This is a genomic window from Pseudomonas sp. KH_024_B2, assembly GCF_057839965.1.
This window is the reverse complement of record NZ_CM174502.1, coordinates 3,782,553-3,839,159: the sequence shown is the minus strand read 5'-3', so window position 1 is coordinate 3,839,159 and position 56,607 is coordinate 3,782,553. Positions and strand designations below refer to the sequence as shown.

Annotated in this window: 51 protein-coding genes and 1 pseudogene (2 of these 52 running past the window's edge); 26 read left to right on the top strand and 26 right to left on the bottom strand. The window is 60.0% G+C overall.

Annotated features, from left to right (window positions below):
- Positions 1-235: the 5' end (the start) of a TonB-dependent receptor gene (locus AC3I0A_RS17780; protein ID WP_489373498.1), read on the bottom strand. Its footprint begins 1,889 nt before the window's first position; only the first 235 of its 2,124 coding nucleotides appear in the window; its start codon is at positions 233-235; the stop codon falls past the left edge of the window.
- Between the two features lie 245 nt (positions 236-480).
- Here AC3I0A_RS17780 and AC3I0A_RS17775 point away from each other — a divergent pair.
- Positions 481-693 (top strand): annotated as a pseudogene (locus tag AC3I0A_RS17775) (copper homeostasis membrane protein CopD); the annotation flags it as partial.
- Here the strand turns inward: AC3I0A_RS17775 and AC3I0A_RS17770 are convergent.
- Positions 692-844 carry a hypothetical protein gene (locus AC3I0A_RS17770; protein WP_489373496.1) on the bottom strand — a complete coding sequence of 51 codons (153 nt, stop codon included), beginning with the start codon at positions 842-844 and terminating at the stop codon, positions 692-694. The pseudogene AC3I0A_RS17775 and the gene AC3I0A_RS17770 overlap by 2 nt on opposite strands.
- Positions 845-1,129: 285 nt before the next feature.
- On the opposite strand from AC3I0A_RS17770, the gene AC3I0A_RS17765 reads away from it, so the two are divergent.
- From AC3I0A_RS17765 to AC3I0A_RS17750, 4 genes are all read left to right on the top strand, one after another.
- Positions 1,130-1,951, top strand: a complete 822-nt coding sequence (locus AC3I0A_RS17765) for an aldo/keto reductase (protein WP_489373494.1) — start codon at positions 1,130-1,132, stop codon at positions 1,949-1,951.
- A 19-nt stretch (positions 1,952-1,970) separates the two neighbouring features.
- The gene (locus AC3I0A_RS17760; RefSeq protein WP_489373492.1) at positions 1,971-2,408 is read left to right on the top strand and encodes a DUF1810 domain-containing protein; all 438 of its coding nucleotides are present in this window, start codon (positions 1,971-1,973) and stop codon (positions 2,406-2,408) included.
- Positions 2,409-2,510: 102 nt separating this feature from the next.
- Entirely contained in the window at positions 2,511-2,669 is a 159-nt protein-coding gene (locus AC3I0A_RS17755; RefSeq protein WP_489373491.1) for a hypothetical protein, read from the top strand.
- A 94-nt stretch (positions 2,670-2,763) separates the two neighbouring features.
- Positions 2,764-3,228 carry a hypothetical protein gene (locus AC3I0A_RS17750; protein WP_489373489.1) on the top strand — a complete coding sequence of 155 codons (465 nt, stop codon included), beginning with the start codon at positions 2,764-2,766 and terminating at the stop codon, positions 3,226-3,228.
- A gap of 22 nt (positions 3,229-3,250) precedes the next feature.
- Here AC3I0A_RS17750 and AC3I0A_RS17745 read toward each other — a convergent pair whose 3' ends face one another.
- The 16 genes from AC3I0A_RS17745 to AC3I0A_RS17670 all read right to left on the bottom strand — a co-directional run bounded on the left by AC3I0A_RS17745 (position 3,251) and on the right by AC3I0A_RS17670 (position 21,258).
- Positions 3,251-4,093, bottom strand: coding sequence for a carbohydrate deacetylase (locus AC3I0A_RS17745; protein WP_489373487.1), 843 nt, complete (start codon positions 4,091-4,093; stop codon positions 3,251-3,253).
- A complete protein-coding gene (locus tag AC3I0A_RS17740) occupies positions 4,065-5,249 on the bottom strand; it encodes a GNAT family N-acetyltransferase (RefSeq protein WP_489373485.1) in 1,185 nt (394 codons plus the stop codon). Before AC3I0A_RS17740 ends, AC3I0A_RS17745 begins: the two co-directional genes overlap by 29 nt.
- A 5-nt stretch (positions 5,250-5,254) precedes the next feature.
- Positions 5,255-5,941 carry an N-acetyltransferase gene (locus AC3I0A_RS17735; protein ID WP_489373483.1) on the bottom strand — a complete coding sequence of 229 codons (687 nt, stop codon included), beginning with the start codon at positions 5,939-5,941 and terminating at the stop codon, positions 5,255-5,257.
- Between the two features lie 62 nt (positions 5,942-6,003).
- Positions 6,004-7,935 (bottom strand): hypothetical protein, encoded by a 1,932-nt coding sequence (locus AC3I0A_RS17730; protein WP_489373481.1) that lies wholly within the window; start codon positions 7,933-7,935, stop codon positions 6,004-6,006.
- A complete protein-coding gene (locus AC3I0A_RS17725) occupies positions 7,932-9,236 on the bottom strand; it encodes a lipopolysaccharide biosynthesis protein (protein ID WP_489373479.1) in 1,305 nt (434 codons plus the stop codon). Before AC3I0A_RS17725 ends, AC3I0A_RS17730 begins: the two co-directional genes overlap by 4 nt.
- Positions 9,233-10,243 (bottom strand): polysaccharide deacetylase family protein, encoded by a 1,011-nt coding sequence (locus AC3I0A_RS17720; protein ID WP_489373477.1) that lies wholly within the window; start codon positions 10,241-10,243, stop codon positions 9,233-9,235. The genes AC3I0A_RS17725 and AC3I0A_RS17720 overlap by 4 nt, the downstream gene beginning before the upstream one ends.
- Before the next feature lie 12 nt (positions 10,244-10,255).
- The gene (locus tag AC3I0A_RS17715; protein WP_489373476.1) at positions 10,256-11,392 is read right to left on the bottom strand and encodes a glycosyltransferase family 2 protein; all 1,137 of its coding nucleotides are present in this window, start codon (positions 11,390-11,392) and stop codon (positions 10,256-10,258) included.
- On the bottom strand, positions 11,385-12,353 hold the full coding sequence (locus AC3I0A_RS17710) for a glycosyltransferase family 2 protein (protein WP_489373475.1): 969 nt from the start codon (positions 12,351-12,353) through the stop codon (positions 11,385-11,387). Before AC3I0A_RS17710 ends, AC3I0A_RS17715 begins: the two co-directional genes overlap by 8 nt.
- The gene (locus AC3I0A_RS17705; protein ID WP_489373473.1) at positions 12,350-13,717 is read right to left on the bottom strand and encodes an O-antigen ligase family protein; all 1,368 of its coding nucleotides are present in this window, start codon (positions 13,715-13,717) and stop codon (positions 12,350-12,352) included. The genes AC3I0A_RS17710 and AC3I0A_RS17705 overlap by 4 nt, the downstream gene beginning before the upstream one ends.
- Entirely contained in the window at positions 13,714-14,802 is a 1,089-nt protein-coding gene (locus tag AC3I0A_RS17700; RefSeq protein WP_489373472.1) for a glycosyltransferase family 4 protein, read from the bottom strand. The genes AC3I0A_RS17705 and AC3I0A_RS17700 overlap by 4 nt, the downstream gene beginning before the upstream one ends.
- Positions 14,799-16,373 carry a GumC family protein gene (locus tag AC3I0A_RS17695; protein ID WP_489373470.1) on the bottom strand — a complete coding sequence of 525 codons (1,575 nt, stop codon included), beginning with the start codon at positions 16,371-16,373 and terminating at the stop codon, positions 14,799-14,801. The genes AC3I0A_RS17700 and AC3I0A_RS17695 overlap by 4 nt, the downstream gene beginning before the upstream one ends.
- Before the next feature lie 19 nt (positions 16,374-16,392).
- The gene (locus AC3I0A_RS17690) at positions 16,393-17,415 is read right to left on the bottom strand and encodes a polysaccharide biosynthesis/export family protein (RefSeq protein ID WP_489373468.1); all 1,023 of its coding nucleotides are present in this window, start codon (positions 17,413-17,415) and stop codon (positions 16,393-16,395) included.
- Between the two features lie 22 nt (positions 17,416-17,437).
- Positions 17,438-18,082 (bottom strand): CpsD/CapB family tyrosine-protein kinase, encoded by a 645-nt coding sequence (locus tag AC3I0A_RS17685; protein WP_489373466.1) that lies wholly within the window; start codon positions 18,080-18,082, stop codon positions 17,438-17,440.
- A complete protein-coding gene (locus AC3I0A_RS17680) occupies positions 18,083-18,829 on the bottom strand; it encodes a sugar transferase (protein WP_489373465.1) in 747 nt (248 codons plus the stop codon).
- The gene (locus AC3I0A_RS17675) at positions 18,826-19,908 is read right to left on the bottom strand and encodes an NAD-dependent epimerase (RefSeq protein ID WP_489373464.1); all 1,083 of its coding nucleotides are present in this window, start codon (positions 19,906-19,908) and stop codon (positions 18,826-18,828) included. The genes AC3I0A_RS17680 and AC3I0A_RS17675 overlap by 4 nt, the downstream gene beginning before the upstream one ends.
- Positions 19,909-21,258 (bottom strand): UDP-glucose dehydrogenase family protein, encoded by a 1,350-nt coding sequence (locus AC3I0A_RS17670; RefSeq protein WP_489373462.1) that lies wholly within the window; start codon positions 21,256-21,258, stop codon positions 19,909-19,911. It abuts the gene before it with no gap.
- A gap of 520 nt (positions 21,259-21,778) precedes the next feature.
- Between AC3I0A_RS17670 and AC3I0A_RS17665 the strand changes: the two genes are divergently transcribed.
- From AC3I0A_RS17665 to AC3I0A_RS17655, 3 genes are all read left to right on the top strand, one after another.
- A complete protein-coding gene (locus AC3I0A_RS17665; protein WP_489373460.1) occupies positions 21,779-23,476 on the top strand; it encodes a sulfatase-like hydrolase/transferase in 1,698 nt (565 codons plus the stop codon).
- 62 nt (positions 23,477-23,538) lie between these two features.
- Entirely contained in the window at positions 23,539-23,793 is a 255-nt protein-coding gene (locus tag AC3I0A_RS17660) for a type II toxin-antitoxin system HicA family toxin (protein ID WP_489373458.1), read from the top strand.
- Entirely contained in the window at positions 23,790-24,122 is a 333-nt protein-coding gene (locus tag AC3I0A_RS17655) for a type II toxin-antitoxin system HicB family antitoxin (protein ID WP_489373456.1), read from the top strand. The genes AC3I0A_RS17660 and AC3I0A_RS17655 overlap by 4 nt, the downstream gene beginning before the upstream one ends.
- A 24-nt stretch (positions 24,123-24,146) precedes the next feature.
- On the opposite strand, the gene AC3I0A_RS17650 is transcribed toward AC3I0A_RS17655, so the two are convergent.
- Positions 24,147-24,839 (bottom strand): RES family NAD+ phosphorylase, encoded by a 693-nt coding sequence (locus tag AC3I0A_RS17650; protein ID WP_489373454.1) that lies wholly within the window; start codon positions 24,837-24,839, stop codon positions 24,147-24,149.
- Complete coding sequence (locus tag AC3I0A_RS17645) at positions 24,833-25,237, bottom strand: antitoxin Xre-like helix-turn-helix domain-containing protein (protein ID WP_489373453.1); 405 nt, start codon at positions 25,235-25,237, stop codon at positions 24,833-24,835. The genes AC3I0A_RS17650 and AC3I0A_RS17645 overlap by 7 nt, the downstream gene beginning before the upstream one ends.
- Before the next feature lie 292 nt (positions 25,238-25,529).
- Here AC3I0A_RS17645 and AC3I0A_RS17640 point away from each other — a divergent pair, with 292 nt between their 5' ends.
- The 6 genes from AC3I0A_RS17640 to cobF all read left to right on the top strand — a co-directional run bounded on the left by AC3I0A_RS17640 (position 25,530) and on the right by cobF (position 33,682).
- A complete protein-coding gene (locus AC3I0A_RS17640; RefSeq protein WP_489373451.1) occupies positions 25,530-26,198 on the top strand; it encodes an ABC transporter ATP-binding protein in 669 nt (222 codons plus the stop codon).
- A complete protein-coding gene (locus AC3I0A_RS17635) occupies positions 26,198-28,678 on the top strand; it encodes an FtsX-like permease family protein (protein ID WP_489373449.1) in 2,481 nt (826 codons plus the stop codon). The genes AC3I0A_RS17640 and AC3I0A_RS17635 overlap by 1 nt, the downstream gene beginning before the upstream one ends.
- Entirely contained in the window at positions 28,668-29,753 is a 1,086-nt protein-coding gene (locus AC3I0A_RS17630; protein ID WP_489373447.1) for a lipocalin-like domain-containing protein, read from the top strand. The genes AC3I0A_RS17635 and AC3I0A_RS17630 overlap by 11 nt, the downstream gene beginning before the upstream one ends.
- Positions 29,754-30,108: 355 nt before the next feature.
- Positions 30,109-31,173 carry a diguanylate cyclase gene (locus tag AC3I0A_RS17625; protein WP_489373446.1) on the top strand — a complete coding sequence of 355 codons (1,065 nt, stop codon included), beginning with the start codon at positions 30,109-30,111 and terminating at the stop codon, positions 31,171-31,173.
- A gap of 1,157 nt (positions 31,174-32,330) precedes the next feature.
- On the top strand, positions 32,331-32,918 hold the full coding sequence (locus AC3I0A_RS17620; protein WP_489373444.1) for a histidine phosphatase family protein: 588 nt from the start codon (positions 32,331-32,333) through the stop codon (positions 32,916-32,918).
- Positions 32,915-33,682 carry a precorrin-6A synthase (deacetylating) gene (cobF, locus tag AC3I0A_RS17615; RefSeq protein ID WP_489373443.1) on the top strand — a complete coding sequence of 256 codons (768 nt, stop codon included), beginning with the start codon at positions 32,915-32,917 and terminating at the stop codon, positions 33,680-33,682. The genes AC3I0A_RS17620 and cobF overlap by 4 nt, the downstream gene beginning before the upstream one ends.
- A gap of 168 nt (positions 33,683-33,850) precedes the next feature.
- Here the strand turns inward: cobF and AC3I0A_RS17610 are convergent, their stop codons facing one another.
- Positions 33,851-34,786 (bottom strand): LysR family transcriptional regulator, encoded by a 936-nt coding sequence (locus tag AC3I0A_RS17610; protein ID WP_489373441.1) that lies wholly within the window; start codon positions 34,784-34,786, stop codon positions 33,851-33,853.
- A gap of 166 nt (positions 34,787-34,952) precedes the next feature.
- Between AC3I0A_RS17610 and AC3I0A_RS17605 the strand changes: the two genes are divergently transcribed.
- A complete protein-coding gene (locus tag AC3I0A_RS17605) occupies positions 34,953-36,182 on the top strand; it encodes an acyl-CoA dehydrogenase (RefSeq protein WP_489373439.1) in 1,230 nt (409 codons plus the stop codon).
- Between the two features lie 163 nt (positions 36,183-36,345).
- Here the strand turns inward: AC3I0A_RS17605 and AC3I0A_RS17600 are convergent, their stop codons facing one another.
- Positions 36,346-37,683: a substrate-binding domain-containing protein gene (locus AC3I0A_RS17600; RefSeq protein ID WP_489378533.1), complete on the bottom strand. Its 1,338-nt coding sequence runs from the start codon at positions 37,681-37,683 to the stop codon at positions 36,346-36,348.
- Positions 37,684-37,919: 236 nt separating this feature from the next.
- Entirely contained in the window at positions 37,920-38,732 is an 813-nt protein-coding gene (xthA, locus tag AC3I0A_RS17595; RefSeq protein ID WP_489373437.1) for an exodeoxyribonuclease III, read from the bottom strand.
- Between the two features lie 346 nt (positions 38,733-39,078).
- Here xthA and AC3I0A_RS17590 point away from each other — a divergent pair, with 346 nt between their 5' ends.
- From AC3I0A_RS17590 to AC3I0A_RS17580, 3 genes are all read left to right on the top strand, one after another.
- The gene (locus AC3I0A_RS17590) at positions 39,079-39,729 is read left to right on the top strand and encodes a GNAT family N-acetyltransferase (protein ID WP_489373436.1); all 651 of its coding nucleotides are present in this window, start codon (positions 39,079-39,081) and stop codon (positions 39,727-39,729) included.
- Positions 39,730-39,793: 64 nt separating this feature from the next.
- Positions 39,794-41,521: an autotransporter assembly complex protein TamA gene (locus AC3I0A_RS17585; protein ID WP_489373434.1), complete on the top strand. Its 1,728-nt coding sequence runs from the start codon at positions 39,794-39,796 to the stop codon at positions 41,519-41,521.
- Positions 41,518-45,189, top strand: a complete 3,672-nt coding sequence (locus tag AC3I0A_RS17580) for a translocation/assembly module TamB domain-containing protein (protein WP_489373433.1) — start codon at positions 41,518-41,520, stop codon at positions 45,187-45,189. Before AC3I0A_RS17585 ends, AC3I0A_RS17580 begins: the two co-directional genes overlap by 4 nt.
- A gap of 285 nt (positions 45,190-45,474) precedes the next feature.
- Here AC3I0A_RS17580 and lpxH read toward each other — a convergent pair whose 3' ends face one another.
- Together lpxH and AC3I0A_RS17570 are read right to left on the bottom strand one after the other, a co-directional pair.
- Entirely contained in the window at positions 45,475-46,200 is a 726-nt protein-coding gene (lpxH, locus tag AC3I0A_RS17575) for a UDP-2,3-diacylglucosamine diphosphatase (RefSeq protein WP_489373431.1), read from the bottom strand.
- The gene (locus tag AC3I0A_RS17570; RefSeq protein ID WP_489373430.1) at positions 46,197-46,700 is read right to left on the bottom strand and encodes a peptidylprolyl isomerase; all 504 of its coding nucleotides are present in this window, start codon (positions 46,698-46,700) and stop codon (positions 46,197-46,199) included. Before AC3I0A_RS17570 ends, lpxH begins: the two co-directional genes overlap by 4 nt.
- 250 nt (positions 46,701-46,950) lie before the next feature.
- Between AC3I0A_RS17570 and AC3I0A_RS17565 the strand changes: the two genes are divergently transcribed.
- Together AC3I0A_RS17565 and cysS are read left to right on the top strand one after the other, a co-directional pair.
- A complete protein-coding gene (locus AC3I0A_RS17565) occupies positions 46,951-48,648 on the top strand; it encodes a glutamine--tRNA ligase/YqeY domain fusion protein (protein ID WP_489373428.1) in 1,698 nt (565 codons plus the stop codon).
- Between the two features lie 43 nt (positions 48,649-48,691).
- Positions 48,692-50,074: a cysteine--tRNA ligase gene (gene cysS / locus AC3I0A_RS17560; RefSeq protein ID WP_489373427.1), complete on the top strand. Its 1,383-nt coding sequence runs from the start codon at positions 48,692-48,694 to the stop codon at positions 50,072-50,074.
- Positions 50,075-50,287: 213 nt separating this feature from the next.
- Here the strand turns inward: cysS and AC3I0A_RS17555 are convergent, their stop codons facing one another.
- On the bottom strand, positions 50,288-52,126 hold the full coding sequence (locus AC3I0A_RS17555; protein ID WP_489373426.1) for a sigma-54-dependent Fis family transcriptional regulator: 1,839 nt from the start codon (positions 52,124-52,126) through the stop codon (positions 50,288-50,290).
- Positions 52,127-52,389: 263 nt separating this feature from the next.
- Between AC3I0A_RS17555 and AC3I0A_RS17550 the strand changes: the two genes are divergently transcribed.
- The 6 genes in view from AC3I0A_RS17550 to AC3I0A_RS17525 are tightly spaced (at most 45 nt apart) and all read left to right on the top strand, a layout consistent with a single transcriptional unit that may run on beyond the window.
- Positions 52,390-53,484 (top strand): ABC transporter ATP-binding protein, encoded by a 1,095-nt coding sequence (locus tag AC3I0A_RS17550; RefSeq protein WP_489373425.1) that lies wholly within the window; start codon positions 52,390-52,392, stop codon positions 53,482-53,484.
- On the top strand, positions 53,484-54,581 hold the full coding sequence (locus AC3I0A_RS17545; RefSeq protein ID WP_489373424.1) for an ABC transporter ATP-binding protein: 1,098 nt from the start codon (positions 53,484-53,486) through the stop codon (positions 54,579-54,581). Before AC3I0A_RS17550 ends, AC3I0A_RS17545 begins: the two co-directional genes overlap by 1 nt.
- Complete coding sequence (locus tag AC3I0A_RS17540; protein ID WP_489373422.1) at positions 54,578-55,444, top strand: carbohydrate ABC transporter permease; 867 nt, start codon at positions 54,578-54,580, stop codon at positions 55,442-55,444. The genes AC3I0A_RS17545 and AC3I0A_RS17540 overlap by 4 nt, the downstream gene beginning before the upstream one ends.
- An 8-nt stretch (positions 55,445-55,452) precedes the next feature.
- Positions 55,453-56,253, top strand: a complete 801-nt coding sequence (locus AC3I0A_RS17535; protein WP_489373421.1) for a carbohydrate ABC transporter permease — start codon at positions 55,453-55,455, stop codon at positions 56,251-56,253.
- Between the two features lie 10 nt (positions 56,254-56,263).
- Positions 56,264-56,536: a DUF2160 domain-containing protein gene (locus tag AC3I0A_RS17530; protein ID WP_489373419.1), complete on the top strand. Its 273-nt coding sequence runs from the start codon at positions 56,264-56,266 to the stop codon at positions 56,534-56,536.
- A gap of 45 nt (positions 56,537-56,581) precedes the next feature.
- Positions 56,582-56,607: the beginning of an ABC transporter substrate-binding protein gene (locus tag AC3I0A_RS17525; RefSeq protein WP_489373417.1), read on the top strand. The gene runs 1,717 nt beyond the window's last position; only the first 26 of its 1,743 coding nucleotides appear in the window; it begins with the start codon at positions 56,582-56,584; the stop codon falls past the right edge of the window.

Genomic DNA, 56,607 nt, shown 5'->3' with positions numbered 1-56,607 from the left:
CCTTGATCACGCTCTGGGGAATCACATTCACTGTCTGAGGGATATCCCGCAGCGGAGCATCGATCTTCAGCGCGCTCCTGCTGTCGGTCGGCATATAGCTCTGCTCGCTGTATTCACTGGTCACAGCGGTTGCGGGTAGGGTCAAATCAGCGTTGGTTTGCGCTTGTAAATCGGGGACTACAAAAACCCCCAGCAGCGAGAGAGAGGCTGGGTAAATACGAGATGAAAACACCATTGGCTCCTTTTGTATCAATTTATCGCGCCAATGATAACGATTATCTTTTGTAAGTAAATGCAAATCATTTGGATTCTGATACGCGATTTCAGGTTTTGTACAGGGCCCAGGGAGCCGGTCCCAAGCTGACTGATTTGTAATCGAACGGTATGCGCTCATGTGGCATCGTGTATCAGCACCGAGACACTGGAATCCTGGCCAATCTCCGTGTTCAGTACCACGCGGCAAACGCTTGGTATTCGCCTGAGGGCAGCCGCCGTTATGTGCATTCCATCAGCGACATCTTTCATCTGTTGGCAGCAGGAGGCTGGTTGGGCGCTCTCGCGGCATTTGCTTTACTGCTGCGAGTGAAGTCACTGCAAGGCGAACAAGAAGTGCGGATTCTTGCCCGGGTACTCACTGGATTTGAGTCGGCTGGCGCGCTGATCGTAGTGATCCTGAGTCTCACTGGCCTGGTCAAGCGCTAGTCTTGGCGGTTGTCGTCTCCCCTGCGGTCATAGTCGCGACGGTCATACGAATCCCGGTCCCGATGATGGCGATGGTGACGGCGGTGATCATCGCGGTCGTCTCGATCGTATTTCCGGCCGTAATCCCGATCGTGATAGTCATGGTAGTAACATCCCGAGGACGCCAGGATCGCAGCTACCAAGGCAAGCCTTGAAAAACAAGTAAACACTGTTGTCTCCTTATGCGCGGCGGGATTCGCCCGAGTAGGGTTAAGACAGTGTTTTTTGCTTGTTTGTTAGATCCTATAACAATAAAGCTGAGCACCAGCGATAGACAAAAGCGCAGAAGCCAAGGGAACTTTCATGTTCACCGTTGTAGTCTGATGTTTAGCGCTAAATGAACCCTTTGCTTGACGGTGCCGTCAGCGGATTTCATCAGGAGGTTGCAATGCGAACGCTCGATCTGGTCGGCGTATCCGTCCCTGTCATCGGCCAAGGGACCTGGCGCATGGGTGAGGATCCGCACCAGCGCGCCAATGAAGTCGCGGCGTTGCAATCAGGCATCGAGCTGGGTTTGACGTTGATCGACACCGCAGAAATGTACGCCGAAGGCGGCGCTGAGGAAGTCGTCGGCGAAGCGATCGCAGGGCAGCGTGATCGGGTGTTTCTGGTCAGTAAAGTCTACCCGCATAATGCCAGTCGCAAAGGCATCCCCTTGGCGTGCGAGAGGAGTCTGAGGCGTCTGGGCACTGACCATGTCGATTTGTACCTGCTGCATTGGCGCGGACAATATCCCCTTGAAGAGACGGTCGAGGCCTTCGAGCGCTTGCGCGAAGCGGGCAAGATCGGACGTTGGGGCGTCTCCAATTTCGACGTGGCGGATCTGCAGGAGCTGGCTTCCCCGGCCTGCGCGACCAATCAGGTGCTCTACAACATCGAACAGCGCAGCATCGAATTTGATCTGTTGCCCTGGTGGCAGCAACACCACCTGCCGCTGATGGCGTACTGCCCGATCGCCCAGGGGGGAGAACTCCTGACCAGCCCGACGCTCAAGCACATCGCCATCCGCCATGAGGTGACTCCCGCCCAAGTGGCGCTGGCCTGGGTTTTGCGTCAGGAGGGGATTATCGCCATCCCCAAAGCCGTCAAGCTCGAGCATGTCCGACAGAATGCCCAAGCCGCTGCATTGACGCTGGACGCAGAGGATCTGCAGGCGATTGACCGGGTGTTCTGCGCGCCGAAGCGCAAGCATCCACTGGCAATGGTGTGAATGCCTGAGGTGCGCTGAAATGAGAAACACCGATGATCCCTTTAGCCTGCAGCGCTTCGTTCAAGCGCAGGACCCGGTTTTCGATCGAGTACAAGACGAGCTGCGCAACGGGAAAAAGCGCAGCCACTGGATGTGGTTTATCTTCCCGCAGTACGCCGGCCTGGGGCACAGCGACATATCGCAGCATTTCGCCATTTCCTCCCTTGAGGAGGCTGCGGCGTATCTGCAGCATCCGGTGCTCGGCCCTCGTCTGGAAGACTGTACCCGGCTGGTGACGCAACTTCAGGGGAAATCGATCCGATTGATATTCGGCAGTCCCGATCATCTGAAATTCCACTCTTGCATGACCCTCTTCGAGCGGGTCGCTGCCGATGGCAATATTTTTCGTGAGGCGCTGGAGCAGTACTTCGAGGGTCAACCCGATCGGCTCACGCTGTCGCTGATACAAACAAATTGATTTAACTGCTTTCCGGGTTTTTGCTATCCGTTGTGAGCCAAAGCGAACCCAATGGGTTTGTCCTATCCTCAATACTGACGACTTGAGAAAAAGGAGGCAGGTATGGCAACCGAACAGAAACCCCGAGAGCCAGATGATCCGTCCTGGGAAGAGGATGACGAAGCTACCGAGCAAGAGAATCCGCCGCCGCAAACCTGGAAGCATCCAGACGACGGTAAAAGTCTGTCGGAGCTGGATGAAGAGTGGCCACTGAAGCCCTGATGCCTGTGGGATTTCAGGCTCACCACATTCTGCTACGGTTTGCGTGCGGGGCTTTTTCGTCTGTACGAAAGTCCATGTAGAACAGGAGGTTGCCATGAGATATCAATCGATAACGGAAGAGCAGTGGGCCACCGTCACAGTCGCTGCCGAAAACGCGCAACAGCTCAAAGAATATGCTGTCGGGTTGACCAGAAGGCTGAACGCATTTTTCGATGACAATCACCACAAAAGAAGTTTGGGGGTGACATTCGAGGTTCTTGATGACGGTACTTCCTGGAATATTAAATCGCCGTTCGGCGTCGCCCGAGCCCATCTCGGAATTTTTACCAGTGAAGCCGGGATGTACGGGAAATATGTCATTCAAAGGCAGCAGAGAAACCCTGGGGATGAGCCGGTCTGGCTGCCGGTATGGGCCCTTCATCTAACGCTGCAAGGCATGGTTCACCCTGGGGAAGAGGGTGGCGAGCCGATCAACCTCAGGACTTCTTCTTTAAGCCATTCGGACGATGCAATAGTGCACTTGGGGCTTTCCTTGCTCTATGCGTCAGGGCAGGAGTAGGGCTCGTTTTGCCTGCCACGCGCTAAGGAACCCGCGGACCTTTCGGCAGATAGCGCTCCAGCACCTGCATCAACGATTCCTCCGGTCCGGCCGATCCAGTCTGCACATTGTCTGCCAGGTTGTAAGGGACCCGCGGGACACCCGGCAGGCGACTCTCCAGCACTTGTGTCAAGGATTCCCCCGGGTTCAGGCAGGCGTCTCCAAAATCGGCGCCAAGAAAGCAGGGATGGATGATGACCTCAAGCAGGCCGTCGGCCGGCGGCGATGAATGACGCAGATCGGCCGGGGTACAGACATGGTCGGCGGTGGCTCCGGCGAGGCTGCGCAGGCGCAGGTTGAGCAAGGTTTTGAACAGGCGCTTGCCGGGCCCGATATTGTGTCCGAGGTTGCGCGCCAGGCGCACTGCCACGCCTTGCCTGGCAGCGAAGCGCGCGACGATTTCACCAATGGGCCAGATGTTGTGGACGTGCTGGTGCGAGTCCAGATGACAGGGGCGCAGGCCAAGTTCCAGGCAGCGTTGCCATTGCGCCTCGAGTTCTTCCTCCACGGCCTGTCGGGCACGGCGGTTGAGCCACAGGCGGTAGCGAGCCAGGCCCAGAGCGAATTCGCCGCTGGGGTTACAGAATGCCGGTTGTTCGAGAATGGCTTGGCTGAGCGGACGGCCATAAGTGAGGTTGAAGTGCAGCCCGATTCGCCCCTGCAGCAGGGGGTGTTGCGCGATTGCGCAGGCGACGGCAAAAGCCGGCATGTTCGCCATCGCGGTGGCGGAGCTGATCAACCCGGTCTGGAAGCCCCGCAGGATCACGGCGTTATCGTTCTCGCTGAGACCGAAATCGTCAGCGTTGACTATGACGTGGTGAGGCATTGAGGCTCTCCAGGGTGGCTTTGCTGGTTGCGTCACTCTTGACGGCGGCCGCCGCACGTTTGGCCCGCAGCCATGGCAGGTACGGTTTGAGTCGTTGCCAAAGGCGGTGGGCGAGGCCCAGACAGATACCGCCGGGACGCCAGGAGTAGAAACTCCAGCGCCAATGTTCGAGTTGTCCGCTCATGCGTTCATGCAGTTGGTGGCTGGAGTTGTCCAGGCTGATCCGGGACGCGTCGATCCATTGCCAGCCTTCGTCCAGGCCCCAGCGAATCCACTCGTCGAGGAGCACCCGGCCACTGCCCAGATCGGCGTATTGCGGCACAAACGCCAGGTTGTAGTCATAGAGCCGGCCCTGATCCAGCAGCCCGATACGGTAACTGATGCAGCGCCCGTCCAGTTCGAGCACCACCACGCGCACCAGGCCCAAGGCGGCGAGGGCGATGAAGGCCTCGTCCATCCATTGCCGACTCCGGGCAGCGGAAAAAATCCCGACACCTTCGTCACCTTTCCAGCTGACGGCCTCGACCTCGCCAATGACCCGCAACAATGGCCTCATACTGGCGGCGTCGGGGGTCAGCCGCCGTACCTGTGCACCGCAGGCCGCGATTCGCTTGCGCGCCCGACGCAATTTGTAGCGCGGATCGCCGCAGACTTCCTGGTGGTCGCTGTCGCTGATCAGGTGCACCGGCACCCGACAACTGAGGCGCCGTTCGCCGGTGGAGCTGAGCCGCATCCATTGCGTCAGAGTGCTTTCCTCGCCTGCGGGTTCGAAGAGTTCGTTGAGTTGCAGCAGCGCGTGGGGCAGGTGCCGACGGATTTCCCGCAGCGCTTGCCGGATACTCTCGGCATCCAGACTGGAGAGCAGGGCAATACGGTCGCCGAGGGGATAACCGAGGTGATGCAACACCTGAAACGGCAATCCACCGAACCGCTCGCACGACGCCAGCAGCGGCAGGCACAGGCACAATTGCTCGTCCTGCCAGGCCAGCAGCACTTGCAGGCGTTCATCGCGACCCAACCCATGTTCGGCCGCGCACAACCACGCCAGCGTGTTGAATGGCGTGCTGTCCGCAACCCGCCTGCGCAAGGCCTCGTAGGCCGCGGCCGGGAAGTCTGTGGCGCACAGCGACGTGCGCCATTCGAAATGCACCGACATGGAGATCAGGTCGCAGGCGCAGCGACGTCAGGCCGTCCGGATTTGCGCAATGCATCCAGTCGCGAGCCGCTGTAACGGGTTTCGCGATAGAAGCGCCAGCGCCCGAACACACCATACACATGGGTGATCCGCCCTTGCTCGAGATAGTCCATGCGCATATGCATTTTGATCGCCTGGATATTCTGGATGTCGCAGACGTCCACCACCTTTGTGCAGCCCTGCACATGCATGGCGTTCCAGATAGCGAACTGGGCATCCGCCGTAAGACTGGTGCCCCAGTAGGCCGGAATCACTTCGCCGCCAAACTGAAAGAACTCGCCGTCTTTCACCGGGAACCAGCAACCGTAAAAGTGCCGATCATGGTAGTCGCGTGCGCTGCCCCAAATGAAGCCTACGGCATCGCCCTTGTCGTCCAGGTACATGTGCCCGGTATACCCCTCGGCAGCCAGTTCACGCATGACTTCGACGCGGGGGCCATAGTATCTGGCGAAGGCATCGGCGTTCTGCACGGTGATGAGTTCCAGGCGAACCGGTGGGTAGGGCTTGAGGGTGTGCGATACCGGGCTGACCAGATCGCGCCCCAGCCAGAGCAATTCACTGTGGAAGAACACATAGCGTTTCCACAGTGTGTTGAAGGTGGCGCGCAGGCCTTTTTCCTTGATCCGTGTATTGAGCTTCTGCAGAGCACTCATATCGCCTCCTGACGGGGCTGGCCCGTATTAAAGAGCAGTAACGCTGGAACGGGTTGGGCGTCTCATGGGGCGCTCCAACTCAAGGCGAACAACGTTTCGCCGGGCAGCTCGAAGCTGACCCGACCTGCCTGACAGTGAAACCCGGCCTTGCGGCTCTGGCTGTCGGCACCGAAATACACCAGCGCGGCTGAGCGCGCCGAGCACAGGGCGTCGGCACCGCCCAGGCTGACGTGTTGCAAGCGCGGACCTTTGTTGACGCCCAGCAGGCTGCGCTGTTGTTGGCTGGCCATCGCCAGTACATCGACCTCGAAGGCGTCGTTGTCCAGACGCAGGACGTTGTCCAGCCAATGCCGGCGGATGAACTGCTGGGCCAGGCCCACCGGTTTCAATTCGAAATGCTCCTCGCCCAGCACCCGCAACATGCCCTTGGGGTAATTCGGCTCATCGGCGACCTGGAACCAGTTGAGCATGTCGAGCAGGCCGTCCTGTGCCGAATTGATCACTACCGAGGCCCACCACAGCGAAGCGTAGTGGGTTTCCTGATCGTAAGGGCTGAGGCTCGAGCCGCTGGACATGTTGGTCTGGTCCAGCAGCAGCGCCTTGCGCGGTCGGCCCTGGGCATCCAGCCCCACCAGCTCCGCCGCTCGGCGCACGCTGTCACGGTAGACGCGGGTGGCGAGCAGGTCGCGGATCATCCATTCGTGCCAGGCCAAGGCGTCAATCTGATCAGCCGATTCACTGAGCAGACGCCGCGCCCAGTCGATGCCGCGCCGTTCGGCCGCGTCTTCGAGGAACGGCCCATTGATCAGCCGGGAACTGGCAGGCATGGCGATGCGCACGCCGGCCTTGAAGTTTGCGGGGTCGCTGCGCACCTGCCGCGCCATGCTGCGAAAGATCTGCTGATAGCTGGCGAAGTCAGGGTAGTTGAGGTTCGGCTCGTCGGCAAAAGCAATGTAATGCGTGCCCTGGCCGCCAAGGGCGCGGGTCGCGGCGAGCCAAGCGTCGAGGCCGGCATTGCTGACCGCGTCCGCGCGCAAGTCGGCCACGCGCCCAGTGCCGGCAAGCAAGGTGATGTCCTGGGTAATCGCAAAACGGTCCCGGTACAGCTGGCGAAAGCGATCTTCGTAGTGCGCATCCTTGCTCAGCACGTCGACGAAACTGTAGAAACTGGCCGCTTGTGGCTTGAGCGCATCGAGCACCGGGTAGCTGGATGGCGGCGGCATCATGTAGGGCAGGGCGACTCCCAGGCTGGGTGTCTTGCCGACCACTTCCTGGTGCAGATCGAGTCGGGTCTGACCGTCATCCTGACGCAGCGGTTTGAGTTGTTGCGCCTGTTGGGCGAACAGGTTGGCCGTGCCGTCCAGCCAGAAGGCGACTTTGCCGCTGCCTTGCAGGCGCAGGTGCCAGACCTGCTCGACACTGGCGGTCGGCAGCGCGACCTGATCGAACTGCCAGTACCCACGGTACGGTTTGAGCCTCAGCAGGACCCGTTTGCCATCGGGCACACGCTGCGCTAGCAGGGCGCCGACGCCACCATGGAACTTGCCGGCGAGCACTGCCTGTTCGCCGGCCGCGACTTTGAAATACAGTTCGTCGCCATCACGGGCTTCGGCGCTGAAGTGCACCTTGGTCGGGGCGAATTGAGCACTGGTGCGTTCATCATGTTCGAGCCGATAGCGGCGGAAACTGTAGCCGGGAATCTCCAGTCGGTAACTGGCGGCACTGGGTGCCAGTGGCCAGCTCTGGCTGCCGCTGGTTTCATTGGCGCGGATCAGCCGCTCACCACTCAAATGCCCCTGGCCATCGAGCAGGTACAGGCGTTCTTCGTTGGCGTCCGCTTGCCAGGCCGGCACCCAACTCACGGTCAAGGTGTCGGGGCGATCCGGTTGCAGGTACAGGCTGGCGTCGCGAATATCGGCCCAGCGCATCGGCGCGGCGTGAGCGCTCAGGGCCAGGCCAAGCCCCAGGCTCACCAGCAGCGCCAGGCGTTTCATGCCGGTTTTCGCAGCAGCATCTTGCGCATCGGCACAAGATCACTGGGCAGGATGATCAGGGTTTGCCAGGCCGGTACGCCGCTCAGTCGGCAATACAGAACCAGCAATGCGACGGTGACCGCCAGGTAGGCAATGGAGGACGCCGAGGCGGCGCCGACGATGCCGTAGGTGGGGATCAGCAACAGGTTCAGCGTCAGGTTGAGCAATGCCCCCAGGCCCACCAGCAACGAGATGCTGCCGGGGCGATCCTTGCCCAGCAGGTCCAGGCGCAGGATGCTCGCGTAGCACAGGCCGAACAGCCCCGGCAGCAGCGCCAGCAGTGCCGGATAGGCCGGTTGATAGGCCACGCCGAACAGCGTGACGATCAGCCATTCGCCGATCAGTGCCATGCTCAGGCAGGCGCCGAGCATCACCGTAGCCGTTAGGCGCAAGGCCAGCGGAGTCAGGCGCTCGATGCCCTCGCCCTGTTGCAGCAGGCGTTTCATCAGCGGTGTGGTCACCGCTTCAGGAACGATCAGCAGCAACTCGGCGGCGGCGCTGGCCATGGCGTAATGACCCAGTGCGGTACTGCCGAGCAGGGCGCCGATGAACAGGTAGTCAGAACGCAGGATCACCTGTTGAAACAGCAAATCCGGATGGCTTCTGGCGCTATAGCGCAGCAGTTCTTTCTGGCTGGCGCGGTCCCATTGCAAGTGCATTGGATGATCGCGTTTGAGCCAGACCCAGCCGGCCAGCACCACCAGACTGATGCCCGTCAGCCAGCTGATCAGCGCCGCTTCCAGCGCGGCGCTTTGCCACATCCAGAACAACGCGAGAAACAGCAGCAGCGGCGCCAGCGATTCGACCAGCCGCAGGACGTTGAAGGCCACCACCGCGCCAGAGGCATTGTGCAAGGTCAGCAGACCGCTCTTGAGTACCGTCAGCGGCACCGCCAGCAGCAGCAACCAGGCGAGCAATCCGAGCTGAGTGGTGATGTCCAGTTCGCCGCCGAACTCACGCACCAGGGCGACACACAGCAGGGTCAGCAACCCGGCGAGCAGGCAGCCGAACACCAGCACCTGGCTGAGCAGCAGACCCATGGAGCGTTGTTGCGCCGCCTGATAGCCGACCGCCGAATTCAGCCCGCCGCTGGTGGCCGCGCTGATCAGATCCGGCAAGGTGCTGAGCAGCGCGAACAGCCCGCGTTCGCTGGGCCCGAGGATCCGTGCCAGCAGCACGTTGCGCAGCAGTCTCAAGCCGATCATCGCCAGCCGGGTGCCCATGCTCAACGCCAGGTGCTTGAGATAATGGCTACGACTCATGCTCGATCGCTCCGACCGATGCGCCAGGCCAACAGCTCGGGACGGCAGGCATTGCGTTGACTGACACCAATGCGCGGCAAGATCAGCGGATCGCCGGCACCCCGATAAATTCCCGCATCGGTGCCTAGCGCATAAAGGTAACTGTACGCGACCAGGTACTCGCGGACCCGTTGGTCGTGATCGCCATTGGGGTAGCAATACACCGGCAGCGGCCGCATACAGCCCTGCATCAAGGCCCGGTGACTGCGGCTCAGTTCCTCCGCCAGGTGCTGATCGTCGAGTCCGGTGAGGATAGCGTGACTGGCGCCATGGGGGCCGAAGCTGATGAGCCCGGAGCCTTCCAGGCCGCGCACCTGTTGCCAGTCCAGCGCCTGGGGCAGCGACTCTTCGGGGCACTCATTGGTGAGTTGGTTGAGGTCGTCCAGCGTCAGGGTTTTCAGGCTTTGCAGGTAATGGACCAGGGTCAGACTGCGGTCGAACTCGTCGCCATCCTGCAGAAGGGCCCTGGGCAGCGGCCGGCCGATGAGTTGCAGGTGCTTGATCAGTCGCTGACGTGAGGCTTGGCCATGGCTGCCCCAGAGGGTTTCACCAAGGCTTTCCCACCAGAAGCGCTGGCAGCTGCCGATGAAGTCCGTGGAGAGAAAGATGCTCGCCGGCACCTGATGCTTTTTCAGCAGCGGAAAAGCGTTCAAGGCATTGTCGCGCCAGCCGTCGTCGAAGGTCAGGGCAATGCGCGGCCGCCGGGATTTGGCTGAGGTGGACTTGGGTTGCAGCAGCACCATCAGTGGCACACAGTCGAAATGCCGCTTCAACCAACCCAGTAAATGATCGAAAGCCCGGGGGCCGACACACAACTCATTGCGATGGGGCAACTCGGCGTCTCGGTCATTGGCCAGGACCCGATGCAGCATCAGGATCACCCCGGCACCGCGCAACTGGCTGCGTCCCAACGGTGAATTGAGGTACAGCCAGCCACTGGTGCGCTTGAGCATTTGCTTGATCGACATGGTGCAGCACTCTCATCGATTCTGTTCGGGATTCCATTGGCTATACCGCTGACCGCGGATGAACTGCCACAGACCGACCCCCATTCCGGCAAGGGTCACCAGTAAAAAAGCGGCGATGCGAAAGGGTTTGGGCAAGCGGTGGTGCACATCGAGCACACCGACGAGGGCTACCCCATAGCCCAGCAGTTGGGCGATCAAGGCCAGGTTGTAAAACTGTTGATCGCCCCACAGCCAGACACTGCTCAACAGCAGAGGCACCAGCAGCACCGGCGCCAGGCGGCGGATCAGTTTGTGGCTGATCAGCGCGACTGAGTACAGGCCATGACGCAGCGGATTGAGCAGCTCGCGACGCTGCGCCAGGCTTTGCAGGCCGCCGACGGTGACCCGCTGGCGGCGGCGAAATTGTTTGTCGGCCTCATCGACGCCCTGATCGATCACCTGCGCCGATTCGACGTAGACAATCCGTTTGCCCGCCACCGGCGCGCAGGTGCTGAGGAAGAAATCATCGTTCACGTGCCCCGGTATGGTCTGGAACAATTCGCGGCGCAGGGCGAGCAGGGCACCGTCGGCGGAGACCATGCAGCCCGTACGGTTTTCCACCCGGCGCAGCCAGCCCTCGTAACGGCGATAGAGGCTGTCGCCATGACTCAGGCCTTTACCCGGCACGGGGATCAACATGTGTCCGGCGCAGGCACCGACCTGTGGATCGTTCAGCGGCGCCAACAGTTGGCCCAGGGTATTGGTGGACCATTGGTTATCGGCGTCGGTGAACACCAGTATCTCGCCAGTGCTGAGCTCGACCGCGGCATTGAGGGTGGCGGCTTTGCCTTGACGCGGCAGGTCGAGAACCCGGATGCGCGGATCGACCACCCGTTGTGCGCAGGCCACGGTGTCATCGCTGGAGCCATCACTGGCGAGGATGATCTGCAGCGTGCGCGCCGAGTAATCCTGAGCGAGCAAGGTCCGCAGTTTCTCTTCGACATGCCTGGCTTCGTTGTGGGCCGCGATAATGATGCTCAGGGTCAACGGCTCGGTCACCGGGTATCGACGTTCAGCAAAGCATGGCGCCAGGATCGCCAGCATCAACGGGTAGCCCAGATAGGCGTACAGAGGCAGCAGCAGGCACAACCAGAAAATAAATTCAGCCACGGGCAGGCCTCCTGGCTTTCCAGTGACAAAGGCTGAGCACGAAGGCCACTCCACCAAGGTGCAGGCGAAGCCAGTGCAGTCCCCAGAGCTGCAGGGTCAAACCAGGGTCACGGTGTTTCAGGCTGTGGCGCAGGCTCAGCGCCAGCGCCGGCAGGCTGGTCGCCAGCAACAGCAAAAGCGCCAGTTGCGGCAGGCCGTTGAGCAGTGCCGAAATCGCCATGGCGTCGAATACCCAGGCACCCATCGACAGTAACGGGAAGCGCAGCAAGCGCAGACTGGCGCCATTGCTGCGCAGCAATTGCAGATGGCTGCCCTGACGCCACAGCTCCTTGCCCGACCATTCGCGCCAACTGCCCTCGTAACCCCAATGCAGGGCGACGCTCTCATTGACCGCAAGCAACCGCGCACCGGCTCGGCCCAGGCGCATTGTCAGGTCCTTGTCCTCGCCAGTGCGCAAGCTTTCGTCGAAGCCACCGACCCGGACGAACCACTCGCGGCGCATCAGCAGATTAGCCGTCGCCAGCCACTGCACCGAGTGCAGGGTATGAGTGTTGGGGCGCAACGTGCGGCGCTGCCAGGCGTGGGCGAACCACGGCGCTTCGATGGGGGTGTCGCAGTCCAGGGCGAGGACATCGGCCGAACCGCCGGACTCGAGTTCGAGTAACAGTGAGAGCCAGTTCAGCGGCACCTCAATATCGGCGTCGATGAACGCCAGCCATTCACCTCGTGCATTGGCAGCGCCGTGATTGCGCAACGCGCCGATGGGCAATCCGGGCAGAATCAGCACCTGAGCGCCCAGTTCACGAGCGATCTGCGGGCCCTGGTCCTGGGAGCCGTTGTCGACCACCACCAGATCACACTCAAGGCCCGCGACCTGGGCAGCCAGGCCTGCTGCCTGCAAGGTGCGGCCAATGTGCCGGGCCTCGTTGAACATCGGTATGACGATGGTGATGCGGCTCATGAGCGTGCCTCCGGCATCGGGCTTTCTTCAGCCTTCAGGCGTAGCACACTGGACAGCGCGAGCATGATCCACAGGTATTTGTGATTGGGCGCGCTGAGGAACATCAGGAACAGCGCCAGCGCCAACAGGCTCACGCCCAAGTGCGTGAGCAGGTCTGCCTGGTCCCAATTGCGCCTGCGCAACCAGGCGCGGCGAGCGCACTGAATGTTGTACAGAGACATGCCGAGCATGCCGACAAATAACAGTCCCGCCGGAATTCCCAGCTCACTGAAAATTTCCAGGTAGGTGTTGTGCGCGCGCCGGTACAGGTCGCCGACCTTCTTGTTGGCCGAGAAGACCTTGGCGTAACCGGTGGTCGCGTAGTGCAGCGAGAAAGTTCCCGGGCCGGAACCGAGCAGCGGGTGTTCGCGGATTATTTGCGAGCCGACCAGGATGTACGACGCGCGGCGCCCGAGGGACTCGTCGGTGCTGCTGGCGCCGGACTTGAGCACGCTGAGGGACTGGATGCGCTTGACGTAGCCCGCTGGCATCGAGTAGATCCCCAGGGGAATGATGATCGCCAGACCGAGCATGGCGAAGCCCAGGTGGCGCGGGCGAATTCGCGGCAATTGCCCGCGGTAATGGTAGGCGCCGACGGCCAGGCTGAGAAGCAGCACCACCAGCCCGGAGCGCGAATCGGTCTTGGTCATGCCGCCCAGCAGCAGCAGGCAGCAGCCCAGCCAGAACAGACGCTGCAACAGGTTCGGACTCTTGATCACCAGCCACAGCGCCAACGGGATGGCAAAGGCGATCAGCAAGGCAAAGGTGTTCGGGTCCGCGAGCAGACCGGAGGCCCGTCCCTGGTCCTGGTACCTGCTGGAAAATATCGCGAGGATGCAGGTCGCTGTGACGCTGAGGGTCACCAGCCGACAGAACATCTCCATGTTCAACTCACGGCCGATCAGCAGGGTGATCACGAACAGCACCAGGCCCACGCTCATCTCGCGCAGATGGGTGAAGGACATGCCCTGGTTATCGCTGACCAGCAGGCTTAGCAGGTACAACACCATGAACCCGCCCAGAAAGCGCCAGACATTGCTGCGTAGCCGCTCGGACGGGATCTGGTGCAGAGCCAGTTGCAGGGCGAGGATCAGCGCCAGCGAGACGCCGAGGAGTTTTGTCCCGGACAGGGCGTTGTCCTTGAACAGGCCTTCGAGCGGCACCAACGCGGCGATGCCCAGCAGGCCCCAGGCCGGGCGCCGGTACAGCACCATGACCCCGACCAGGCCGAGTACAGCGCCGGGCGCCAGATACGGATAAGGGCTGACCAGCAAGCCAAGGCAAACCAGACCGAACAAGCTGACGATCGAGAGCGGAAAAATCATGTACGCGCCTCCCGTGCAGTGCGGATGTAAAGCTGCGACCAGCGCTCGGCCAGGGCCGGTAGGTCGTAGCGCTCGAGCTGGGTCCGGCGAGCGTTAGTGGTCAGGGTCCGCGCCAGTTGCGGCTCGTCCAGTAGGGCGGCGATCTGACGGGCCAGCGCAGCGCCGTCAGCGGGTTCTGCGAGCAGGCCGTTGTGCCGGTCCTCGATCACATCGGGAATCCCGCCGACGCTGAACGCCACCACCGGCACCCCGGCTTGCATCGCCTCGAGCAACGTCATCGGCGTGCCTTCGGTGCGCGAACTGATCACCAGTGCATCGAGTTTCGTCCACCACGCACCCATATCGGTCTGGTAGCCCGGCAGCTCGATGCGCGCCAGCAGCCCGGCAGCGCCGATCCGTGCGAGCAGGATGTCGCGTTCGGGGCCGTCGCCGAGCATCACCGCGTGCAGCCCGGGGTACTGGTGGCACAGCGGGATCAGCGCATCGAGAAACAAGTCCGGACCTTTCTCGCTGCTCAGCCGCCCAACGTAGCCAACCCGCAAGTGTCGATGGTCGGTCGTGCGCGGGTACCGGCTGGTGGCGGTCGGCAGACCATTTGGAATCACTTGCAGCTTTTCCGCTCGTACGCTGGCGCGACGATGCAGCGCGGCGATGCTTTCGGCGACACAGACCACCCGGTCCACCGAGGAGGTGCGGCACAGTTGCAGGCTCAGCCAGGTATAGAAGCGTTGTTTGTGACTGCGCGGGGTGAAGCCGTGTTGGGTAATCACCAGCGGCAGGCGCCACAGCGTGGCCGCCACCCAGCCAAACAGCAGGCCCTTGAAGTTATGCGTATTGAGCAACGGGCGTTCTGCACGGCGTTGACGCAAGTGCCGCAACAGCTCGCCCAGCCCCGAGCAGCTGCGGCAATCGACCCCGGCGTCACGGAACCGCGCGATCAGCTCGGGCGGTGCGCCGAGGAACAGCACCTGATGTTGCCCCGGCGTCGCCAGACAATGATCCAGCAGCATCCGCTCAGCCCCATAGAAACCGCCGCTGCCGAGCAGATGGATGATCGGCAGCGCAGGGGTGAGCGCAAGGTTCATTTACGCACCCAATGCAAGAAGCTCTGTGTCGACCAATTGGGATGTGGATTGGGCTGGCCTTCATTCTGGTCGTTGATCACCAGCAACACCGGCAGGCCGAGTTGATGGGTGATTTGCGCCGGGTGTTTGAAGCGATGATCGAAGAACTCGCGCACATAGACCAAGGCGATGGCCAGCAACAGACCGGTGAGCATGCCGAACGGAATGATCAACAGCGGTTTGGGAAAAGCCGCCTCGGTCGGTTCATAGGGCGGGCTCAGAACGCGTGCGTTCGACAAGTCGCTGTCGAACATGCGCTGGCTGCTGGTTTCTGCAAAGCGTTGGGCGTAGGTGGAGAAGGCCGCGTGCAGGGCGTTGATTTCGGTTTCCATTTGCTGCAGTTTGCTTTGGGTCTCCTGCAACTGATGGATGCGGTTCTTGAACTCGGCGATGCGCTGGGTCTTCTGGTTGATCACCGCCGTGACGACCCCCAGATCGATGGTTCGCTCCTGAATGCGATTGCTGACGATCTTGAGGAACTGCTGCCGCGCGCGGGAGATCTGCTCCTGGGTCAACTGCATCGGTTCGCTGCCCGGTTGGAAGATCGACAGGTCGTTGTTGTAACGGGTGACCAGAGTCGTCAGCTGTTCGCCGAGCTGCCGGACCTCACGGTCTTCAAAAGCGATGTTGTCCACCGTGGTGGTGAAGGTGTAGGGGAAGGTGTAATCGCTGAGCTTGGCACTTTTGGCAGCAGCCAGACTGGTTTTCAGGTAGTCGAGCCAGCGCTGGCTTTGCAGCAGGCGGTCGCGGGCCAGGTTGAGCGACTGTTCTTCGGTGTTGATCGCATTCAGGCGGAAGGTGATTTCTTCCCTGGGATTGGAAGCGCCGATGCTTTCCAGCAGCCCCAGGCGTGTGCCTTCCAGACCATCCAGACGGTCCTTGAACTGCATTTTCTTCTGTTCGTAGAAGGTTTGCGGCAGGTCGATCGACTGCAGGTCCTGGCGGTTTTGCAGATAGTTTTCCAACAGTTGCGCGACGAACTTGGTGCCCAGGGCCGGATCGCCGGAGCTGTAGGTGATCGAAATCACATTGGAGCCCGGCAGCGTCTCGATCTTGAGGTCATCGATAGCCTGCACAGCGAGAGCATCCAGATCGAAATCGGTAGCGCCGACCGGATCGACTTCAAGGCCGAGCAGATCGCGTACCGGATCGATCACGTACTCGCGCAGCGGGTTGACCACCAGAGTATCGAGCAGGCCCGGGGCGGGCGCGTATTCGCCCTGCTCGTGCAACTGGCTGATGGTCTGGCGGGTCAGCGCCGGTGAACGCAGGATATTGCTTTCGGTTTCCATGTCCGCCAGTGAAGGCGGAATGAATTTGTCGCTGTCCTGAGTCATTGACGTCGTAGCGTCGCTTTGCGAGAGTTTCTTGGACTGCACGATCACCTGGGAAGTGACATCGAAGCTCTGTTTGAGCACCAACGGCAGCACCAGGGCGATTGCAGCGAAGATCAGAAATACCTTTTTCACCAACTGACGGTTGGCGAAGAAGATCCTGAAAAACTCATGCAGGTAATTTTCCTTTGGGTTCATGGCCGGGTACCTGTGAGGGTTAGTTGTCACTGTCGTTGTCGTCCAGGCGATAGGAGAAGCCCACGCCCACTCCCTGGAACAACACCACGTCAGCCAGTTGCCGCGCCAGTTCACCGGCGCTGGCCAATCGGGTCTTGGGCACGAAGAGCATGTCGTCCGGCTGCAGATAGGCCATCTGCGGCGCATCGGCGCTCAGCGCCTCTTCAACGTTGTAGCGGCGTGCTTCGACCTGATTGCCGTTGCGGCGCATGATCACCACCGAGTCGAGCCGCGCCTTGACGTTCGTCCCGCGGGCCAGTGTCAGCGCCTCGAGAACCGAGATCGGCCGGCGGATCGGATAGGCGCCGGGTTGGCCGACTTCACCGAGCACATAGATTTCGTTGCCCGAGGTGGACTTGAGCAGCACGTCGACGCTCATCCGCCCAGGCAACTTCGCATAGCGTGTGTTGAGGTAGCTTTCCAGCTGGTTGACCGTCATGCCTTGCAGCGGGATCGAGCCGATTTCCGGGAAGCTCGCATAACCGTCGTTGCCCACGACGATCTCCCGGCTCATGCCGGTCGCCGGGTGGTTCAGCGTGGTTCTGAGGTTCTGCTCGTTGGTCAGCGGGGTGGTGACCAGTACGGTCAGATTGTTGCGATTGGGCTGGAACAGGCTTTTGTTTCGATAGGTGCGCTGAAGCGCCTCGCGCGCCTCATTGGTGGTCAGCCCGGCGACTTTCACCGACGTGTTGGCGCCGGGCAGCTCGATGGTGCCGTCCGGTAACACCACCTGGGTGCCATTGAGCTGGCTGGCCGCGGTGAAGTTCAGCGCGACCTGGTCACCGGACTGGATGCGGTAGGCATCCGAGCCACTGGTACTGATGTGGAAGATCACATCGAGCACATCCTTGGGCCGCAACGTCTGCTCGACCCTGGCCATATCGCTGGCCTGGGCGTCGGCCGGTGCAGCCGTGAGGATCTGCACCGGCATACTCTGTGTTTCGGAATGGCTGGAGCAACCTGCAAGCGGCAGCAACAGCAGGGCAAACCATATAGCTTTCATGTCGTCATCCTCTGGCTGCTGCTCACAGGTTGTTGTAGAGCCACTTGGGCATGTAGTACTTGCGGCCATTGAAGATGCTGCCGACCAGTTTCGCCCCGGCCTGACTCAGGCGTTGGGCCGCGGCCTGTGCCACCTCCCAGCGGGTATCCTCGGCGCGCACCACCAGAATCACACCGTCCACCAGCGTGCTGATGACCAGCGTGTCGGCAGCCGAATACACCGCGTCGCCATCGAGCACCACGAAGCGATACTGCGCACCGAGCTGCTTGAGCAGCGGACGCAATTGCTCCGGGTTCAGATGATCGGCGCCGCGGATGTGCCGGCCGTTAGGCAGGATGTGAAAGGGCATGGTCGAGACATTCACGATGCAGTCCTGCAGCAGCGGCGGGCTCTGGTTGAACAGCAGATCGCGAAAGCCGCGCTCCTTCTGTAAGCCAAGCTGCTGACTGAGATTGGCGTCCGCCAGGCTTGCGTCGACGAGCAGCACCTGACCGCTGCTCATTTGTGCCAGTTGACCGGCCAGCGCCAGGGCGCTGGTGCTGGTGCCGCAGCCGGTATTGGCGGCAGTCAGGAATAGGATCCGAAGATCTTGATCGAGCACGGTCGAGGTCAGGTTGGTCTCGCTCGGGTTCGCGATGGTCAAGCTTTTGGTTGATGAGCCGTCCATTTAACTCGCTCCGTGTCCGCTGAACACTTTGTAGGGGGTTTTCAAGAGGATCTTCAAATCAAGCATGAAGCTTTGGTGAGCGATGTAACTCAGGTCCAGCTCCACGCGTTGGTCGAAGTCGAGATTGCTACGCCCGGAGATCTGCCAGAGACCAGTCATGCCGGGGTAGATGCTCAGCCGCGCAAGGTGGGTGTCCTTGTAGCGGTAGGCATTGAATGAGGTTGGGCGCGGTCCCACCAGGCGCATGTCGCCGGTGACCACGTTGATCAGATTGGGTAACTCGTCCAGGCTGCTGCGCCGCAGCCAGCGGCCAATATGGGTCACTCGCGGATCCTGATCGATTTTGAAGTCGATGGCGTCAAAGCCATGTTTGTTGAGGTGGCGCAGGGACTCCTTGAGCTCTTCGGCGTTGGCCACCATGGTGCGGAACTTGTACATGCCGAAACCGCGCCCGCGATACCCGGTGCGTTTCTGAACGAACAGCGCAGGGCCCGGGCTGCTCAGCTTGATGATCACGGCCAGTGTCAGCAGAACAGGCGAGAGCAGCACCAGCAGCACCAATGCACCCAGGCAGGCCACCACGCGATTGGTCCGCGACAGTGTCCAGGGGCGCCCGCCATTGCGGCCGGTGATCCAGCCGCGGCCCTGCCTGTGGATCGCGGCATCCAGGCGCATGCGATGATTGGGATCCAGGCGTTTGTCTAGATGCAGCTCTGCGAGCGGCACACCTTGCTGCGGACCGGTCATAGATTTCTCCGCTTCTGCACAGGTACTGCCAGTGGCGAAGTCCGACTTTCTAGCGGTGCCTCAACGACGGGCAATGGGTAGTAATCACGGAACCAGGAAACGAAGCGCGCGAGCCCTTCGTCCAGTTCGACCCGGGGATGGAAGCCGGTGTCTTTCTCAAGTGACGAGACGTCGGCGCTGGTGTTGAGCACATCGCCCGGTTGCAGGGGCAGCAGCTCGACCTCAGCCTTGATGCCCAGGTGTTTTTCAAGGAGGGCGAGGTAATCCTTGAGTTCGACCGGGTGCTGTCCGCCAATGTTGTAGAGCCGCCATGGTGCCATGCTGGTCGCGGGGTCCGGGCGTTCGCGATCCCAATTCGGGGCGGCTTGCGGTGCACGCTCGAGCAGGCAGATCAGGCTTTCGATGATGTCGTCGATGTAGGTGAAATCGCGCTGGTGCTGGCCGTAGTTGAAGAGTTTCAGCGCACGGTGTTGAACAATGGCCTGGGCGAACAGCATCGGCGACATATCCGGGCGACCCCACGGGCCGTACACGGTGAAGAAACGCAGGCCGGTGCAGGGAATGCCGAACAGGTGGCTGTAACTGTGGGCCATCAGCTCATTGGCTTTCTTGGTCGCGCCATACAGCGAAAGAGGGTGGTTGACCCCGTCTTGCACCGAGTAGGGCGTGTGCTGGTTGGCACCGTAGACCGAACTGGATGAGGCGTAGATCAGGTGTCGCACCGGATGATGACGGCAGCCTTCGAGGATATTCAGAAAACCCTTCAGGTTGCTGTCGACATAAGCGCGTGGGTTGTCCAGCGAGTAGCGCACCCCGGCCTGCGCGGCGAGGTGGATGACAACGTCCGGTTGCTCGCGGGCGAAGAGTTCGGCGATCGCCTCGCTGTCGGCCAGGTCCAGGCGAAACAACGGGAAGTCGCCCGCTTGCGCCTGTACCCAGTGCACGCGGGCCTCCTTCAGTGCCGGGTCGTAGTAGTCGTTGAAATTGTCCAGCCCGCACACCTGGTGCCCTTCGCGCAGCAGGCGCAGGATGCAATGGGCACCGATAAAACCGGCGGCTCCAGTCACCAGGATTTCCATTCAGTCACCCCCTTGCGGGGCGATGGTGCGCAGGCCGATTCCACGATAGTGCAACCCTGCGGCCGCGACTTGCTCAGGGTTGTAGAGATTGCGGCCGTCGATGATCACCCGCGAGCGTAATTTGCTCGCCAGCAGGTCAAAGTCGACCACCCGAAAGTTCTTCCACTCGGTGCAGATCACCAGGGCATCGGCATCCTCCAGGGTGTCGTCACGGGTGGCGCACAGTTGCAAATCGTTGCGATAGCCATAGATGCGCCGGCACTCGGCCATGGCCTCAGGGTCGAAAGCGCGAACGGTCGCGCTCTCCTGCCATAGCGCTTCCATCAGGTAGCGGCTGGGGGCTTCGCGCATGTCGTCGGTGTTCGGTTTGAAGGCCAGCCCCCAAACGGCGATCGACTTGCCAGCCAGGCCCTGCGGGAAACACGGTTTGAGTTTGCTGAAGAGAATATGGCGCTGGATGTCATTCACTTCGCAGACGCTGTGCAGCAAGCGCAACGCCATGTCGTTCTGCCCGGCGGTATGCAGCAAGGCCCGCAGGTCCTTGGGGAAGCACGAACCGCCAAAGCCGCAGCCGGGGTAGATGAAGTGATATCCAATACGTGGGTCCGAACCGATGCCTTTACGGACCGCTTCGATGTCGGCACCCAAACATTCGGCCAGGGCGGCCAGTTCATTCATGAAGCTGATGCGGGTGGCCAGCATGGCGTTGGCGGCGTACTTGGTCAGCTCTGCGCTACGGCTATCCATGAACATCAACTTTTCACGGTTGCGACAGAACGGCGCGTAAAGCTCTGCAAGCTGGCTGCGAGCTACCTCGTCATTGGTGCCGATGATGATGCGGTCGGGGCGTATGCAGTCGTTGAGGGCGCTGCCTTCCTTGAGGAACTCCGGGTTGGAAACCACACGCGCATTCAGCTGCGTTTTGCTTCTGCGCTGCAATTCTTCGAGGGCGCAGGCGGCCACTTTGTCGGCGGTTCCGACCGGCACCGTGGATTTGATGATCAGTGTGCGATCGGCATCCATGCACCGTGCGATTTCCCGGGTGACCGTCAGCACATGATTGAGGTCAGCCGAACCGTCCTCATTCGCCGGCGTACCGACCGCGATGAAGATCAATTCGGCATGGGCGATGGCATCACTGGCCTGGGTGCTGAACAGCAACCGGCCGGCTTTGATGTTGTCTTCCAGCATGCTGGAAAGCCCAGGCTCACTAATGGGTGGAACTGATTGTTGTAACTGTCTGATTTTGTTGAGGTCGATATCGACACATAACACCCGATGGCCCACATCTGCCAATGCGGCTGCTTGAATCAGGCCAACGTAGCCTGTGCCGAATACGCTCACGTCCATAATGGCGTGCCTCGTAGCTCGTATAGAAAGCAATGAATGTTAATGAAATGAGACTGTTGAAGTGGGTATAGACCAGCTTGGGCAAAACATGTCAACGAAATGACATGTTCTTCGTGCTTGGGAAATAATGGCGTTTTCGGCTCTTTGCCATCAAGCGCTTTGTGGCAGCGGGTTTGGTACGTTTTTTAACCAAAAATAGCCTCGATATCTAAACGACGAACGGTCTGTATCGCTTGATCTGCGTGGCTCTCAGCACTAATTGTGTGTCAGATTTGAGTCATCTGTTTTTTGACGCTTTCAAGGTTGAAACACTCTCTTGCGCTTTGACAGTGCAATGCTAGTGTCTTACCCATATTAGTAACGGAGACGGTGGAGACGAATCGAGGTCGTCAATTAATTGACTGGTCTGGCAAGACGCTGCAGGGGAAGATCAGCAGTAACCTTTGCAGGCGCACTTTGTCTTTGTTTACGGGCATTTACAGTCACGGCGCGGGTTGCACGCCAGCCCAGAGAGGGATTTATGGCGAGGTACATCAAGGAACTGTTGATCGTTCTGTATCTACTGAAAAGCCATGATTATTACCTTGAGCGCATTACCGCGATGGGCTTCGGTTTACCGGTACTGCTGTTTACCGCAATGTTCATCGTTCTGGTACTCGCGTTACTGTTGAGCGCCTACATCCGCCAGACATTCGTCCGTCACCTGTTCGCGCTGATCTTCTTCATATCCGCGGTATTTTTCGACATCTACGGCAAAGTCACCGCCGATTACCTGACCTACAGCAACTTCATCTCGCTGATCTATTCAGGCGGATTTATTCAGGAGGCGGCTTACCAATACCGCGAGGTCATTTTCGGCTCGGTGGCCAGTGGGTCGTTGCTGCTGGTGGGGATCGCGCTCAAGCCACGGCGACGCCTCCCGCTGCCAGGTTACGTATTGGCGGCGGCACCGGTTTTCGGGGTCGTGCTGCTTTCGGCAGTGCTCTTCGTGCGTGCGGGCGAAGGCGCCAGAGGCTTGCCCATCATGTACACGCCGCTGGCTTATCTGAACCTGTTGGCCTATGAGACGGCCCATAACACCGTAGGCCCTCGTGAGGCGGTCAGCCTGTCGCGACAACCCCAGGCCGTCGGTCACGATATCGTGCTGATCATCGATGAAAGCATCTCCGGTAATTACCTGGATATCAACGCGCCCTTTGGCGTGCACAGCAACCTGAAGGAGCCGCGTCCGGGGGTGGACATTTACAACTACGGTTACGCCGCGTCCATTGCCAACTGCAGTGCCGATACCAACGTCACGTTGCGCTATGGCGGTACCCGCCATGACTACATGCGAATCAACTCGACCCTGCCGTCGATCTGGCAATACGCCAGGCAGGCGGGACTGCGCACGGTGTATATCGATGCCCAGCGCACGGGTGGCTTCTTGCAGAATCTGATGACCGACCTTGAGCGCCAGGACATCGACGAGTTTGTCCAGTTCGACCGGACCCGTGTGCGCGACCGGGATATGGCGGTGGCGCAGAAGTTGATCGAGTTGCTCAACGACGGTCAGCCGGAGTTGGTGATCATCAATAAGGTGGGTGCGCATTTCCCGGTCCACGACAAATACCCGGATGACTTCATGGCCTACCGACCGGCGCTGCCACGGGGGCACTATGTCGAAGTGGCCGACACCGGTTCACGCGATGGTTTCAATGGCCAGCCAGATGACTGGGCGTTGTACCGCAATGCCTACAAGAACACGTTGCTGTGGAATGTCGGCGAGTTCTTTTCGCGAATCTTCGCCCAGGCGGACCTGAGTAACGCGGTGCTGATCTACACCTCCGATCATGGCCAGGACCTGCACGAGCGCGGCAACCCGGGCCTGAATACCCATTGTGGCGGCGATCCGGTAGAGGAGGAGGGCCTGGTACCGCTGGTGGTGATCCAGGGTAGTGACCTGCGCACGCTGGACTGGCAAACCGCGCTGGCGGGCAATAAAGATCATTCCAGTCACTACAACATCTTCCCCACGATGTTGCAGCTGATGGGCTACGACCTGGCGGCAATCGAACCGGTTTACGGCAAGCCATTGAGTGAACCGACCCAGGACGACTTTACCTTCAATATTCGCTTCAACGCGCGTCTGGGGGCAATGCCGGTGTGGAAGCATATCGACCTTTCGCAAATCGTCACGCCACCTCAGGTTCCGGTGGGTTTGGCGGCGGGTGGGTAAGGGACTGACCTCGAACGTTTTGAGTGATTGCCTGTCTTGTTTTGGTATCATAATATAATACCATGAACAATAAACAGCTCAGCACCCTTAAAGCTATCTTCTCAAAGCCTGTTCCAGCCACGTTGGAGTGGGCCCGTATTGAATCATTGTTCGATGCTGCCGGTGCCAGGACCATTGAGGGTAAAGGGTCGCGGGTACGCTTTGAGCTCAACGGTGTGATGGGTACCTTCCATCGACCACACCCCGATAAAGAAGCAAAGCCCTACCAGGTTCGTGATGCCCGGGCTTTCCTTGAACAAGCAGGAGTCACCCCATGAACGTGATGAGTTACCAAGGCTACGCCGCTCGAATTGAGTACAGTGAAGAAGACGGCCTATTTGTCGGCCATATTGCTGGCATAAGAGATGTCGTTGGTTTCCATGGCGAATCTGTACAAGAGCTTCGAGCTGCATTTGAAGAGGCGGTTGTCGACTACCTTGATACTTGCGCAAAACTGGACCGCGCCCCACAGAAACCTTACTCGGGAAATATCAGTCTGCGATTGGAACCGGCACTTCATGCCACCGTCGCCGTCAAAGCACAGCTGGCTCATAAAAGCATCAATCAATGGGTGACTGAAGTGCTTGATCGCGAGGCGCATGCCTGAGCTGTTCGGCAGCCGGTAATGCAGTCAGGCAACGCTGATTTTATTGACGCTGGTGATCGATCCGTTCCAGATCATCTCGTAGTGGGCTGTTTGAATGACCGATGAGACGGGTCTCGGGGTCATCAGCGCCCAGCAGTAGTTGCCCTGCAGACGCACGGAGTTGTACCGCAGGCCAGCGCACCCTGCATCCTTGACTGCCTTCCCCAGGCGATGGGAGTGCGTGTAATCGACCGGATCGTAGACAGGATCGTTCATCGGAACGGAGGCGCCATCCCTCATTGCTTCGTCAACGAATGTGCAGGATAACCCCCGGAAAACAAACCTCTCGTAATTGAGGTTCTGGACTTTCGACCAATACTGATTCTGGTGATGTTGCACCTCAGCCAGCGCGGTTTCCATCGTGGCAGCCAGGTACAACACGCCGAAACTGCCATCGCTGAAACGCGAACCCGCCGGGTTGACGTGGGTGAAAGGCGCTGTCGCGTAAGAGCACCCAGGGATGCCAAAGGGAATCTGCGCACGGGGTATCAGCTCAAGGCGACCGGTCTCATTTTGCAGCCGCGGATTCGTGAGGGCCTGTATCTGATAGAGAACATCGAACTCCTCCGCATCCGCCACGTCGTCAAACAACGCAATAGGCGGAAACTTTGAATTGACCAATCGGTAGGCCTGCAACTGCTCACCGGCCAACTCCGCCAGCTGGCCCACCATTACCATTGCGCGCCTCGCAGCACGTCGATCCGCCGAAATGTCTCGTACAGGGAAATCATATCCCCCTGGGACATGATTTCGAGCGGGGTACGCCCGTTGAAAAACTCGTTTTCGTTGGCCATCGCCGCAAAACCATAGACGTTCTCAGGGTTATCAAAGACCAGGCGCAAAGTGGCGTGGATGTTGAGAACAAAACTGATGCGCTGCATCTGGTCTGAATCCAGGCTTACGGACCAATTGGGATCGCGTTGCTTTGCCCGTGTGTACGTACTGCGGGAAATGCGCAGGATATGACAGGCCTGATCGCTCGACGCCTGCCACTTTTCGAGTATGCCCACAGCGGCTCGCAGACCTGTCACGCACTGGTCTTTGGTGAAGCCTTGGGCTTGGAGGGCTACAGTCATGGACGTCACCTCTTGATTGTTCTGTAGATGCAAATATAGACAATATGGCTCTAGAGAGCAAGCGCATTCAAGAGGCGGAGGGCCAGACATGAGGGTGGGCAATGACTTCTGTGTTGTTGGATAGGGCCTCATCGCGAGCAGGCTCGCGATGAACGATAATGCGGTTGATCTGGCGAACTCGCCACAGGGACTGCGTTCGCTTTCTGTTTCTTGGCTGACCGGCATTGAGTCAAGCCCGCTCCAACGACAAACCGCTATCCTTGGCCTCACCGTCCGTCAAACGAGCGTGCCCATGCTTCAGGTGCAAGGTGTGTTCAAAAGCTATGCAACGCCGCAGGGCCCGCTGGCGGTGTTGCAGGGTGTCGACTTGCAGTTGAGGAACGGCAGCAGTCTGGCGCTGATGGGTGAGTCGGGCAGTGGCAAGAGCACTTTGCTGCATCTGATTGCCGGGCTGGATAAGGTCGATCGCGGCAGTATCTGCATCGGCGATCAGCGCCTGGAGCAGATGAGCGAATCACAATTGGCCAACTGGCGGCGCACTGAAGTGGGCCTGGTGTTTCAGCAATACAACCTGATCAGCAGCCTGCGGGTGGAAGACAATCTGGCCTTTCAAGCACGCCTGGCCGGGCGGTATGAGCCGGTGTGGCAAGCGCAGTTGATCGAGCGGCTGGGGCTGGGTGACCTGCTCAAACGCTATCCCGAACAACTCTCGGGCGGTCAGCAGCAACGGGTGGCGCTAGGGCGCGCGCTGGCTCCGCGCCCGGGCTTGTTGCTGGCCGATGAACCCACCGGCAGCCTCGATGAAACCACCAGCGATGAAGTACTTCGGTTGCTCCTGGAACTGCTCGAAGACAGCCCCACCAGCCTGTTGATGGTCACCCACAGCCCGAGGGTCGCGGCGCGGCTGGCGGAGAAGGTCGTGCTGCATGGCGGGCGTCTGGCGGGCGCGGGTGAGGGCTGATGCGGGTTTTTCATGGGGCACTGCGGGCGCTGCTCAGCCATTGGCGGCAGCATCCGGTGCAGTTTTTCAGCGTATTGACCGGGCTCTGGCTGGCCACCAGTCTGCTGACCGGCGTGCAAGCGCTGAACAGTCAGGCGCGGGAAAGTTACGCGCGAGCGAGCCAGTTGATCGGCGGTGAGCCTCAGGCCAGCCTCACCGCGCCTGGCGGTGCGACCTTTTCCCAGGCGTTATTCGTCAACCTGCGGCGTGCCGGTTGGCCGGTGTCGCCGGTGCTGCAAGCGCGGCTGTCACTCAAGGGCCATGAGGATCAACGTTTGCAACTGATGGGCATCGAGCCGCTGTCGTTGCCGAGCGGCTCTGCGGTGGCCGGGCAAGCACTGGACATCGCGCGGATGGTCGACTTCATCAGCCCGCCAGGCAGCACCTGGATCGCCCCACAAACCTTGCAGGCACTGGGTTATCAGGAAGGCGAACAACCGCTTGCCGTGAATGGGCAACGCTTGCCGCCGCTGCACAGCCAGGCCGACATGGCGCCCGGTGTATTGCTGATGGATATCGGCTTCGCGCAACAGGTTCTGGGCATGCCGCAGCAGCTCTCGCGCCTGCTGCTGCCCAAAGACTTCGCCGCCACTGAGCCATCGTTACCCGTCGAATTGGCCGGACAATTGGTGCTCAAACACAGCGGCGAAGAAAACAACCTGTCACGCCTGACCGAAAGCTTTCACCTGAACCTCGATGCCCTGGGCTTTTTGTCGTTCGCGGTGGGCCTGTTTATCGTGCATGCCGCCATCGGCCTGGCACTGGAGCAACGCCGCGGATTGATCAGAACCCTGCGGGCCTGCGGTGTCAGTGCGCGGATGCTGATCTTCAGCCTGAGTGTGGAACTGGGTTGCCTGGCGCTGCTGGGCGGCATCGCCGGGGTCGTCAGTGGCTACCTGCTGGCCGGTGTGCTGTTGCCGGATGTCGCTGCCAGCCTGCGTGGGTTGTACGGTGCTGAAGTGGCCGGGCAATTGAGCCTGAGCCCGCTCTGGTGGGTCAGTGGTGTCGGCTTGGCCCTGCTCGGTGCGCTGCTGGCCGGCGCCAACAGTTTGCTGCGGGCGGCACGTCTGCCGTTGCTCGCGCTGGCCAACCCGCAAGCCTGGCATCAGGCCCATGCCCGCTGGTTGCGACGTCAGGGCTGGGTGGCGGCCATTGCAGCAGTGGTGGCGCTATTGGCATTGCTGTTGGGCGACAGCCTGAGCAGCGGTTTTATGCTGCTGGCTTGCCTGTTTCTGGGGGCGGCACTGGGCTTGCCGGTGTTGCTCAATGCCGTCCTGACCCTTGTGCTCAGGCGCAGTCGCTCGGTGTTGGGGCAGTGGTTTATCGCCGATTGCCGCCAGCAATTACCGGCCTTGAGTCTGGCGCTGATGGCGCTGTTGTTGGCAATGGCCGCCAACATTGGCGCCGGCAGCATGACCGCAGGCTTTCGCCAGACCTTCAGTGACTGGCTCGAGCAACGTCTGACTGCCGAGCTGTACGTCAATCCAGAAAGTCCGGCTCAGGCCCGTGAGATTCAGCAGTGGCTGGGCCAGCAGCCGCAGGTCTCTGCGGTATTGCCCAGCTGGCAGGTGTCGATCCAGTTGCAAGGCTGGCCGGCGGATGTGTACGGCGTTATCGATCACCCTATGTATCGCCAGCACTGGCCGTTGCTGCAAGCGCAGGGGGACACGCCGTGGGAGCAGTTGGCCGCTGACGACACGCTGATGCTCAGCGAGCAACTGGCCCGTCGGCTGACGGTGCAATTGGGCGATCGCCTGGCGATTCCCACGCCCCAAGGCCAATGGTCGCCGCGCATCGTCGGGATCTATGCCGACTACGGCAATCCGAAAGGGCATCTGCTGGTCAACGCCGATCATTTGCAGCGTTACTGGCCGCAGCTGGCACCGAGTCGTTTCAACGTACGCATCGATCCCGCGTCGGTACCGTCATTGGTGCGTGCTCTGCAAGCGCGCTTTGCCCTGGTCGACAATCGTATCGTCGATCAGACGCAACTCAAGGTCTGGTCCAGCCAAGTGTTCGAACGCACCTTCGCCGCCACCGCCGCGCTCAACAGCCTGACCCTGGGGGTGGCCGGTGTCGCGCTGTTTATCAGCTTGCTGACCCAGAGCGAGAGTCGTCTCGGGCAACTGGCGCCGTTATGGGCGTTGGGTGTGACGCGCCGCCAACTGATGCTGCTCAACCTGGGGCAGACCTGGCTGTTGGCGGTGTTGACCTTGCTGCTGGCGTTGCCGTTGGGGATCTTGCTGGCGTGGTGCCTGAACGCGGTGATCAACGTTCAGGCGTTTGGCTGGCGTCTGCCGCTGCGGATTTTCCCGCTGCAACTGCTGCAGTTGATGGCCCTGGCTTTGTTGGCGACGTTACTCGCATCAGCCTGGCCGCTGCTCAAGCTCTACCGCAGCCGACCAGCCGATCTGCTCAGGACCTTTGCCCATGAAGATTAAGCGGCTGCGGCTCGGCTTTCTGCTGTTGATGATATGGCAACTGAGCGGTTGCGATGAGGCGCCCGGCAACGCCGACAGTTTTGCCGGATTGGGCAGTGAGGCGCAGGCGTTCACCCCTGTGGTTCCCGGCAGAGCATTCAGCTTCCCGGCGGATCACGGACCCCACGACGGTTTTCGCATCGAGTGGTGGTACGTCACCGCCAATCTCAAGGACGATCAGGGGAACAGCTTCGGCGTGCAATGGACCTTGTTTCGCAATGCGCTGAAAGCCGTACCCGAGCAATCCGGTTGGGGCAGCCAGACCATCTGGTTGGGCCACGCGGCAGTGACTTCGGCCAACCAGCATCACGCCGCAGAGCGCTATGCCCGTGGAGGTGTCGGCCAGGCCGGGGTCAGCGCTGCCCCGTTCGCGGCCTGGATCGATGACTGGAGTTTTGCCAGTCAGTCAGGTACCGAAAACCCCTTGGCCGAGCTGCAACTGCACGCCCGTGGGGAAGGCTTCAGCTATCGATTGCGCCTGACCTCGAGCAAGCCCCTGGTGCTGCAAGGCGAGCAGGGCTTCAGTCAGAAATCCGAGCAAGGCCAGGCGTCGTACTACTACAGCCAGCCGTTTTTTCAGGCGTCGGGCAGCCTTGAGATCGACGGCAAAACCTGGCAGGTCAGCGGCCCGGCCTGGCTCGACCGCGAGTGGAGCAGCCAGCCGTTGACCGCCAACCAAACCGGTTGGGACTGGTTCTCCCTGCATCTGGATAGCGGTGAGCAACTGATGCTGTTTCGGGTGCGCGAAAAGGATGGCGCCGCGTATCTGACCGGGACCTGGATACTGGCCGATGGGCGTACTCAAACACTGCGCAAAGACGACATCAGCCTCACGCCGCTGGCGGTCTCTGACGTAGCGGGGCGCAAGATGCCGACTCGTTGGTCGATCAAAATTCCCGGCAAAAACCTGGACATCACTCTCCTCGCGCTGAACCCCAACGCCTGGATGGCGCTTCGGATTCCTTACTGGGAAGGACCGGTGCAGTTGAGTGGCAGTCACGCTGGCAGCGGGTATCTGGAAATGACCGGGTATTGAGATCAGTTCTGAATGGTCGTACCGGTGAGTTCAGTGCGAGAAATATTGTGTCCAGATTTATTCAGATTCTGTGCGCGGACATATCGCTCAGGTTCCATTAAAATCCCTTCGTTCGCCCAGTGTAATGGCTCTTTACCGGTGCACGGATTGCCAAGGCCACCGCACTGGGCGAACTCCCTTCAGTTACATCCATGCTGCACTGTCACACTGTGACGGCAGATTCAGCGCGGCACAGCATTCCAGAATCGAGCGCCGCTGAGCGGTGATGGCAATCTGCCGCGTCCCTGATAGACTCCCAGCAAACCCGCAATAGATCTCAGGTTCCGTTCAGCAGCACAGAGGAGCTTTGGCCCCTATGCGACATACTGGAGGAAAGGGACTTTCACTGGCCAGGAGGCTGTACACATCACGCATGTTTGGCCTGACGCTGGGATTCATTTGCGTGGGCGCTGCGATGTACCCGATCGATCCGCCGACCTGGGTCTGGGTCTTCATGGTCTTCAACGGCTTTGTCTGGCCGCATCTGGCCTTTCAATGGGCACGTTTTTCAAAAGTCCCTTTCCACGCCGAGCACCGCAATATACTGATCGATTCGTTTCTCGGCGGTTTCTGGGTCGGGGCCATGCACTTCAATCCATTGCCCGCGGTGGCCACGCTGTCGATGATGGCGATGCACAACGTCGCGATCGGCGGTATGCGCTTTCTGCTGGCCGGTTGTGTCGCTCAAGTACTGGGTATCGCCACCGCGCTGCTGATTTTTTCATCGGCATTCATCCCCGAAACCAGCCCTCTGCAGCTGTATGCCTGTCTGCCGCTATTGACGCTGTATCCGTTGCAGCTGGGCTGGACTTGTTATCGACAAGCCCACACGCTTGGGCGGCACAAGCGTGAGTTGCTGGCGCTGAGCCATACCGACAGTCTCACTGGCTTGCTGAACCATGGTGCCTGGAAGGATCAACTGGAAGTCGAGTTCCAGCGTTGCCAGCGCCAGCAGCAGGGTGGGGCCATCGCGCTGATCGACATCGATCACTTCAAAACCATCAACGACACCTACGGCCACGTCGCCGGGGACATCGTGCTGCGCCAGTTGAGCAAGATCCTCAGGCAAAACCTGCGCGCCAGTGACCTGGCCGGGCGTTACGGCGGCGATGAATTTTGCGTGATCCTGCCGGACATGCCGCTGAGCAGCGCCGCCCGGACCATGGACGCTCTGCGTGATCGCTTCGCCTGCCTGGGCTATGAGCAAGACCCGGCGCTCAAGGTCAGCCTGAGCATCGGTCTGGCCGCCTTCAATCCCGCATACACCGATGCGACCCTTTGGCTCAATGACGCCGACCAAGCGCTCTACGAAGCGAAAACCACCGGGCGTAATCGGGTCATTTGCCGGGCGCCGCATTACATCGTGTTCAATTCGATGTGAATGTAAATCTTAAGTCTGGCGAGCACTGGGGGGCTGATTGGGGCTTTTTGATTGTGTACATATCCGTTTCTGCGGTAACGGCTACTTAGGGTTCCGCCCTGACGGCGGGTCACTTGGAAAAGCCCCAAGTAACCAAGGGCTCTTGCCCCTTTCGTTCGGTGCCTCGCTAAGGCTCGGCATGCCCTCGCTCCGGTCCTGCTCCGTGGGCCCGCCGCGATCGGCCATCCATGGCCGTGCGCGGCTAACCCGGCATCCATGCCGGGTTGCCCACTGCGCAGAACCTCCACTCGGCCTCTCGAGGGGGCGGTGCCTCAAGATCAAAAGCTGCAGGCGAGCTAACGCTCGGCCTGTTGAGTGGTGAAAAGCGAGTTGTACGCCGATCCATGTGGGAGCGAGCCTGCTCGCGAAGCTGTTGATCTTGCCGTTGCCGTTGCCGTGGCCGTGGCTGTGGCTGTGGCTGTTGCCGTTGCTGTGGCTTTTGAACTTGATCTGTCTGCCCCTTTCCCAGAGGCCGAACGCAGGCGTTGCGCAGGGGGCACCGCGGCAGGATGCCGCGGTAGCCGCCCCCGGCCCAGGCTGTGTGAAAACGTTCTAGAGCAAGTTTGACTGTCAGAATCAGAGCGAAAATCGCGCTCCTACGCAAATTTCAGGTCTGCTGACTAGCCAAGCGCTGGCAGATTTTACGTAGCAACGCAGACTTCCAAACGGTGCCTGCGTTTTCACACAGCCTGGGCCATGGATGGCCGATGGCGGCGGGCCCCCGGAGCAATGCCTTCGTTATGGCATGCCGAGCCTAGGCGAGGCACCGAATGGTGGGGCAGAAGCGCTTTGGTTACTTTCGACTGGGCCGGCATTCCGGATTTTCGAAAGTGACCCGCCGTCAGGGCGGAACCCTAAGTGACCGTTACCGCAGAAACGGATATGTACCCCGACCCCAAGTGACCGTTACCGCAGAAACGGATATGTACCCCAACCCCAACCGCAGTCACCGCAAAAAACGGATGTACACACAATCAAATTAATTTACCGGCATTAAGGCAAGCTCAGGACTTGCCCCCTGCCGGGGCGCGCAGCGGCCCTAAAACCAGAGCGGTCCGCCTATAATGTGTCGCCAAGCGTACAGTGCGTATCGATTACCCTGACTCGAGTGATTTCCCTTGCAAGCCACCCGCCTGACCCTGATCTGCCACGCCCGAACCGACGCCCAGAAGCTCGCGCGTTTGCCTTTGGACGAGCCGCTCGAAATGGATTGGCAGGCCGCGCGGGGCTCGCGAGCCGGCGGCTTCAAGCGCGTGCCGCAATTGCTCTGCGGGCCGGAGGCCCGTGCCAGGCAAACTGCCGAGCTGTTCGGCGCTGACATGCAGATCGTTTCGGCACTGCGTGATTGCGACTTCGGACGGTGGCAGGGCCTGCGGATCAATGACCTGCAAAAAACTGAACCCGAGGCACTTCAGGCCTGGTTGACCGAAAGCACCTGCGCCCCCCACGGTGGCGAGTCGGTCGCGCAACTAGGCGAGCGGGTGGCTGACTGGCTGGAAACCTTGCGCGCTACCCCAGGGCACTTCGTCGCGATCACTCATCCGTTCGTCATTCGTGCGGCGCTTGTGCACGTCATGCAGTGCCCGCCCGCGGCGTTCAACGTGATCGATGTCGAGCCGTTGTCGGCCACCGAGTTGCGCTTCAATGGGCGGTGGCGATTAAGGCTGCAGGAAAACCGCCCAGAGACGGAGACGATTACCCCATGAAGAAGATTCTGATCATCGGCATCGGCGCCGGTAACCCCGAATACATCACCCTGCAGGCGGTCAACGCGCTGAATCGGGTCGACGTGTTTTTCATCATGGACAAGGGCCAGAGCAAGGAAAAACTCACCGACCTGCGCCATGACATCTGCGAACGCTACATCACCGATCGCGACTACCGCTTCGTCGAAGCCCACAGCCCCGAGCGCACTCGCGGCGACGTGGACTACACCGCAAGCGTCCATGATCTGAACCGCGACAAGCAGCAGACCTTCGAGCGGTTGATCACTGAGGAGATGGTGGACGACGAATGCGCGGCGTTTCTGGTGTGGGGCGATCCGGCGTTGTACGACAGCACCATCAGAATTTTGCAGGCGATTCTCGCCAGTGGTCGTTGCACCTTCGACTTCGAGGTCATCCCCGGCATCAGCAGCGTTCAGGCCCTGGCGGCACAACATAAGGTGCCGCTGAACAGTATTGGCCGGTCAGTCGAAATCACCACCGGACGCCGGCTCGCCGCCGGGTTAGTCAGCGATGCCGACAGCGTGGTGGTGATGCTCGATGCCGAGGACTCCTATAAGCATGTCGCGGATCAGGATCTGGACATCTATTGGGGCGCTTACCTGGGGACGCCGGATGAAATCCTGATTGCCGGCAAGCTCAAGGATGTCGCCGATGACATCGAGCGAGTGCGCAAAGCGGCGCGGTTGGCCAATGGCTGGATTATGGATACGTATTTGTTGCGTAAATCTGAGCCAGGGGAGTGAGTGACTCCTTGAGATTTGTGTTGTCTGTCTTGGCCTCATCGCGAGCAAGCTCGCTCCCACATTAGATCTATGTTGATCGCGAATCTGCGGCTCAACTCGGTCCAGTGTGGGAGCGAGCTTGCTCGCGATTGGCCCTCAGGTACGCCACAAGAACCGGCCTTCACCCCCTTATGCACTTTGCTTGTCGAGCTTCTTCTCATGTGCCGTCACCTGCTGGCACAACTCGATCATCTGCTCGCGCATCCAGCGGTTGGCCGGGTCCTGGTCGGTGCTTTCATGCCAGTAGAGGTGGGTTTCGACCGGTGGCACGTTGTTGACCGGCAGGTCGACCGAATACAGGTCATGTCGACGGGCGAAGCGCTCCGGTACGGTCATCACCATGTCGGTCTGTTGCAGCACTTGCGAGGCCATCAGGTAATGCTGCGAGCGCAGGGCGATTTTGCGCTGGATGCCCATCTTGCCGAGTGCCAGGTCGACATACCCCAGACCGCTGCGGCGGCTGGAAATATGAATATGGGTCAGTGACAGGTAGTCGTCGAGGGTGAATTTCTCTTTGCCCGCCAGCGGATGCCCTTTGCGCATGGCGCAGACGTAGCGGTCTTCCATCAGCTTGACGTGGCGCACCTGCGGGTCGGTGTTGAGTGGCGCATCGACCGCGAAGTCGAGGCGACCGGCGGCCAGTTCCTTGGTGGTTTCCCGGCGCTTGGACAAAAAGCTCTCGATGATCACCGTCGGCGCCAGGCGACGCAGGCGCTGGAACAACGGCGGCAGGATCACCGCCTCGGTGAGGTCGGTCATGCTGATGCGGTAGGTCTTGGCCGCCTGCAAGGGGTTGAAAATCCGGCTTTCCTGCACCGACACCCGTAACAGCGACAACGCATTGCGCACCGGGCCGATGATGTTCTGCGCCATCGGCGTGGGCACCATGCCCTGGGCGGTGCGTACGAACAACGGGTCGTTGAAGGTCTCGCGCAGACGGGCCAGAGCGTTCGAGACGGCTGGCTGGGTGATGCCGACGATCTGCCCGGCACGGGTCAGATTGGCTTCGGTGTAGATCGCGTCGAAGACGATGAAAAGGTTCAGGTCGACCTTGCTCAGATTCATTGCGCTGCACTCTTATTGTTGGGCTCTCAATCAGCCGATCATATATCGGTGATGAATGTTAATACACGCCGAGAATAGGCTAGGTAAATTTTCGTAGCTGTTCTAGCATCGATTGCATGACCTGAACAACCTCTCCACAACTGTCTGTAAAGAAGGTAGAGCTGCCATGGATTTCGCTTATTCGCCCAAGGTGCAAGAACTGCGTGAGCGCGTGACCGCGTTCATGGACGCTTACGTTTATCCGGCTGAAGCAGTGTTCGAACGCCAGGTCGCCGAAGGCGATCGCTGGCAGCCGACCGCGATCATGGAAGAACTCAAACTCAAGGCCAAGGCCGAAGGCTTGTGGAATTTGTTTCTTCCTGAGTCCGGGCTCGGTGCCGGTTTGACCAACCTCGAATACGCGCCGCTGGCGGAAATCATGGGTCGCTCGCTCCTCGGGCCGGAGCCGTTCAACTGCTCGGCGCCGGACACCGGCAACATGGAAGTGCTGGTCCGTTACGCCAACGAAGGGCAGAAGCAGCGCTGGCTGGAGCCGCTGTTGCGTGGAGAAATCCGTTCGGCTTTCGCCATGACCGAGCCGGATGTCGCTTCCTCCGATGCCACCAACATGGCCGCCCGTGCCGAGCGCCAGGGTGACGAGTGGGTGATCAACGGCAAGAAATGGTGGACGTCGGGTGCTTGCGACCCGCGTTGCAAGATCCTGATCTTCATGGGCCTGAGCAATCCGGATGCGCCGCGGCATCAACAACACTCGATGATTCTGGTGCCGGTGGATGCCCCGGGCGTGAAAATCGTCCGTCCGTTACCGGTGTTCGGCTACGACGATGCGCCGCATGGCCATGCTGAAGTGTTGTTCGAAAACGTCCGTGTACCTTACGAGAACGTGTTGCTGGGGGAGGGCCGCGGTTTTGAAATCGCTCAGGGTCGCCTGGGCCCGGGCCGGATTCACCATTGCATGCGCTCCATCGGCATGGCCGAACGCGCACTGGAACTGATGTGCAAGCGTTCGGTGAATCGCAGCGCATTCGGCAAACCGCTGGCGCGGTTGGGTGGCAATATCGACAAGATCGCCGACTCGCGGATGGAAATCGACATGGCGCGGCTGCTGACACTGAAAGCGGCCTACATGATGGACACCGTTGGCAACAAGGTGGCGAAAAGCGAAATCGCCCAGATCAAAGTCGTCGCGCCGAACGTGGCCTTGAAGGTCATCGACCGGGCGATCCAGATCCACGGCGGGGCCGGGGTATCCAACGATTTCCCGCTGGCCTATATGTACGCCATGCAGCGCACCCTGCGCCTGGCCGACGGCCCGGACGAAGTGCACCGTGCAGCGATCGGCAAGTTCGAGATCGGTAAATATGTGCCCAAAGAGATGATGCGTAGCGGGCAGTAAGACCGCATCGCCTTTGTGGCGAGGGAGCTTGCTCCCGCTCGGCTGCGAAGCAGTCGTAAAGTCGGTAAACGCGGTGTGCCTGATACATCGAGTTTGCAGGTTTTAGGGCCGCTTCGCGCCCCAGCGGGAGCAAGCTCCCTCGCCACAATGGTCTGTGGTCACTTCAATACACCCAAACCTCCACCCGCCGGTTCTTGATCCGGCCTTCATCCGCACTATTGGCCGCCACCGGCATTTCGGCGCCAAACCCGCGAATCTCGCGAAACACCACGCCGCTTTTGATCAACTCGCGCCGCACTGCCATGGCTCGCAGCTTTGACAACAATGCTGCTCGCGCCAGGTCGCTCTTGGCATCGCCAAAACCCACCAGCGTGACTTGTCTGTTGAGCTTGTCGTGGAGCTTCAGGTAGTCGAGCACCCGCGACAGATCCTGGCGGGCCTTGTTGTCCAGGCTGGCGCTGCCTTCCTCGAAGCGAAAATTCACCGTCAGCCGTTGCCCGTTGCGGGCGATGGATTGATAGTCGGCAGGCATCTGCGGGCTGGGCGCTACTGTCATGGCCTGCACGGTCTGGGCAATAAACCCATTGGCCGCGACAATCGCCTGGCCCTTGCTGCTCTGGGCAAAGGTCACCAGCGCGTTGGCCCATGGGTTTTGCCCATTGGGTGGCAGGTAAAGGAACAGGCGCCGTGACAGTGGATAATCTTCGGTGGCGATCAGGCTGCTGAGGGGCAACATCGGCTGCGAGTCGCCATCGACAATCGCCACGGCTTTGGCCTGGCGCACATAGGGCAGGCCGATAAAACCAATGCCCTGAGGATCCTGGCTGACCGCGTCGGACAGCTGTTCGCTGGATTCGAAGCGTTTCGCCGTACTGCCCAGGGTTTTCCCGCGACGACTGAGAACAAGCTCCTTGAAGGTGTCGTAAGTGCCTGACTGATCATCCCGGGCATACAGGTGGATAGGTCCGCCAGCACTGCCGAGTTCTTCCCAGGTTTTCATCTCGCCGCTGAAAATCCGCGCCAGCTGCTCGGTGTTTAACTGGCTCAAGGGGTTGTGTGGATGAAGGATGATCGCCAGGCCATCAATGGCGATCACCTGCTCGGCGCCGGGGCTTTTCAAGTCGCCCAGAGCTTCCAGGTCGACCAGTTCACTGTCCTTGATCGGTCGCGATGAGGCGGCCAGGTCGGCGCTTGAGGTTTTCAGGGCGACGAACCCGGTACTGGAACCATGGGCCGCGACGTCCACTACCACCTGGCGACCTTCTGCCGTCTGGCCGACGATCCGCTGTTCGTTGGCTTTGCCGGTGATTTCGCTGCGCACCTTGAGCAGGCCCTGATCTTCCATCAGTCCCTTGACCAGCGCCGGACCCAGCGCGGCGCCGATGGTGTTGGAACCCTGAATACGCAGGGCAGGGCCATGCTCCGGGGTCGGTAGCTCATTGGCGAAGACAGGTACAGTCAGGCCGCAAAGCATCATCACAAACAGAGCGCGCAGCATCAGGTCGGCACCTTCTAGGGCAAAGGAAGTGCCGGGAGAATAAGTCAGTGAGGTTGCTGAAAGATGACAGATGCACAGACGTGCGATCTATCAAACGTAACAGGTCAACTGTGGGAGCGAGCTTGCTCGCGATAGCGGTTTGTCAGTCAACATCACTGTTGAATGTGCCGGCCTCTTCGCGAGCAAGCTCGCTCCCACACAAGCTCGCACACATTAGCTTTTTGTAGACCTTCAGGGACTCAACTCAACTCAAGCCAGATCGGCGCATGATCGGAAGGTTTTTCCATGGCCCGCAGGTCGTAGTCGACACCGGCAGCCTTGATCCGTGGCAAAAGCCCCTGGGAGGCCATGATCAGGTCGATGCGCAGGCCGCGTTTAGGCTCGTCTTCGAAACCGCGGCTGCGATAGTCGAACCAGCTGAAGCGATCCGCGACGTCCGGGTTCAGGTGACGGAAGCTGTCCACCAGGCCCCAGTTCTTCAGGCGGGCCATCCACTCGCGTTCTTCCGGGAGGAAGCTGCACTTGCCGGTTTTCAGCCAGCGTTTCATGTTGTCCGGGCCGATGCCGATGTCGCAGTCTTCCGGAGAGATGTTCACATCCCCCATCACCACCAGCGGCTGATCGTTACTGAACCGGGTTTCGAGCAATTGCTGCAAATCGTTATAGAAACGTTGCTTGGCCGGGAATTTGGTCGGGTGGTCGCGGTTTTCACCTTGTGGGAAATAACCGTTCATGATGGTCACCGCCACGCCGTTGGCGTCGGCGAAGGTGCCCCAGATAAAGCGTCGCTGAGCGTCTTCTTCATCGCCGGCAAAACCTTTATACAGGGCGATCGGTTCCTGGCGGGAGAGCAGGGCGACGCCGTAATGGCCCTTTTGCCCGTGGTAATACACGTGATAGCCCAGGGCCTGAATCTCGGCCAGCGGGAACTGGTCGTCATGGACTTTGGTTTCCTGCAGGCCGATCACGTCCGGCTGGTGTTTCTCGATCAGCGCCGCCAGCTGATGGGGCCGGGCGCGCAGGCCGTTGATGTTGAACGAGACGATCTTCATGGTCGACAGTCCTGGCAAAACTGCGATGCTAGCCGACCAGGACGACGGCGGCCAGCGTGGCGGTAGGTTGGAGGTGGCACCAGGTCGTCCTCAGTTTGGAGGAAGTCAGTGGTTTTTGTGGTGGTAGCACGTCCGCATTCGCGGGCAAGCCCGCTCCCACAGGTGGTGTATCGATCACTTTCTTTGGGGCTGGTCTATACCTTGTGGGAGCGGGCTTGCCCGCGAAGACGTTTTCGCCGTCAACACAGATCGCTTGGTGATGAAGAAGGAACTGTGCCGGCTATCGAACGCTCGTAGTAACAAGCGCACGGCCACTTTGAGCCGCGTCCAGGGGAGTTCAACCGTTATGCCCGAAACCTCAACTGCCATCGCCGACATTCATATGCTCGACAGCGGCTATTCCCGCGAAGCGCGCTCCTTGTTGTATCAGGCCTATCGCCATGAGCCGACCTTCAGCTTTCTGTTCGAGGCCGAGCGGCCCGGCTATGAGCATCGCGTTCGGGCAACGGTGCGCGAATTGGTCAGGCAACACTTTCTTCAGGAGTTGCCGGCCATTGGCCTGCTGGTCAACGACCGGCTGATCGGTATCGCCTTGATCGCGCCGCCACAACGCCGCCTGGGTATCACCGAGAGTTGGGCCTGGCGCCTGCGCATGGTGCTGAGCACCGGGTTTCGCTGCACGCGGCGTTATCTGGATTATCACGAGGCGGTGGTCGCCTGCCTGCCGTCCGACGCGGTTCATGTCTTGCCACTGCTGGGGATTCACCCGCAGTTTCAGGGCAAGCACTTCGGCGAACAGCTACTTCAAGCCGTGCATAACTGGTGCGCAGTGGACGAGCACTCAAAAGGCGTGGTGCTCGACACCGGGAATCCACGTTATCTGGAGTTCTATAAGCGTCAGGGTTACGAGGAAATTGGCGAGGTGGCTGTAGGGCCTGTCCTCGAACATGTGTTTTTCCACCCCAATCCACAGCAGTTACAAACAGCAACCGCTTGATGTAGAACTTCCGGCCATTCCAGGGCTCTATCACGCTCCCAAGCTCGTGATAGCATCCGCGCCTATGAAATTTTCAGGAAGATTTACCAGCGGCTTGCTCATGCTGGTCACAAGCTGTGCGGCGTTGGCACAAAGCGAATTGGATGTGCGGATCAAACCGTCCAACGATGAACTCAAGGCCAACGTCGAGGGCTATATCGGTAGTCTCGGCGATCGCGATGAAGAAGCCTTGCTGCGTTTCAGTCGCGGTGCCGAAGAACAGGCGAAAAAGGCCGCCCAGGCCTTGGGTTTCTATCAGCCGCAGATCGACAGCGAAGTCAAAGGTGGTAAGTCGCCGAAGCTGGTGTTGAACATCGATCCCGGCGAGCCTGTGCACTTGCGCAATGTCACCGTGCGCGTCGATGGCCCTGCGGCCTCCCTCAAAGCCTTTCGCGTGCCGAAAAGCGATCTGCTGAAGTCCGGTGCGGTGCTCAATCACGGCCATTATGAAGACGCCAAGCGGCTGATCCAGAATCAGGCGTCGCGCTACGGCTTTTTCAGTGGGCGTTTCACCAGCCAAAAGTTATCAGTCGATCCCCAGGCCGGTGTCGCCGACATCGAGTTGATCTACGACAGTGGTCCGCGCTACGCCTTGGGCAAGGTCAGCTTTGCCGGCGACACGCCGATCGATGAAGATTTGTTGCAACGCATGGTGCCGTTCAAGGCCGGCGATCCCTACGACTCCGAACTGATCGCCGAACTCAATCAGGCGCTGCAGTCGAGCGGCTATTTCGAGGGTGTGCGGGTCGATGCCGCCCCGGCCGCGGCTGCTAACGACGTGATTCCGGTGGCGGTGCAGCTGGAAACCCGCAAGCCACGAACCATGGGTCTGGGCTTGGGTTTTTCCACCGATGTCGGTCCGCGCGCGAAAGCCAACTGGACCCGGCATTGGGTCAACCCCCAAGGCCACAGTTACGGCTGGGAGGCAGAGGTGTCTGCGCCACGGCAGAATGTCGGCCTGTGGTACGACGTGCCGCTGGATCCGCCGCTGACCGACAAACTGCGTTTTGCCGGCGGCTATCAATATGAAGAACTGGCCGGCACCGACACTCTGAGCAAACTGCTGACCCTCGGCCCCGAGTGGCACAGCAAACTGCCCAGTGGCTGGCAGCGGGTGGTTTCGCTGAAGTGGCAGCGCGAGGAATATCGTCTTGGCGATGATGCGGGCCTGAGCAATTTACTGATGCCTGGCGTCAGCTACTCCTACCTGCGCAGTGACAATCGCATCGATCCACACAATGGCTATCGCCTGCAATTCGATGCCAAGGTTGCCAAGGAAGGGCTGGGCTCGGACACTAATTTGCTCTATGGCACTGCGCTGCTCAAAGGCGTGACCACGGTGTGGGACAAGCATCGCTTCCTTGGCCGCGTGCAGTTCGGTGGCAGCGCCACCAATGGCTATAAGTCGGTCCCGCCGTCATTGCGCTTTTTTGCCGGTGGCGATCAAAGCGTGCGTGGATACGACTACCAGAGCCTGTCCCCGGAAAATTCCGACGGTGATCGCATCGGTGGTCGTTATATGGTCGCCGGTAGCCTCGAGTATCAGTACGCCATCCTCGAGAAATGGCGGGTCGCGACCTTTATCGATCAGGGCAACTCGTTCAACACCCTTGAACTGCCGAACCTCAAGACCGGGGTCGGCATCGGTGTGCGCTGGGTCTCGCCGGTCGGACCGCTGCGTCTGGACCTCGCCCATGCGCTAGACGATGACGGCGGTATTCGTTTGCACTTCTCCATGGGGCCTGAGCTTTGAAGCGTGGTTTGAAAATAGCGCTGTTGGCGATCCTTGCGCTGGTGCTGGTCGTACTGCTGGTGCTGGCCACCTTGTTTGGGACTCAGGCTGGCAGCCGTTGGGCGCTGGGGCTGGTGCCAGGCTTGACCGTGGAGAATTTCCAGGGGCATCTAGGTGCGCAGTGGCGTGCCGACCATCTGCTCTGGCAGCAGGACAGCAGCCGGGTCGAACTGAGCAAGCCGGTTTTTGCCTGGTCGCCAGCGTGTCTGATGCGCATGACCTTGTGCATCGACCAGCTGAAGGCCGAACAGCTCAGCCTGCAATTTCCACCGGGTACCGATGAGAGCAGCGGCCCCATCAGTCTGCCCGACCTGAAACTGCCGATGGCCATTGAGTTGGGCGAAGTGCAGATCGGCAGTCTGCTGTTCAATGGCAGCGAAGAGCTCAAAGGCCTGCAACTGGCAGCGCGATGGACGGCCAAGGGCTTGCAGATCGACTCCGTGCACCTGCAACGGGACGAGCTGAGCCTGAACCTGTCCGGCCTGTTGCAACCGAGCGGTGACTGGCCATTAACGGCTGAAGGCAAATTGACCTTGCCGGCGCCGGGCACCGAGCCGTGGACATTGGCATTGAAAGTCGACGGCGATCTGCTGAAAACCCTGAACCTCAAAGCCGACAGCAGCGGCTACCTGCAAGGTCAGTTGACCGGCGAACTGCAACCGCTGGTGGAAAACCTGCCGGCTCAAGTGCGCATCACCGCGGATGGCTTCAGGGCCAGCGCCGATTTGCCGGACACCCTGCAACTCAATCAGCTTGAACTCACTGGCAAGGGCGATCTGAAAAACGGTTATCAACTGTTGGGTAACGCCACCTTGCCGGCCGAACAGGGGCCGGTCGGTCTGATGCTGCAAGCCAGGGTCGACGCCAAGGGCGCGCAAATCGCCGCGCTGGACCTCAGTGCCAGCGCCGAACAAAGCCTCAAACTCACCGGGCAACTGGACTGGAGTGAAGGCTTCAGCGCGCAAGCCAAGGTCGACTGGCTGGACTTCCCATGGCATCGGCTCTATCCGCTGATCGACGAACCGGCGGTAGTGCTGCGGACCTTCAACGGCGAAGTGTCCTGGCGCGACGGCAACTATCTGGGCAACTTCAAGGCTGCGCTCGATGGCCCCGCAGGAGCGTTCAGCCTGAGCAGCCCGTTCAGTGGCGACCTGACAAAAATCTTCTTGCCCCAGTTCAAACTGGCGGCAGGGCAGGGCAAGGCTGAAGGGCATTTGAATCTTCAATTTGCCGACGGCATCGCCTGGGATACGGCGCTGGACCTGTCGGCGATCAACCCGGCGTATTGGCTGGCGGAGTTACCGGGCACTTTGGCCGGGCCACTGCGCAGCAAAGGCGAAATGAACAATGAACAGCTGAAGTTGAACGCCGACCTGGACCTCAAAGGTAAACTGCGCGGTCAACCGGCAGTGTTCCAGGCCAAGGCCGATGGTGCTGGCGAACAATGGACACTCAGCGCGCTGGACATTCGCCTGGGTGACAACCGCATCAATGGCGCCGGCAGCCTGCAACAGAAACTGGCCGGGCAACTCGACATCAAGATGCCACGCCTTGGCCAACTCTGGCCGCAATTGCGCGGGCAACTCAATGGACGCCTCGATCTCGCCGGCACCCTGAAAGCCCCGCAAGGCAAACTGAGTCTGCAAGGCCTGCAGCTTGGGTTTGAGGATAATCGCCTGCAAAGCCTCAATCTGGACGCCAATCTCGACAGCGCTCAACGGGCGCGCATCGACCTCAAAGGCAGCGGCATCCAGCTCGGGGATACGCAATTGGGCACGCTGACGGCCAGCGGTCAGGGCGATATCAAGAATCAGAAGCTGCAACTGGACCTCCAGGGCCCGATGCTCAAACTGGCGCTGGGGCTGGACGGCAATCTGGACAAAGGCAACTGGCGTGGACGTCTGGCCAGCGGTGAGATACAGGCTGGCGGACAGGACTGGAAGTTGCAGAATCCGGCGAAACTCGAGCGCCTGGCGGACGGTAAAGTCACCTTCGCCGCTCATTGCTGGGTGTCCGGGCAAGCCAGCATGTGCGGTGAAGACCAGCGGTTGATGCCCGAGCCCAAGCTGCGTTATCACCTCAAACAATTCCCGATTGAAAGCCTCGCGCAATGGCTGCCCAAGGATTTCGCCTGGAAGGGCAAGCTCAACGCCGACGTGCAACTGGATCTGCCAGCCAGCGGCCCGAAAGGCCGGATCATGGTCGACGCGAGCGGCGGTACACTGCGCCTGCGCGAAAAAGACCAGTGGCTGGATTTTCCTTACCAGACGCTGAAACTCAACAGCACCCTCAACCCGAATCGCATCGATACCCAACTCGACTTCGTCGGTAGCAAGCTCGGCGAACTGATGGTGCAGGCGCAGATCAATCCGTTACCGAAGAACAAACCGCTGACCGGTTCGTTCCGCTTGAGTGGGCTGGATCTGTCGGTGGCGCGGCCGTTTTTACCGATGGTCGAGAAGCTGTCCGGGCATTTGAACGGCAGCGGCAATTTGTCCGGTGGTTTGCTCGCGCCCCAGGTCAATGGCAGCCTGATCCTCAGCGACGGTGAAATATCCGGGCCCGAATTGCCCACCCGTTTCGAGGCGTTGCAGATTCAGGCGCTGATCGCCGGTGAAAGTGTGCAACTGAACGGCGGCTGGAAAAGCGGCAAAACCGGCCAGGGCACATTGAACGGAAATGTGGCCTGGGGCGAAGCGCTGGTGGTTGATCTGAACCTCAAAGGCTCGCAACTGCCGGTCACGGTCGAGCCCTATGCGGTGCTGGAGGTGGCGCCGGACCTGAAAATCTCGATGCAGAACGACAAGCTGGCGATTGTCGGCAAAGTGCGGGTGCCCAAAGGCGAAATCACCGTCCGTGAACTGCCGCCATCGACGGTCAAGGTCTCGGCTGACGCGGTGATCGTTGGTCATCAGACCGAAGAGGGCAGACCGCCGATGGCCATGGCGATGGACATCGATGTCGAGGTTGGCAAAGACAAACTCAGCTTCAGCGGCTTTGGCTTGAGCGCCAACCTGCAAGGCCAGGTGCATATCGGCGACAACATGGATACCCGCGGCGAACTCTGGCTCAACGATGGTCGTTATCGGGCCTATGGCCAGCGCCTGACCGTTCGCCGTGCACGGCTGTTGTTCGCAGGTCCCATCGATCAACCGTATCTGGACATCGAAGCGATTCGCCAGACCAACGACGTGATCGCCGGCATCCGCTTGAGCGGCAACGCCGAGCAACCGACCACGCAGATCTTCTCCGAGCCGGCCATGAGCCAGGAAGATGCGCTGTCCTGGCTGGTGCTCGGTCATCCGCGGAGCACCACCGGCGAAGACAACAACATGCTGGCCCAGGCGGCGCTGGGTCTGGGGCTGATGGGCAGCTCGAAGGTCACCGGCGATCTGGCCAGGAACCTGGGGATTCAGGACTTTCAACTCGACACCCAAGGCAGCGGCAACACCACCAGCGTGGTCGCCAGCGGCAACATTTCCGAGAAGCTCAGTTTGCGTTATGGCGTTGGCGTGTTCGAACCGGCCAATACCATCGCGCTGCGCTACAAACTGAGCAAGAAGGTCTATCTGGAAGCGGCCAGCGGCATCGCCAGTTCGCTGGATATTTTCTATAAACGGGATTTCTAAAGGCACCGCGGACCCTGTGGCGAGGGAGCTTGCTCCCGCTCGGCTGCGCAGCAGTCGTAAAACCTGGGAACGCGGTGTACCTGACGAAATGTGATTGCAGGTTTTAGGGCCGCTGCGCGCCCCAGCGGGAGCAAGCTCCCTCGCCACAATGATTGCGCAAACCTCAGATTTTTGATGATCGTTCCCACGCTCCGCGTGGGAATGCCTCAACGGACGCTCCGCGTTCGGCTCTGGATGTGACGCGGAGCGTCACGGGCTGCATTCCCACGCAGAGCGTGGGAACGATCAGCTTGCGAAATCAAACGGAGCAAGCGAAAACCCTTGCTCATCCACTTGCAACGCCCACCCTTGACGATCCCAATCCCCTAGCACGATGCGCTTGGCCGCTTGCTCGCCAATCTGCAGCTTGTGAATGGCCGGGCGGTGAGTGTGGCCGTGGACCAGGGTGCGCACGCCGTACTGCTGCATGATCCGCGGGATTTCCTCGGGGGTCACGTCGACGATGTCGTTGGCTTTCATGCGGGTCTGGGTGCGGCTTTCATTGCGCAGCTTGCGCGCCAGCTTGTGCCGGGTGCGCAAGGGCAGATGCCGCAGGATGAACAGGGTGATGGGGTTGCGCAGATAACGACGCAGCTTCATATAGGCTTCGTCGCGGGTGCAGAGGCTGTCGCCATGCATCAACAGCACGGGTTCGCCATTGAGTTCGACGACACTCGGGTCTTTGAGCAGGGTTGCACCTGCGGCCTTGCAAAAGGCCTGGCCGAGCATGAAGTCGCGATTGCCATGCATCAGGAAAATCTGCGTACCGTGGTCGCTCAAGTTCCGCAGTGCCTGGCAAATGGAAAGCTGGTAGGGGGTCATGGCATCGTCGCCGATCCATGCCTCGAAAAAATCTCCCAATATGTACAGCGCTTGCGCCGAGCGGGCACGCCCGTTCAGTAAATCCAGAAACGCCCGGGTTATGTCCGGGCGCTCCTCTTCCAGATGCAAATCTGAAATCAGCAGTATCACTCAATGATCTCGGCTTTCTCGATGATCACGTCTTCTGCTGGCACATCTTGATGACCGGACTTCATGGTGGTGGCAACACCTTTGATCTTGTCGACCACGTCGCTGCCTTCGACCACTTTACCGAATACCGCGTAGCCCCAGCCCTGTGCGGTTTTGCCGCTGTGGTTGAGGAAGCTGTTGTCGGCAACGTTGATGAAGAACTGTGCGGAAGCCGAATGCGGCTCCATGGTGCGAGCCATGGCAACGGTGTATTTGTCGTTGGAAAGACCGTTGTCAGCTTCGTTCTGGATGCTGGCGCGCTTGTCTTTCTTCTCTTTCATGCCAGGCTCGAAACCGCCGCCCTGGATCATGAAGTTGCCGATGACACGGTGGAATACGGTGTTTTCGTAGTGACCGGCCTTGACGTACTCGACGAAGTTGGCAACGGTAATCGGTGCTTTCTCGGCGTTCAGTTCCAGGACGATCTCGCCCTTGTTGGTCGTCAGTTTGACTTTAGTCATGATCGTTACTCTTTAAGGAATTCGTGGGTTTCAGGGCAGCGCCGCCCCCAACCGGTCCGGCCTGTTTCGGCCAAGATGCGCAGTTTAGCGTGCCGGGCGCGAATTTCGAGGCTGTTTTTCAAAACAGGTGCATTAAACGCACCTGTTTTAAGGGCCTGCTCTGTCAGGCACTTGACCGCATCGGCTATGATACTGCCTTTGTTTTGTCAGGCCCTTATTCTGGCCATGCACTTGTACGTCCAAGGATCCTATGAGCAAGCCCACTGTCGACCCTACCTCGAATTCCAAGACCGGACCTGCCGTTCCAGTCAACTTCCTGCGCCCGATCATCCAGGCGGACCTGGACTCGGGTAAGCACACGCAGATCGTGACCCGCTTCCCACCAGAGCCCAACGGCTACCTGCACATCGGCCACGCCAAGTCGATCTGTGTGAACTTCGGCCTGGCCGAAGAGTTCGGTGGCGTCACGCACCTGCGTTTCGACGACACCAACCCGGCCAAGGAAGAGCAGGAATACATCGACGCCATTGAAAGCGACATCAAATGGCTGGGTTTCCAATGGTCCGGCGAAGTGCGCTACGCCTCGCAGTATTTCGACCAGTTGCACGATTGGGCGGTGGAGCTGATCAAGGCTGGCAAGGCCTACGTTTGCGACCTGACCCCGGAGCAAGCCAGGGAATACCGTGGCAACCTGACCGAGCCGGGCAAGAACAGCCCGTTCCGTGAGCGCAGCGTCGAAGAAAACCTCGACTGGTTCGCCCGCATGAAAGCCGGCGAATTCAAGGATGGCGCGCGCGTACTGCGCGCGAAGATCGACATGGCTTCGCCGAACATGAACCTGCGCGACCCGATCCTGTATCGCATCCGTCACGAGCACCACCACCAGACCGGTGACACCTGGTGCATCTACCCGAACTACGACTTCACCCACGGTCAGTCGGACGCCATCGAAGGCATCACCCACTCGATCTGCACCCTGGAGTTCGAGGGCCACCGTCCGCTGTACGACTGGTTCCTCGACAACCTGCCCGTCCCGGCGCACCCGCGTCAGTACGAGTTCTCGCGGCTGAACCTGAACTACACCATCACCAGCAAGCGCAAGCTCAAGCAGTTGGTTGACGAGAAGCACGTCAACGGTTGGGACGACCCGCGCATGTCCACGCTGTCGGGTTTCCGTCGCCGTGGCTATACCCCGAAATCGATCCGCAACTTCTGCGACATGGTCGGCACCAACCGTTCCGAAGGCGTGGTCGACTTCGGCATGCTGGAATTCAGCATCCGCGACGACCTCGACCACAGCGCCCCGCGTGCCATGTGCGTGCTGCGTCCGCTGAAAGTGGTGATCACCAACTACCCGGAAGGCCAGGTCGAGAACCTCGAACTGCCGTGCCACCCGAAAGAAGACATGGGCGTGCGCCAACTACCGTTCGCCCGTGAGATCTACATCGACCGTGAAGACTTCATGGAAGAGCCGCCAAAAGGCTACAAGCGCCTGGAGCCGAATGGCGAAGTGCGTCTGCGCGGCAGCTACGTGATCCGTGCCGACGAAGCGATCAAGGACGCCGACGGCAACATCGTCGAACTGCGTTGCTCCTACGACCCGGAAACCCTCGGCAAGAACCCTGAAGGCCGCAAGGTCAAAGGCGTGGTGCACTGGGTTCCGGCCGCGGCCAGCGTCGAGTGCGAAGTGCGTCTGTACGATCGCCTGTTCCGTTCGCCGAATCCGGAGAAGGCTGAAGACAGCGCAGGTTTCCTGGACAACATCAACCCTGACTCCCTGCAGGTGCTCACCGGTTGTCGTGCTGAACCGTCATTGGCTCAAGCACAGCCGGAAGACCGTTTCCAGTTCGAGCGCGAAGGTTACTTCTGCGCGGATATCAAGGACTCGAAGCCCGGTCATCTGGTCTTCAACCGTACCGTGACCCTGCGCGACTCCTGGGGTCAGTGATTCAGAGTCAGGCCTGACCGGTTCTGATAAATAGGGAGCATTCGTGCTTACGATCTACAACACGCTCACCAAGAGCAAAGAAGTCTTCAAGCCGCTGGATGGCAACAAGGTGCGCATGTACGTCTGCGGGATGACCGTGTACGACTACTGCCACCTGGGCCACGGCCGCAGCATGGTCGCCTTCGATCTGGTGACCCGCTGGCTGCGCTTCAGCGGTTACGACCTGACCTACGTGCGCAACATCACCGACATCGACGACAAGATCATCAACCGCGCCCGTGACAACGGCGAGTCGTTCGAAGCGCTGACCGAGCGCATGATCGCGGCGATGCACGAAGACGAGTCGCGCTTGAATATTCTCAAGCCGGACATGGAACCGCGGGCCACCGATCATATCGCCGGCATGCACGCGATGATCCAGACCCTGATCGACAAGGGTTATGCCTACGCACCGGGTAACGGCGATGTGTACTACCGCGTCGGCAAGTTCCAGGGTTACGGCAAGCTGTCGCGCAAGAAGATCGAAGACCTGCGCATCGGCGCACGGATCGAAGTCGACGAGTCGAAACAGGACCCGCTGGACTTCGTCCTGTGGAAAGCCGCCAAACCGGGCGAGCCGAGCTGGGAATCGCCGTGGGGCACCGGGCGTCCGGGCTGGCACATCGAATGCTCGGTGATGTCGACCTGCTGCCTGGGCGAGACTTTCGACATTCATGGCGGCGGCAGCGACCTCGAGTTCCCGCACCATGAAAACGAAATCGCCCAGAGCGAAGCCGCCACCGGCAAGCCGTACGCCAACGCGTGGATGCATTGCGGGATGATTCGCATCAATGGCGAGAAGATGTCCAAGTCCTTGAACAACTTCTTCACCATTCGCGACGTCCTCGACAAGTACCACCCGGAAGTCGTGCGCTACCTATTGGTGTCGAGCCACTACCGCAGCGCGATCAACTACTCGGAAGACAACCTCAAGGACGCCAAGGGCGCGCTGGAGCGTTTCTACCATGCCCTCAAAGGCCTGCCGACTGTTCCGGCAGCCGGTGGCGAAGCCTTCGTCGAGCGTTTCACCCAGGTGATGAACGACGACTTCGGTACGCCGGAAGCCTGCGCGGTGCTGTTCGAGATGGTCCGTGAGATCAACCGTCTGCGCGACAGCGATGTGCAAGCGGCGGCCGGTCTGGCGGCGCGCTTGAAAGAGCTGGCCAGCGTACTCGGGGTGCTGCAACTGCAAGCCGATGACTTCCTGCAAGCGGGCGCTGAAGGCCGGGTCGATGCGGCTCAGGTCGACGCGCTGATCCAGGCGCGTCTGGCGGCACGTAGCGACAAGGACTGGGCAGAATCGGACCGCATCCGCGACCAACTCACCGCCATGGGCGTGGTGCTGGAAGACGGCAAGGGCGGCACGACCTGGCGTCTGGCTGACTGATTGCTGCGTTTGCTACAAACAAAACCCGCCTGGTGCGGGTTTTTGTTTATGGGCAGGACTTGATGGCTGTGTTGTCTGAAAGGGCGCTATCGCGAGCAAGCTCGCTCCCACAGGGGGTTTGTGTCGCTCACAAAATTGAAATTCACCACGGACCAATGTGGGAGCGAGCTTGCTCGCGATGGTTTCAAGCCGAACACAACAGGTTCAGCCGCCTCAGTTCTCCTGTTGGCGCAATCGCTTGTAAAGGGTATTCCGGCTCACACCCAGCCTGCGGGCCAAATGGGAAATATTCCCCCCAGCCGCCTGCAACTGCCGATTTAGATCCTCGGCATCGTTCAAATCAACCGACACCGGCTCGGCCACCGCCACCGGCCCCATCTCCAAATCCACAAAAAAATCATCCGGCAAATGCTCAGGCCGGATCGGCTGTTCCTCCGCCATGGCCAGCGCCACCTGCATCACACTGCTGACCTGACGCAAATTCCCCGGCCACGGGTGGCGTTGAAACAGCTCCAGCACTTCACGACTGAGCCCGGCCCACTGCGTCGGTTCACGATGGTGCTCCCACAAACGCTTGAACAGCGCCTGTTTGTCACTGCGTTCGCGCAATGGCGGTAATTCCAGCGTCAGCCCGCTGATGCGGTAGTACAGATCTTCGCGGAAACGCCCGACCTGAACCTGCTCTCGCAAGGCGCGATTGGTCGCGGAGATGATGCGGATGTCGACCGGGTACAGTTCACTGCTGCCCACCGGCTGCACGCAACGCTCCTGCAACACCCGCAACAGCCGGGCCTGGGTTGGTAGTGGCATGTCGCCGATTTCGTCGAGGAACAGCGTACCTTTGTCGGCTTTACGGATCAGGCCGATGCTGCCTTTCTGGTTGGCGCCGGTGAAGGCACCTTTCTCATAGCCGAACAGCTCAGACTCCACCAGTTCGGCGGGGATCGCCGCACAATTGACGGCGATAAACGGCTGTTTGCTGCGTGAGCCGGCCTGATGCAGGGCTTTGACGAAGACCTCCTTGCCGACCCCGGTTTCGCCATGGATCAGCAGCGGGATGTCTTTCTCCAGCAAGCGCTCGGCCTGACGCACGGCTTTTTCCACACGACTGTCACCAAAGTGCAGGGTACTGAGGCTGATCGCGGCCGGCGCGGGGCTGACCGGTTCGGCAAACACCCGCGCCTGAATCGGCATTTGCCTGGGTCGCTTCAACACACAATGAAAACGATTGTGCCTGGCGGCCTGCAACGCGAACGGTATGCCTTCGGGCTGGTTTAGCAGCTCCAGCAACGAGACCTTGAACAGGCTTTCGACGCTGACCCGCGACAGGCTGATCCCCAACAGATTGTCGGCGCGACGGTTGGCCGAGAGCACCTGGCCGCTTTCATCGAAGATCAGCAACCCGGCCCATTGGCTGTCGAGGTTGTTCAGGCCGGTATTGAAGGTCAGTTGGAAATGCTGGCCCTGAAACAGGTTGAGGATCAGCCGGTTCTCCACCGTCTGGCTCATCATTTTCACCATGCCCAGGGTGTGGGACGGTGGCAGGTAGCTGTCGCTGGAGACGTCCAGCACCGCGATCACCCGTCGATCCGCGTCGAAAATCGGCGCTGCAGAGCCGGTCATGAAGCGATTGGCCTTGAGAAAGTGCTCATCGTGTTCGATATGCACGCACTGTGAGCAGGCCAGCGCGGTGCCGATGGCATTGGTCCCGGTGCAGTGTTCCATCCAGCTGGCGCCGGCGCTGAAACCACGGGTCAGACTCGGCTCGATAAAGCGTTGCGTGCCCCACGACGTCAGCACCTGGCCCTGATTGTCGGCGAGCATGATCAGGCAGTTGGAGTTGCTGAGGATGTTTTCGTAATAGGGCAGGACCTCTTGATGGGTGGTCTGCACCAATGAATGCTGGCTTTCGAGCAGCTGGGCGATGCCTTCAGCCGGCAGTTGATCGAAGGCCGGTATGCTCTGGTGACTGAGCCCGAAGGCCCGGCAGCGGCTCCAGGAATCCTTGATGATGGCTTCGTGGCTTAAGGGCGAGGCGGGCTGTGCGGCCATGGCAGTCGATCTCTGAGCAAACTTTATTGTTTTTGTTATGAGGCGGCGTCGAAAGCATCCATCCAGTGTTGTTCACAATTGTTCATTGTCAAACCCGGATCTGTTCAATTGTTCAGTCAGCGTTGTTCATTTCTGTTCAGCAACGAATGCAATTTTTCCATCCATTTCAGAAAACTTGAGCCAGATCAGTTGCTTGTGATTTCTGGCACGAATGTCGCTCTGTTGCTTCGGTCGCTTGACTCCAATAATAAAAAGGCCGAGCCATGTCATTAACGCTGGAGCACGTCAGCCGCGCCGTCGAGGGCCAGACCTGGATCGATGACGCAACGCTTCGCTTCGAACCCGGATCCTTCAATGTCTTGCTGGGGCGCACGCTGTCCGGCAAGACCAGTCTGATGCGGCTGATGGCCGGTCTGGACAAACCTGACAGCGGTCGCATTCTGATGAACGGCGTCGACGTCACCCAGCGCCCGGTGCGGCAGCGCAATGTGTCGATGGTCTATCAGCAGTTCATCAATTACCCGACCATGACGGTGTTCGAGAACATCGCTTCACCACTGCGTCAGTCCGGCGTCTCCAATGAGCTGATCCAGAGCAAAGTGCTCGAAACCGCAAAGATGTTGCGCATCGAGAAATTCCTTCAGCGCCATCCTTTGGAGCTCTCCGGTGGTCAGCAGCAGCGCACGGCCATGGCCCGGGCGCTGGTCAAGGATGCCGAGCTGATTTTGTTCGACGAGCCGCTGGTCAACCTCGACTACAAACTGCGCGAAGAGCTGCGTCAGGAAATGCGCGAGTTGTTCAAGGCACGGCACACCATCGCCATCTACGCTACCACCGAGCCCAACGAAGCGCTGGCGCTGGGCGGCACCACGACGATTTTGCATGAAGGCCGGGTCATCCAGAGCGGCAAGACCGCCGAGGTCTATCACCAGCCGCAGACGGTGCTGGCCGCCGAGCTGTTCTCCGAGCCGCCGATCAACCTGATGCCGGGGCGTATCGCCGGCAATGAAGTGAGCTTCGCCAATTTCGTGCACTTTCCATTGAACGTTGATTTACGGCCGGTCGGTGAGGGCGAGTTTCGCTTTGGCGTGCGCCCGAGTCATATCTCCCTGGTGCCGAGCAACGACGACGACCTGGAGTTGGCGGTGACCGTCGAGGTGGCGGAGATCAGCGGTTCGGAAACCTTCCTGCATGTGCGTAACGAGCAATTCCTGTTGGTGCTGCATTTGCCCGGAGTGCATGAGTACGACGTCGATGCACCGATCCGCATCTATATCCCGACCCACAAGCTGTTTGTTTTCGATGCGCAGGGACGCTTGGTCCAGGCGCCCGGTCGCCGCGTCGCGAGGGTTGCCTGATGGCTGAGATCCATTTGCAGAACCTCGCCCATAGTTACAGCCGCACGCCGGCCGGGCCTGAGGATTACGCGATCCGCGAGATGAACCATATCTGGGAGCAGGGCGGCGCCTACGCCTTGCTCGGGCCGTCCGGCTGCGGCAAGTCGACCTTGCTCAACATCATCTCCGGCCTGCTCAGCCCGTCGCAAGGGCAGGTGTTGTTCGACACCAAGGTGGTCAACGACTTGACCCCGGAAAAGCGCAACATCGCTCAGGTTTTCCAGTTTCCAGTGGTCTACGACACCATGACGGTGTTCGACAACCTGGCCTTCCCGTTGCGCAATCAAGGCATGGCCGAAGCAAAGATTCACAGCAAGGTGCAGGAAATCGCCGAGGTACTCGATTTGCAGGCGCTGCTGCACAAGAAGGCCCGCAACCTCACCGCCGATGAAAAGCAGAAAGTTTCCATGGGCCGTGGGCTGGTGCGTGATGACGTGTCGGCGATTCTCTTCGACGAGCCGTTGACGGTGATCGATCCGCACCTGAAGTGGAAGCTGCGGCGCAAGCTCAAGCAGATCCACGAGCAGTTCAACATCACCATGGTTTACGTGACCCACGATCAGCTCGAGGCCTCGACCTTCGCCGACAAGATTGCGGTGATGTATGGCGGCCAGATCGTCCAGTTCGGTACGCCACGAGAATTGTTCGAGCGGCCAAGCCACACCTTTGTCGGCTATTTCATCGGCAGCCCGGGGATGAATCTGATCGAGGTGAAGCCCGAGATAGGTGGTGTCGGTTTTGCCGGGACCCATCTGGCGCTGTCCGAGGCCTTGCAGCAGCGTATCGCCGAGAGCGAATGGAAGACCCTGAAAGTCGGTATTCGCCCGGAGTTCATCCACGTCCGGGACGAGCCTTATGACGAAGCACTACAAGCTGACGTGGTGCATGTCGAAGACCTGGGCACCTACAAGATCGTGACCCTCGATCTGGATGGTGCACCGCTGAAAGTGCGGCTGACCGAGGACAAACCGGTGCCCCAAGGCAGGGCCTGGATCAGCTTCCCGGCGCAGTGGTTGATGGTCTATGCCGATGACTACTTGCTGGAGGTCCAGCCATGAACAAGGTGCAGAACAACAAGGCCTGGTGGCTGGTGTTGCCGGTGTTCCTGCTGGTGGCGTTCAGCGCCGTGATCCCGATGATGACCGTGGTCAACTACTCGGTGCAGGACATTTTCGATCAGTCGAGCCGCTATTTCGTCGGTGCTGACTGGTACAAGCAAGTACTGCTGGACCCGCGCCTGCACGACTCGCTGCTGCGCCAGTTCATCTACTCAGGCTGCGTGCTGTTGATCGAAATTCCACTAGGCATTGCCATTGCCCTGACCATGCCGACCAAGGGCCGCTGGTCTTCGCTGTGCCTGATCGTCATGGCGATTCCGCTGCTGATCCCGTGGAACGTGGTCGGCACCATCTGGCAGATCTTCGGTCGTGCCGACATCGGCTTGCTCGGTTATTCGCTGAACGCCATGGGCGTCAGCTACAACTATGCGGCCAACACCATGGACGCCTGGGTCACGGTGCTAGTGATGGATGTCTGGCACTGGACCTCGTTGGTGGCGCTGCTGTGCTTCTCCGGCCTGCGGGCGATTCCGGACGCGTACTACCAGGCGGCACGGATTGATCGGGCGTCGAGCTGGGCGGTGTTCCGACATATTCAATTGCCCAAGCTCAAGAGTGTGCTGCTGATCGCGGTGATGCTGCGGTTCATGGACAGCTTCATGATCTACACCGAGCCATTCGTGCTGACCGGCGGCGGACCGGGTAATGCCACGACCTTCCTCAGCCAGACCCTGACCCAGATGGCGGTCGGACAATTCGACCTGGGCCCGGCGGCGGCATTCTCGCTGGTGTACTTCCTGATCATCCTGTTGGTGTCCTGGCTGTTCTACACCGCCATGACCCACTCCGACGCCAATCGCTGAGGCCTGCCATGACCAAGCGCAAGCTCATTCCGCTGCTGATCTACATCCTGTTCCTGCTGGTGCCGATCTACTGGCTGCTGAACATGTCGTTCAAGAGCAACACCGAGATCCTCGGCAGCCTGACGCTGTTTCCCCAGGACTTCACTTTCGCCAACTACAAGGTGATCTTCACCGACCGGAGCTGGTACACCGGTTACCTCAACTCGCTGTACTACGTGAGTTTTAACACAGTGATCTCGCTGAGCGTGGCGCTGCCGGCGGCCTATGCGTTCTCGCGTTATCGATTCCTCGGCGACAAGCACCTGTTCTTCTGGCTGCTGACCAACCGCATGGCGCCACCGGCGGTGTTCCTGCTGCCGTTCTTCCAGCTGTATTCGTCCATTGGCTTGTTCGACACCCACATCGCGGTGGCGCTGGCTCATTGCTTGTTCAACGTGCCGCTGGCGGTGTGGATTCTCGAAGGCTTCATGTCCGGGGTTCCGAAAGAAATCGACGAAACCGCCTACATCGATGGCTACAGTTTTCCCAAGTTCTTCGTGAAGATTTTCATCCCGCTGATCGGTTCGGGCATCGGCGTGACGGCGTTCTTCTGCTTCATGTTTTCCTGGGTCGAACTGCTGCTGGCGCGCACGCTCACCTCGGTCAACGCCAAGCCGATCGCGGCGGTGATGACTCGCACGGTGTCGGCCTCCGGGATCGACTGGGGGGTGCTGGCAGCGGCCGGGGTGCTGACCATTCTGCCGGGCATGCTGGTGATCTGGTTCGTTCGTAATCACGTGGCCAAGGGCTTTGCCCTCGGCCGGGTTTGAGGAACTGCTGATGGAATGGATGAACTGGACCACCCCGACCGCGGTGTTCTTCGGTGCTATTGCCCTGTTGCTGACGGGCATGACCACCTGGGAACTGCGTTCGCCGAGTATCCCACGACGCGGCTTTTTACCGATCAGCACCACCCGTGGTGATCGGCTGTTTATCGGTCTTCTTGGAAGCGCCTACCTGCATTTGCTGGTGATTGGCGTGACCGGCTGGAGCATCTGGGTGGCGTCCGCGCTGTCTCTGGTGTGGCTGTTGGCTGTGATGCGTTGGGGCTAGCCGAAATCCGGCAGTCATGCTCCGAAACCCAAACAGGAGGTCTCTATGTTCGACAAAAACAATAAGCTGCG

What these genes read in the sequence shown, in the direction of transcription:
- AC3I0A_RS17770 (WP_489373496.1), bottom strand. Translation starts at nt 844, where the DNA reads ATGACTATCACGATCGGGATTACGGCCGGAAATACGATCGAGACGACC.
- AC3I0A_RS17765 (WP_489373494.1), top strand. Translation starts at nt 1,130, where the DNA reads ATGCGAACGCTCGATCTGGTCGGCGTATCCGTCCCTGTCATCGGCCAA.
- AC3I0A_RS17760 (WP_489373492.1), top strand. Translation starts at nt 1,971, where the DNA reads ATGAGAAACACCGATGATCCCTTTAGCCTGCAGCGCTTCGTTCAAGCG.
- AC3I0A_RS17755 (WP_489373491.1), top strand. Translation starts at nt 2,511, where the DNA reads ATGGCAACCGAACAGAAACCCCGAGAGCCAGATGATCCGTCCTGGGAA.
- AC3I0A_RS17750 (WP_489373489.1), top strand. Translation starts at nt 2,764, where the DNA reads ATGAGATATCAATCGATAACGGAAGAGCAGTGGGCCACCGTCACAGTC.
- AC3I0A_RS17745 (WP_489373487.1), bottom strand. Translation starts at nt 4,093, where the DNA reads ATGCCTCACCACGTCATAGTCAACGCTGACGATTTCGGTCTCAGCGAG.
- AC3I0A_RS17740 (WP_489373485.1), bottom strand. Translation starts at nt 5,249, where the DNA reads ATGTCGGTGCATTTCGAATGGCGCACGTCGCTGTGCGCCACAGACTTC.
- AC3I0A_RS17735 (WP_489373483.1), bottom strand. Translation starts at nt 5,941, where the DNA reads ATGAGTGCTCTGCAGAAGCTCAATACACGGATCAAGGAAAAAGGCCTG.
- AC3I0A_RS17730 (WP_489373481.1), bottom strand. Translation starts at nt 7,935, where the DNA reads ATGAAACGCCTGGCGCTGCTGGTGAGCCTGGGGCTTGGCCTGGCCCTG.
- AC3I0A_RS17725 (WP_489373479.1), bottom strand. Translation starts at nt 9,236, where the DNA reads ATGAGTCGTAGCCATTATCTCAAGCACCTGGCGTTGAGCATGGGCACC.
- AC3I0A_RS17720 (WP_489373477.1), bottom strand. Translation starts at nt 10,243, where the DNA reads ATGTCGATCAAGCAAATGCTCAAGCGCACCAGTGGCTGGCTGTACCTC.
- AC3I0A_RS17710 (WP_489373475.1), bottom strand. Translation starts at nt 12,353, where the DNA reads ATGAGCCGCATCACCATCGTCATACCGATGTTCAACGAGGCCCGGCAC.
- AC3I0A_RS17705 (WP_489373473.1), bottom strand. Translation starts at nt 13,717, where the DNA reads ATGATTTTTCCGCTCTCGATCGTCAGCTTGTTCGGTCTGGTTTGCCTT.
- AC3I0A_RS17700 (WP_489373472.1), bottom strand. Translation starts at nt 14,802, where the DNA reads ATGAACCTTGCGCTCACCCCTGCGCTGCCGATCATCCATCTGCTCGGC.
- AC3I0A_RS17695 (WP_489373470.1), bottom strand. Translation starts at nt 16,373, where the DNA reads ATGAACCCAAAGGAAAATTACCTGCATGAGTTTTTCAGGATCTTCTTC.
- AC3I0A_RS17690 (WP_489373468.1), bottom strand. Translation starts at nt 17,415, where the DNA reads ATGAAAGCTATATGGTTTGCCCTGCTGTTGCTGCCGCTTGCAGGTTGC.
- AC3I0A_RS17685 (WP_489373466.1), bottom strand. Translation starts at nt 18,082, where the DNA reads ATGGACGGCTCATCAACCAAAAGCTTGACCATCGCGAACCCGAGCGAG.
- AC3I0A_RS17680 (WP_489373465.1), bottom strand. Translation starts at nt 18,829, where the DNA reads ATGACCGGTCCGCAGCAAGGTGTGCCGCTCGCAGAGCTGCATCTAGAC.
- AC3I0A_RS17675 (WP_489373464.1), bottom strand. Translation starts at nt 19,908, where the DNA reads ATGGAAATCCTGGTGACTGGAGCCGCCGGTTTTATCGGTGCCCATTGC.
- AC3I0A_RS17670 (WP_489373462.1), bottom strand. Translation starts at nt 21,258, where the DNA reads ATGGACGTGAGCGTATTCGGCACAGGCTACGTTGGCCTGATTCAAGCA.
- AC3I0A_RS17665 (WP_489373460.1), top strand. Translation starts at nt 21,779, where the DNA reads ATGGCGAGGTACATCAAGGAACTGTTGATCGTTCTGTATCTACTGAAA.
- AC3I0A_RS17660 (WP_489373458.1), top strand. Translation starts at nt 23,539, where the DNA reads ATGAACAATAAACAGCTCAGCACCCTTAAAGCTATCTTCTCAAAGCCT.
- AC3I0A_RS17655 (WP_489373456.1), top strand. Translation starts at nt 23,790, where the DNA reads ATGAACGTGATGAGTTACCAAGGCTACGCCGCTCGAATTGAGTACAGT.
- AC3I0A_RS17650 (WP_489373454.1), bottom strand. Translation starts at nt 24,839, where the DNA reads ATGGTAATGGTGGGCCAGCTGGCGGAGTTGGCCGGTGAGCAGTTGCAG.
- AC3I0A_RS17645 (WP_489373453.1), bottom strand. Translation starts at nt 25,237, where the DNA reads ATGACTGTAGCCCTCCAAGCCCAAGGCTTCACCAAAGACCAGTGCGTG.
- AC3I0A_RS17640 (WP_489373451.1), top strand. Translation starts at nt 25,530, where the DNA reads ATGCTTCAGGTGCAAGGTGTGTTCAAAAGCTATGCAACGCCGCAGGGC.
- AC3I0A_RS17635 (WP_489373449.1), top strand. Translation starts at nt 26,198, where the DNA reads ATGCGGGTTTTTCATGGGGCACTGCGGGCGCTGCTCAGCCATTGGCGG.
- AC3I0A_RS17630 (WP_489373447.1), top strand. Translation starts at nt 28,668, where the DNA reads ATGAAGATTAAGCGGCTGCGGCTCGGCTTTCTGCTGTTGATGATATGG.
- AC3I0A_RS17625 (WP_489373446.1), top strand. Translation starts at nt 30,109, where the DNA reads ATGCGACATACTGGAGGAAAGGGACTTTCACTGGCCAGGAGGCTGTAC.
- cobF (WP_489373443.1), top strand. Translation starts at nt 32,915, where the DNA reads ATGAAGAAGATTCTGATCATCGGCATCGGCGCCGGTAACCCCGAATAC.
- AC3I0A_RS17610 (WP_489373441.1), bottom strand. Translation starts at nt 34,786, where the DNA reads ATGAATCTGAGCAAGGTCGACCTGAACCTTTTCATCGTCTTCGACGCG.
- AC3I0A_RS17605 (WP_489373439.1), top strand. Translation starts at nt 34,953, where the DNA reads ATGGATTTCGCTTATTCGCCCAAGGTGCAAGAACTGCGTGAGCGCGTG.
- xthA (WP_489373437.1), bottom strand. Translation starts at nt 38,732, where the DNA reads ATGAAGATCGTCTCGTTCAACATCAACGGCCTGCGCGCCCGGCCCCAT.
- AC3I0A_RS17590 (WP_489373436.1), top strand. Translation starts at nt 39,079, where the DNA reads ATGCCCGAAACCTCAACTGCCATCGCCGACATTCATATGCTCGACAGC.
- AC3I0A_RS17585 (WP_489373434.1), top strand. Translation starts at nt 39,794, where the DNA reads ATGAAATTTTCAGGAAGATTTACCAGCGGCTTGCTCATGCTGGTCACA.
- AC3I0A_RS17570 (WP_489373430.1), bottom strand. Translation starts at nt 46,700, where the DNA reads ATGACTAAAGTCAAACTGACGACCAACAAGGGCGAGATCGTCCTGGAA.
- AC3I0A_RS17565 (WP_489373428.1), top strand. Translation starts at nt 46,951, where the DNA reads ATGAGCAAGCCCACTGTCGACCCTACCTCGAATTCCAAGACCGGACCT.
- AC3I0A_RS17555 (WP_489373426.1), bottom strand. Translation starts at nt 52,126, where the DNA reads ATGGCCGCACAGCCCGCCTCGCCCTTAAGCCACGAAGCCATCATCAAG.
- AC3I0A_RS17550 (WP_489373425.1), top strand. Translation starts at nt 52,390, where the DNA reads ATGTCATTAACGCTGGAGCACGTCAGCCGCGCCGTCGAGGGCCAGACC.
- AC3I0A_RS17545 (WP_489373424.1), top strand. Translation starts at nt 53,484, where the DNA reads ATGGCTGAGATCCATTTGCAGAACCTCGCCCATAGTTACAGCCGCACG.
- AC3I0A_RS17540 (WP_489373422.1), top strand. Translation starts at nt 54,578, where the DNA reads ATGAACAAGGTGCAGAACAACAAGGCCTGGTGGCTGGTGTTGCCGGTG.
- AC3I0A_RS17535 (WP_489373421.1), top strand. Translation starts at nt 55,453, where the DNA reads ATGACCAAGCGCAAGCTCATTCCGCTGCTGATCTACATCCTGTTCCTG.
- AC3I0A_RS17530 (WP_489373419.1), top strand. Translation starts at nt 56,264, where the DNA reads ATGGAATGGATGAACTGGACCACCCCGACCGCGGTGTTCTTCGGTGCT.